Consider the following 54,400-nt stretch of genomic DNA (forward strand, 5'->3'; position numbering starts at 1 on the left):
TGGTGCGGATCTGGTGGGCGCTGGTCGGCAACGAGCACGCCCGCCAGCTGTTCCGTTTCCCGTTCTGGAGCCGCGCCTATTGGGACGGGCTGTTGCAGGAAGCGCGCTGGTACGCCTTCCTGGAGCCCCGGCCGCGGAAATATGTCGGCCACAACCCGCTGGCCCAGTTCGCCATGTTCTGGTTCATGACCGTGGGCACGCTGTTCATGATCGTGACCGGCTTCGCCCTCTACAGCGAAGGCGCAGGCCCCGGGTCCTGGCAGGACAGGCTGTTCGGCTGGGTGATCCCCTTCTTTGGCCAGAGCATGGATGTCCACACCTGGCACCACATGGGCATGTGGGCGATCATTCTCTTCGTCATGCTGCACGTCTATGCCGCGATCCGGGAGGACATCATGTCCCGCCAGTCCATGGTCTCGACCATGATTTCGGGCGTGCGCACCTTCAAGGACGACGATCCGGACTGATCGGCTCCGCCTTGATTTGGAAGGATGGTTTCCAGGCTGATCGCCATACTGGAAATCATCCTTCCGTTTTATCCGGCCTGTGATCAGCTTTGCCCTGTTGATCTGCGGCTTTCCGTCGCTGGCACGCTTTCTGCAATTCCTTCCAGCACCGCCCGCTCGACGGGCGAGGGCGACAGGAAGATCGCCCGCACAGGGAAGGAAAGACGATGGGGTCCGCAGACGGGATTCTGGTCCTCGGGATCGGTAACATCCTTTGGGCCGACGAAGGCTTCGGCGTCCGCGTGGTCGAGGCGCTGGACCGCGATTTCGCGCTGCCCGAAGGGGTCCGCGTGATGGATGGCGGCACCCAGGGGCTCTATCTCCTGCCCCATATCGAAAACCTGGACGCGCTGATCATCGTCGATGCCATCGACTATGGCCTTGCGCCCGGCAGTTTCCGCACCCTGCGCGGGGCTGACGTTCCGGCCTTTCTCGGCGCTCACAAGATGAGCCTGCATCAGACCGGCTTTCAGGATGTGCTGGCGACGGCCCAGCTGATGGACCGCTGCCCGCGCGACCTCGTGCTGATCGGTGTCCAGCCCGCCGTGCTCGACGATTACGGCGGCGGCCTGACCGATGTCGTCGCCGCCCGGGTGCAGGAAGCGGTCGACGCGGTGCTGGCTGAACTCCGCGATCGCCACGGTATCGAGGCGCGACGCCGGGACGAAGCCGGCAGCGGCCTGATCGACCCCCGCCTGTCGCGCGACGCTTACGAGAGCGGCCGGCCCAGCGCGGAGGCGGCCTGCCGCGTCGGCGATCCCCGCGTGCTGGGCCTCGGCTGCTGACATGTGTATCGCGACACCCATGCGGCTCGACCGGGTGGAGGGTATCCACGGCCTCGCCGGGGCCGAGACCATCGACCTCTCGCTGGTGCCGGAAGCCGCCGCCGGTGACTGGGTTCTCGTCTTTCTCGGCGTCGCCCGCCGAGCCCTCGGGGCGGAGGAGGCGGCGCAGATTCTCGCCGCCCTCGATGGCCTCGCCGCCGTGATGCAGGGCCGCGGCGCCGATTTCGATCATCTCTTCGCCGATCTTGCCGGGCGCGAGCCCGCATTGCCCCCACACCTCGAAGCGGCGCGCGCCGCTGGACGGAAGGAAGCCTGAGCCATGGCCGAAGCTGCCGCCTTGCCCCCGCTGGTCACCCGACTGACCGCAGAATTCGGTTATCCCCTGCTGGCGGCGGAAGACGCCGGCCTGCCCGCGCTCAAGGGCGGCGACTGGCTGATTTTCCTGCCCGGCCATGGCCAGGCCCATGTCGAGACCCTCGACGTCGCGGTGATCCTGCCCGAACTCGTCACCGTCTTCGGTGGCCGGGTGAAGGCGGCGGTCGCCGGCCCGGAACTCGAAAAGACCCTGCGCCGCCAGCTCGACGGCATCGCGCTGCCGGCCCTCGTCGCCGTGCGCGGTCATGAACTGCTCGGCTCGATTTCGCGCGTGCGCGACTGGCACGACTACATCGCCACCATCCGCGCCCTGTTCGAGGGCAAGCGCAGCACGGCCGCCGGTTCGACCGCCATTCAGTGAGGGCAGCAGCATGAGCAGCAATCTGATCGGCATGACCCGGCCCCCCGTCGGCTACGGCCCCGGCAGCCAGCCGTCCGAGGACGAGGAAGGCCTCGAATATCTGTCCATGCCGAAGGACATGCAGGTCTATGCCCCGCATGTCCCGTCGGTCGCCGACCCGAGCGCCGTCGTCGCCGGTCTCGGCCGGCTCGACGCGCTGCATGACGGCCTTGTCCGCCATACCGCGGCCGCGCCCTTCTCGGTCACGCTCGACGACCTCTCCGGACCCGACCGCGCCCTGATCGACGAGGCGCTGGGCGAGGGCGAGGTCTCGGCCGTCGTCATCGGCCCGGACGAGCGGATCGAGATCCAGGAGGCGACCCTCGCCGGGGTGTGGCGCCTGCGCCTCCATGGCCGGGGCGGCCGCCTGTCCGAGCGGGTCGAGGTCGGCGCCTTCCCCCGGGTCGGGGTCGAACGGGCCTTTCCGCCCGCGCGCCGCGATATCGCCGCCCGTCTCGCCGCGCTGCCGCCCGGGGTGATCAACGCGCCCGCCGTCCTGGCCGAACTCGACTATCGCAGCCGGGAATGGCGCCCGGGCGTTGCCAGCCATGTCGTCAACCTGTCCCTGCTGCCCCATTCGCCCGAGGACATGGCCTTCCTCGACGACGTGCTGGGGCAGGGCGCCACCACCATTCTGTCGCGCGGCTATGGCAATTGCCGGCTGACCTCGACCGCGCTCGCCCATGTCTGGCGGGTGCGCTTCTATAATTCGGTCGACACGCTGATCCTCGACACGATCGAGGTGACCGACCTGCCCGAAGTCGCCTGTGCCGCCATCGAGGATATCGCCGACAGCGCGGACCGGCTGGGCGACATCATCGAAGCGATCCGCTGAAAGGGGCCGCCATGACCGCGCTGCGTTTCGAAGGCTCCTACCTCGGCGATGCCACGCGGCTGCCGCCGCGGGCGCGCATGGAATGCAAGATCTGCTGGCACGTCTACGACCCGGCCGAGGGCTGTTCGGTCTGGCAGGTGCCGGCGGGCACGCCCTTCACCGCCCTGCCGCCCGAATGGCGCTGCCCGGTCTGCGACGGCGAGCGTAACCAGTTCATGCTGCTCGACGACGGCGAACCGGTTCCCGAGGGCGCGGACGCGCAGGCACGCGCCCTCGCGCCCCGGATCGAGGAGACGTTCCGCGCCATCGCGGCGAAGGACATGGCCGGTGTCCCCGTGGTCAACGACAAGCTGGGCGTGAAGGCGGTCGGCTTTCGGGAATGGCAGGGTCAGGCTCTCGGCGTTCTCGTCACACCCTGGTTCATGAACCTCGTGCTGCTGCCCCTCGACAGTGCGGCCGAGGCGCCGGTGGTCGGGACCAAGCGGCTGGTCGAGTTTCCCTCGGGTCGCTACGAATTCGTCCAGGGCTTCGATGCCCGCCTTGGGCCGTGGGAAGGCTGCTCGCTGTTCTCGCCCATGTTCGAATTCCCGTCCATGGTCGACGCGGTCGATGTCGCGGCGGCGGTGATGACGGCGCTGTTCGATCCCGATATTCGCGAAGGTGGCGCCCCGACCGCCGAAATCCGCCAGCGCCGCGAGGCGGAACTGGCGGCGGCGGAAGCGCCAGCGCCCTTGGCTGCGTCCGAATTGCCGGTCGAAGCCACGGCCGGGGCCTCGCGCCGGGCGCTGCTGTTCGGCGGCGGAGCCGGAGAGCCGTGATCGACGCCGGCCTCCTCATCACCCTCGAGCGGACGGGCGAGGGGATGCGCCCGGTCTTCGAGATGACGCGGGGGGCCGATCCCGGGCGCCTGTTCACGGGGCGTAGCGCGGCGGCCACCGCCGCCCTGGTGCCTCTCATCTTCAATCTTTGCTCGGCGGCGCAGGAGCGGGCGGCGCGCGGCGCCCTTGGCCTGCCCTGCGCCGGGGGCGAGGCCACCATCCGGCAAGAGCATTTGCGCGACCATGCGCTCTGCCTCGGCGTGACCTGGCCGGCCCTGCTGGGCGAAGGACCGGACAATGAATTGCTCTCGCTGGTCGCCGATTACGGCACGGGCCGGGCGTCGGCGGCGGCCTTGCGCGACCATCTCCTGGGCACGCCGATGGATGACGGTCCCCTGACCCTGCCGCGACTCGAGCGTCTGATGGCCGGCGGGGCGACCGCCTTCCTTCGCCTGCTGGCGGCCGTCCGGACAAGGCTTCGGCCCCATTGGGGCCGGGCGGCCCTGCCGGCGCCATCGCCCGCCGATATCGCCGATCATCTGACCGGACGGCGGGTCGCGCTGCGTGAGACCACGGCGCGCGATGCCGTCGCCGGGCACCCGCTGCTGCGGGCGCTGGAAGCCGGGGAGGGGCGCAGCCTGTTCGCCCGCATGGTGGCGCGGCTGCTCGATTTCCTGCGTGTGCTCGATCCGGCGGCGGTCTTCGCGCCGGCCTCGCGCCCGCTGCCCGGCGTCGGCGTCGCGACGGCGGTGCGCGGCCTTGTCGGCCATTTCGCCGAGTTGCGGGACGAGCGCGTCGCGGCCTATCGTCTGGTGACGCCGACCGACTGGAACACGGCGCCGGGCGGCATCCTCGCCCAGGTGCTGGCGGCCCTGCCGGCGGCGGGCGATCTGCCCTTCCTGGCCCGGCTGGCGGTGTCCTGCGTGAACCCTTGCGTGCCCACCACCATCGCCATAGACGGCGCGAGGTATCCGGCTCATGCATGAGATGGCCCTGTGCGAAAGCGTTCTGGCGGCGATCGAGGATTCGGCCCGCGCGAACAATTTCACCCGGGTGCGCCGGGTCCGGCTGGAAATCGGCCGTTTCGCCGGGGTCGAGGTGCAGGCCCTGCGCTTCGGTTTCGATGTCGTGACGCGCGGCACCCTGTGCGAGGGCGCCGAACTCGTGGTGCTGGAGCCGCCGGGCAAGGCCTGGTGCTTCGATTGTTCGTCGACGGTCGACCTGCTGGCGCGGATCGACCCCTGTCCCCAATGCGGCGGCCATCGCCTGCAGCCGGTCAGCGGGGACCAAATGACCATCAAGGATCTGGAGGTGGAATGATGTGCACGGTTTGCGGATGTTCGGGCGCCGGTGCCGCCATCGAAGGGCACCACCACCACGATCACGATCATCCCCATGATCACGCGCATGATCATGACCACGACCATGTCCACGACCATCATCACGGTCACCACCATGACCACGACCATGGCCATGATCATGATCACCACCATCACGATCATGACCACGGCACCCACGATTACGGGCAGGGCCCGGCCCATGCCCATGCGCCCGGCCTGTCGCAGACGCGCATGGTGGAGATCGAGCGGGGCATTCTTTCGGCCAACGACGCCCTCGCCGCGCGCAATCGCGCGGAACTGGCGGCGAAATGGCAGTTCGCGCTGAATTTCCTGTCCAGCCCGGGCGCCGGCAAGACGACGCTGCTGGTCGAAACCCTGTGCCGGCTGCATGGCCGGCTGCCGCTCGCCGTCGTCGAGGGCGACCAGCAGACCAGCAATGACGCCGAGCGTATCCGCGCCGCCGGCTCGCCCGCGATCCAGGTCAATACCGGCAAGGGGTGTCACCTCGATGCCGGCATGGTCGGCCGCGCCCTCGCCGCGCTCGACACGCCCGAGGGCGCCCTTGTCTTCATCGAGAATGTCGGCAATCTGGTCTGCCCGGCAGGCTTCGACCTGGGCGAGGCCAAGCGCGTCACCCTGGTCTCGGTCACCGAGGGGGAGGACAAGCCGCTGAAATATCCCGACGCCTTCGCCGGGGCCGACCTCGTGCTGGTCACCAAGGCCGATCTTCTGCCCCATCTCGATTTCGACGTGGACCGTCTCGTCGCCAATATCGCCCGGGTGAACAACCGGGCGCGCGTGCTGCGCCTCTCCACCCGCAGCGGGGAGGGGATGGAAGCCTGGCTCGACTGGCTGCTGGCCGCGCGCAAGGGCTTCGTCGAGGATCTGGCCGCAAGGGCCGAGGCGCGCGCCGCCGGTCTGCGCCAGGCCGCCGGGATCCCCGCCTGATGGACAGCCGCCCGGTCATCCTGATCGTCGATGACGAACCGCGCTCGGTCGAGGTGATCGCGCGCGTCCTCGACGAGGATTTCGAGGTCCTGACCGCCACCGGGGCCGAGGCGGCGCTGCGCCATCTCGAAAACAACTGGGTGCAGGTCGTGCTGGCGGACCAGCGGATGCCGGATGTCACCGGCGTCGCCCTTCTGGCCCAGGTTCGGGAGCGGTGGCCCGACATCGCCCGCATCCTGGTGACCGGTTATACCGACCCGGACGACATGATCAGGGCGATCAACGAGGCCGGCATCTATCAGTTCATCGCCAAGCCCTGGCACCCGGACCAGCTGCTGCTGACCGTGCGCAACGCCGCCCGCCAGTTCCAGCTCCAGCGCGAGCACGACCGGCTGTCGATCGAGATGAAGCTGCTCGGCCCGACGCTGGAAACCCGCCTCGCCAACCGGCGCGACCGCATCCGTCAGGGCTTCCATTTCGACACGCTGATCCGCGCGACCGGCAGTCCGCTGGACGAGACCTGCCGCGTGGCGGCCCAGGTCGCGACCTTCGACGTGCCCGTCCTGATCCTCGGCGAGACCGGCACCGGCAAGGAATTGCTGGCGCGCGCCATCCACTATGGCTCCCTGCGCAGCGACCGGCCGTTCCAGGCGGAAAATTGCGGCGCCATTCCGGACGAATTGCTGGAATCCGAACTCTTCGGCCACAAGCGCGGCGCCTTCACCGGGGCGGTCGCCAATCGCGTCGGCCTGCTCGAACAGGCGGATGGCGGCACGGTCTTCCTCGACGAAATCGGCGATGTTTCCCCGGCCTTTCAGGTCAAGCTGCTGCGCTTCCTGCAGGAAGGCGAAATCCGCCCGGTCGGCTCCAACGAATCCCGTCATGTCAACGTGCGCGTGATCGCCGCCACCCACCGCGACCTTGGCGCCGAGGTGCGGGCCGGCCGCTTCCGTCAGGATCTTTATTACCGGCTGGCCAGCATGGAATTGCAGGTGCCGCCGCTGCGCGCCCGCCCGGGCGACATCCGCCTGCTGGCCGAAGTCACCCTGGACCGGCTGTGCACGACCCATGGCAAGGCGGTGAAGGGCCTGACCGAGGATGCTATCGCCTGTCTCGAGGCCTACGACTGGCCGGGTAACGTGCGCGAGTTGCAGAACGAGCTGACCCGCGCCCTCGTGCTCGCCGAGCGCGACCGGCTGGGGCCCGAGTGCCTGTCGGCCCGTGTTCTCGCCGGGGCGGCGCAGCAGGTCGGCGCCGCGCCCATTCCCGGCGCAGACCACGGCCCCCTGCGCGACCGGGTGGAGCGGGTGGAGGCGGCGATCCTGCTCGAGACCCTGCTGCGCTTCCGCTGGAACAAGAGCAAGGCGGCCAAGGAGCTGGGCCTGTCGCGCGTTGGCCTTCGCGCCAAGCTGGAGCGTTACGGCCTCGCGCCCGGTGGGGCCACGCGCTCTCACTGACCTCGGCCCGCGTCCTGCAGGCTTGCGGTTTGGCCATCGCGGCTCTATGCGATCAGGTGGACGCGAGGCGCCGGCTGCTCCGGCATCGGCCCGCCCGATTTCGAGGACCCGTCGATGGCCTGGCGGCTTTGCCTGTCGATTATGCTGATGCTGGCGCTTTCGGCCTGTTCCCGTGACCGACCGTCCTGGTTCTCGCGGGAGCGCAAGCCGCCGCCGACACTCGTCGTCCCCTTCACCCGTCTGGGGACCGTGCCGGTACTGGCCGGGGCGCCCGTGCTCGTCGTGCCGACGCAAGGCCTGCCGGCAACCGTCGACGGCCTGCCGATTCGGCTGGCGACAGCGATCGTCGATGCTCTTGTCGCGCGGGACGTGCTGGCCGCCACGCGCAGTGCCGGGGCATCGACCTATCTGCTGCAGACCGCTGTCGAAGGCGACAGCCTGCGTGCCCGGATGGTCGGACCCGACGGTCTGGCCATCATCGACAAGGCCGTGCCCCTGGACGCGCCTGTCGAGCAGCTCGACCGGGCGGGGCTGGAGCGTCTGGCTGCCGCGGTGGCGTCGGCCATTGTCGCGCTGCCCGACGGGGAGGCGACAATGGCGCAGGGCGGCACCCGCGTCCGGGTCGTCGGTGTCGAGGGGGCGCCCGGCGACGGCAATCGGGCGCTTGCTCTCGCGCTCGAGCGGGATCTTGCGCGTCGGGGGCTCGTTGTCGTCGATGCCGAAGGTCCGGACATCCTGTCGATCCGCGGCCGGGTCGAGGTCACGCGCAAGGAAACCCGGGACCATGTCGTGCTGCTGTGGCAGGTCTCGGCGCCGGGCCAAGACGGGGTCGCGACCATCCGGCAGGAAAACGACGTGCCTTCGGGCGCCCTGGACAGCAAGTGGGGGCTGATCGCGCCGGCCGCCGCCGAAGGGGGCGGCGACGGCATCACCGAGGCGATCTCGGCTTTCGCCGCGCGCGGTCGCTAGCTTTGCCGGTGCCGGGCGTGTCCGGCTTCGGCTCGTCGCCCTCGGGCTGCCGGCCGAGCAGGAACGACGCACTCGCCAGCATGGTCGCCAGTTCGGCCTGACGCTTTGCCCCGGTCTTGGCGAAGACGCTGCGCAATTGGGTGCGCAGCGTCTCGCGCGAAACATTGAGCAGGGTCGCCAGATCCTCCAGCGTCTTGCCTTCGGCCAACCCCTGGGCGACCCGCGCCTCGGCCGGGGTCAGGGCGAACAGCGCCTGAAGAAAGGCGGAGGACGGGGCGCTGAGCGGCCCGACCGGAACCGCCGTCAGCATCGCCGCGGACGAGGGGAAGAAATCGCGGCGATCATGGGGCAGCGCGATCAGGTGGAGCACCAGCGGCGGCTTGCCCGGGGCGCGAAGCGGCAGGGCCGAGGATCGCTCCAGGCTGCCCTCGATGGCGCCGGACAGCGCCAGATCGAAGGCGCGTTGCGCGGTCTCGTCAGCGATGGCGATGCGTCCACTCGGCCGATTGACGGCGATGGTGGGGCGCAGTGATTCCATCGCCGGATTGACCGCCAGAACCCGGCCATCGCCGTCGAGCACCGCCGCGGGCAGGCCCATGGCTTCAAGGGCATTCGTCGTCGCCTGTGCCTGCTGCGTGCCGGCCTGCGTCGACAGCACCAGACTGCGCTCGATATGGGGGCGCAGCCGCTCCAGGCTGTGGCGATCGTTCAGGGTGGGCTGGGATTGTTCGTCGCCGTAGAACAGCCGCAGGACGGCGATTTCACCGTTGGGGAGAGGGAACAGGGCGCCGACGGTTTCCGCGATATGGTCCCGGGCCAGAACATCGCTGTAAAGCGGGCTGGCGCGACGTTCCTGGTCCGAAAGCAGGTCGCCTTCGCTGAGGAAGCCCGGCAGTTGCTTTTCACGCGCCCGCGCCAGCCAGGGATCGGAGCGCCACCGGCCGTCGCCGAAAAACACCGACATCAGGGGCTCGATCGTCTCCGACGCCAGCCACCGGACGGAATCGCGAGTCGCCGTGTAGAGACAGGCCCCCCTGGCCCTATAGGATTCGGATATCTGGCCCAGGATGAAGGCCCAGTGCCGGGCGTCATGCGAGGTGGCATAGATATGCGCCAGAATCTTGAGAAGTGACTGAACCATCTGCGGTTGTTTTCTGTGGCGATGAAATTCGTGGCGAACCTCTGAATCGGTTGCCATCTCGCCGGGGCCGTGCCGCGCTGCCCTTGCGCGACTGCGGAGGCCTGTTCGCGAAGGTGGAAAGCCTTCGCTGCGGTGCCGCGCAGGGGGAACCCGGTCGGAATGGAAACCAAATCGAGCGAGTTCGCAATGTGCGGCGGGATTGAAATGGAATCATCACCCGTCCGGGTGACAGACGGTCAGTCTTTGCCTCAAAGCGTTGCGGCGGCGATCTTTTTCTCAATCGGGCCGCGCCCATGGCGGGCGCTTATGTGCCGATGATCTACCCTGAGGATGGGGGGGCGGGGCGGCGCCCACCGCTACGGGTGGCGCCGTCCCGCTCAGTTCGCCTTGGCGCGCTGGGCCGTTTCCGCCCGGCGCCGGGCATAGGCGGTGGTCCGGGTGGAGGCCACGAAAGCCTCGTTCGCGGCCACGTCATCGTGCCGGATGGCGTCGTCGACATAGTCGAGACGGTCGGGCGCCCGGCGCGCCTTGCGCATCATCAGCTTCAGCCGGCCATAGACCGACCACATGCGCGCCGTGCCCCGGAGCGATTGCCAGATGAAACGCGGATAGAAGACGAGGGCGCTTTCCAGCGGCAGGCCGTGGCGGCGCTGGCGGCGGCGGCGGACGCGGATGATGCCGGATTCGAGCATGGCGACGCCTTCCGACAGCACGGCCTCGCGATAGCCCAGCATCCGGTGCAGCAGCATGTTGGGGCGGTGGATGCGCAGCGCCAGCATCCGCTTCATGATCCGGCGGATATGCTCGAAATCGTAGAAGCTGAGGTGGGCGGCGCGGAAGGCTTCCTCCCAGTCCGCGTCCGACATGATCGGATGATGGGTGACCCGATGGTTCAGGTCGTATTTCGCCATGTCCGGGTCCATCCACACCCCGGCATCCAGCAGCTTCTTGTGATCCTCGCAGCCTGGCAGCGGCGTGAGATAATTCATGTAGAGGAAGTCGATCGGCAGCTGCGTCTTGATCGTTTCGATGTCGCGCAGGATCGAATCCCTGGTGTCGTGCGGGAAGCCGATGATGTAACCGCAGGTGATCAGCACCGGATGCTGCTTCCAGGCGAGGAACATCTCGCGGTAATCCTCGACCCGGTTCTGGCGCTTCTTGCTGGCCTCGAGACTGTCGGCATTGATGCTCTCAAGGCCGATGAAGATCTGGTCGGCGCCAGCCGCGACGCATTTCTCGATGAAATTCGGGATCTTGTGGGCCAGCGTATCGACCTGGATCAGCAGGTGGACCGCGATGCCTTCCTTGCGCAGGGCGATCATGCGGTCGAGCAGGGGCTCCCAGTTGCGGTTGCGGGCGAAATTGTCGTCCGTCAGGAAGAAGCCGGTAATGCCGCCCGCGACATTGCGCCGGATGATCGCCTCGAGATCGTCGGGGGTCCGGAACCGGCTTTTCCGGCCCTGCACGTTGATGATGGTGCAGAAGGAACATTCGAACGGGCAGCCCCGGCCGAGGTCGGCGGTCGACATGCGGTAGAGCAGGCGGCCCAGCTCGCGCTTCTCGACGATGGGCTGCGGCGCCCCCGCGAGATTGGGCTGATCCTTCAGGAAGTCGTAGAGCGGGGCCAGCGTGCCGGCATAGCCGTCGCGGATCACCGGGTCGATATGCCCGTCCTCCGCCTCGCCGGCGAAGAGGGAGATGCCAAGACCCTGCGCCTCAAGGATGTCGGGCGGGAGGGTCTTCAGCATGGCGAGAATGCCCGAGACGTGAAAGCCGCCGATGCACACGGGCACGCCGGCCGCCCGGAAGGGCCGGGCCAGATCGACCGCGCGCGGGAACATGTTGCTCTGCACGCCGACCATGAACACCAGCAGCCGGGCGCCGCGCCTTTTCGCTGCCTTCATGATGCGCGCGGGGTCGATCTTGGTGTTGGTCTCGTCCAGCCAGTATTGGCGGATGTCGACATCCGGCCCCAGCACCTGCCGCTCGGCCGCGTCCTGCACGATGCCGGAAAGGCAGGCCATGGAATTCGACGGCAGCACCGACCGCCACCATTGAATGGGATAGCCGTCGTCGTCGTAACGGGTCGGCTTGATCAGATAGATGTCGAGTGCCGGCATTAATCTTCACTTCTGTCACGGCCGGCCGCGCGATCACCCCCCTGGCACCGCGCGCCGACCATGGGACAGAGCAGAGTGAGCCACGGATTGCGGCGGCGGTCCAGCCGGCTTTGGGGCGCGCCCGCCGCGCCGCCGCCGTCAGCGGTAGCGACCGGGCACCCAGAACCCCTCGCGGTCCCAATGTCCGGGCACATAATAGGCAGGCGGCTCATGGCGATAGCCGCGCTCGTCATAGACGACGCAGCCACCCAGCACCGGGGCGAGCGCGCCCAGGGCGACCAACACGATCAAGCTCTTGCGCAAGGACAGGCGTGTCATCGGAACAGACTCCGATCCGGAAGGCCCCAGCCTCCACCGACTGAAACGCTTGGGTGGGGGCGATTCCTGCGTACCCGGTTTGTACCGGGAGGTGGTGCCGAAGTTGAGTATGGCGTCCCCATAATTCCCGTATAGTCGTAGTAATAGAGGCCCTGCTCCGACGCCGACACCGTCTTCGACACACGCCCCAGGCTGTCTCGGCGACATTGACCTCGTGGATCCTACACCACTATTTAGTATAGCGCCCCCGAATTTCCCTAACAAATTTACTGACAGGCCGCTGGAACTGATGGAGGGACGGCACCTTGTATAAATGCCACTGGCGCAGGCACGGCGTCGGGGGAAATCAGCACGAATCCATGCGCTTCACATGTCCTTATACATCCGTGCAGACGCTGAATATCTTCAGGAGACAAGCTTCCACGCCCAGTCGAGCATGCAACTTCACGCCCATTCTCGTCACGAAGTAAGTAACTTTTCCATTCTCTACAACTCGCAATCGCAGTCGAACAGAGAAAAAAGGAAAAAATTTTAATCGTTACATTTCGCCTTACCATCTTTCTGCCATGGTTTTGGCGGATATGATTGCGGGACACCTTCCATAAAACTTGCTGGTTCATGCGAGTCACCATTCACAACAGTTCCAACAAATAGGCTGAGTATAGCGGCTGGCAAATATATCGGCCCAAGAATTTGCCCCTGTATTGTATGCTGATATTCGTGTTGGCCAACGGTATGAGCGGGGTTTTCCGGGGATTGGTCGTCCGGCATCATTGGGTCATAGTTGATAGTGTTACCCAGAGTCGCCGCGCTTACATTTAACGGGTGATAAGGGGACGCGGTGATAAGGGGAGGTGATAAGGGGACGCTATATCTAACTGGGTGATAAGGGGACGCTATATCTAACTGTGATGTAAACACCGGCTAGGTGATAAGGGGAATTTCAGGGACGCTATAGTTAATTGAATGGTGCCCATATCATTCAAAATGAATATGGCGTCTACGAAACACCGATGCCAGTGTTCTCGTTCATGCGGGACTGTCCCTGGTTGTAACGCAAAGGGTACGGTCCACTGGAGATAAAACCAGCGGAGAGTCAGATGGATCGCACACTGCTGGCGGGCGAGCGGGTATTGTGGGAAGGGCAGCCGATCGCCGGCCTGGTTCTTGGGCCGAAGGATTTTATTCTTATTCCCTTCTCGCTCTTCTGGACAGGCTTTGCCGTTTTCTGGAATGCCATGGCGTGGAAGGATGGTTCGTCATTGCTGTTCCAATTGTTCGGGTTGCCGTTTCTGGTTGTGGGGTTTTTCATCTTGTTCGGGCGCTTCTGGGCAGATGCTTACATCCGTCGCAGGCTGTTTTATCGGGTGACCGACCAGCGTGTGATGATTGTCAGGCAGGGGCCTTTCGCCGAGCTGAAATCTCTCGATATACAGAAGTTGCCGACATTGGAGCTGGATGAGCGATCTGATGGCCGCGGCACGATCCGCTTTGGTTCCTGTGTGTCCGGACAGTTCGGTGGCCGCGCTCAGATTTTGCCCGTGCTCGACACAGTTCCGCAATTCTATGCCATCGAAAATGCAAGGGCGGTGTTTGAACTCATCCGCCAGCAGTTTCACTAGCTAGTGAACTCAAAGATCCGCCGGCTTTCGTACGGCTTCAGCAGCCATGAAGTGATGTGGGAGGGGGCTGAATGAACTTGCGAGAAGTGTTGCGCTTTCAGCGCGACTGGTCGGAAGACGAGACAATTTATGCAGTGGGGCCATGGAGTGCCGATGCAGATGCGCTTCTCTCCAGCGAGCCGCCGGGCACGACTGATCCAATCATCCAATCCGGAAAGCCCTACGCCTATTTTCTCGAAGGGTTCATCGCTCGCGATTTCCTCGACGATCTCGACGCGCCAGATGATGTGAGCGAGACCGTATGCGAACGACTGATCCGCTATGCTATTGATGACGCATGAGCACGGGTGAAATATGAGGCCGCCATATAATTGGATGATACTGGAGTGTGGTGGAGCGCACCCCTGAGATTCCGGGGACGCTATATGTAATTGGATGTAAAGGTCAATGAGGTGCTGTGCATAATTGAATGGTACCGCTCAGCCATCTAATTCAGTATAGCGTCCCCGTAATTTTCCCGTAATTTCCCGTAACTTCCATGTTGCAATTCGGCCAGATATTTGATCGTTCAGCACAACGCCAATCGCGAGATTTCCGTACTGAATCCCATATTCAGACAATTTCGAATAATATTCGATGCGCGCTTCCGATTCCCCACTGTGGGCGATGTTGTATAGTTCGTTAATTTGTGATTCTGTCAAAGTGCTCATTTTACTTTTCCCTAAATAAGTCGATTGTTTGGGCCGCTTGTTGTTTGAAGATCGAAAAATCCCTCATCCGGTCCCGTCCAAAAGTGACTTTCCAGCGTTGGCCATCGCGGTCGAAAAGGAGTGCACACGATGCATTCGGAAGGTCGGGCTGTGGTCGCCAGCAACGCATTATGCCGATAGGAAAAGTCGTCAAATCTTGATCGGGGATGACGATGTCCCGGCCGAGCGAAATTTCTTTTACTGTCAGATTCGGCTCGATCCGATAGATGCGCGTGACGCGCTCGCGGATGCCGCCAATGTTTTCACCGGGCACTGCGGACCAAAGGTCATCCCATAGCTGTGGGATGCTATTAATCCCTTCCTCGATCAGAATATTGACGTTGTCGTCCCAGCCAGGCCGATCTTCATCAAGGGGGCCCCAATCGGGCAGGGAGAGCTGAATGAAGAGGGCATTGCCTTCCTGAGGGCGCACATGGAAAGCGGCGGGGACGCGATAGGTGATACCGGCGATCTCCCGCCGTGCGCCGCCGTCGTCGGCGAGGGTTTCGGCGAGCCACGCCCCGAGCAGAGCCAGGACCGGGACCAGGACCAGGACCGGCAATATTGCGCGACGGAGGATGGGGCATGTGGCCATCAGAAAGTGGATCCAAATCCTGTATAATTGATGAAGATATATATTCATTCTACGGGTGTGAAGATTTAGTTTATTAAACTTTTAACTTTGGTTCGGATGTTAATGTATACTTCTATACAAAATTCGAACATGACGTGGCTCACAATCCCTTGACTATCAGCAACACAATACTCCCGGTGCAGATCGCGCCGTTGTACGCGGCCGCCAGCCAGAACAGGAAGGGCTGCCTGGCGCGATTATAGGTCGCATAAGGCACGCCGACGGCTTTCATGATTCCCGTGCGAAGGCCATGCACCAGTTCCCGTCCGACAAGCGGCGCACCGATCAGCAGGATGGCCGCCACGATGACGTCTTTCACTCCGATTTCCCCACTGGCCAATGCTGCGGATCGTCGTCCATCCCCCCTCAACAAAAAGGATTCCAGGGACGCTATATGTAATTGGATGTAAAGGTCAATGAGGTGCTGTGCATAATTGAATGGTACGGCTCAGCCATCTAATTCAGTATAGCGTCCCCGTAATTTCCCAGCTCATATGAGCGCCCTGATCTCAAACCCCCAATCTAAATAATTTCCTATGAATCCTTCACCTCGGAATCTTCAGAAGCATTTTTCAACACAGAGAGCATGAACTCACCAAAATCCTGCGCCAGAATTTCCAGACGATCTGAAGCCGTTGAAGCTCCCGGCTCCCAAAAAACGACTTCCCCTCGGCTACTGCCTTGCCCACAATCCAACACAGCGTAGGAACCATCGCCAAAGCCATAGACAAATACGAAGCGACTCGGTACGCAATCAACACTACGCTGTCGAAGCGTTAACCAAATCGCGTCTGGAATAGTAGAGTTAATTAAGTCGTTTTTCGCTATTCCGTAAAATTCCTCGCCAAAGGCACTACCGCAGCCATATTTCCTCAAGAACAATTTATAACTTTCCGGGAACGAAACCCCGAGCGCCGCCTCAGCGGAAAAAATCAATGAATCCGTCTTTTTTCCACTAAAATGTGAGTATTCGGAATTATTATCAATAATTTTAAACGCCTCGAAAAGATCATCGATCGCCATGACTTCGCTCCTCACTCTAAATCGCCAGCTCGCTGTTTCCAATAGTCTCGCCGCCACCTCCCAAAAGTAATTCTGTCAATACCAGATACTATGCTTGAGTTCCAGGGACGCTATACTCGATGGAGCATCCGACGCGGCTTCCTCACCCCACCAATAAAAACGCCCGCCCCCTTTCAGGAGCGGGCGTCTCTGTCGCCGATGAAGCTGAGGCTTACGCCAGCTTCTTCTGCAGGTTCTGGTCGAGGGCGTCGAGGAAGGCCTCGGTGGTCAGCCAGGGCTGGTCCTTGCTGATCAGGATGGCGAGGTCCTTGGTCATCTGGCCGGCTTCGACCGTCTCGACGCAGACTTCCTCGAGGGCCGCCGCGAAGCGGGCGAGGTCGCCGTTGTCGTCGAGCTTGGCGCGGTGCTTCAGGCCGCCGGTCCAGGCGAAGATCGAGGCGATCGGGTTGGTCGAGGTCGCCTTGCCCTTCTGATGCTCGCGGTAGTGACGGGTGACCGTGCCGTGGGCGGCTTCCGCCTCGACGATCTGGCCGTCCGGCGTCATCAGGACCGAGGTCATCAGGCCGAGCGAGCCGAAGCCCTGCGCGACGGTGTCCGACTGCACGTCGCCATCGTAGTTCTTGCAGGCCCAGACATAGCCGCCTTCCCACTTCAGGGCGGAGGCGACCATGTCGTCGATCAGGCGGTGTTCGTAGACGATGCCGGCGGCGTCGAACTGCGCCTTGAACTCGGCCTGGTAGATCTCCTCGAAGATGTCCTTGAAGCGGCCGTCATAGGCCTTGAGGATCGTGTTCTTCGTCGAGAGATAGACCGGCCACTTGCGCAGCAGGCCGTAGTTCAGCGAGGCCCGGGCGAAGTCGCGGATCGACTCGTCGAGGTTATACATCGCCATGGTGACGCCGGCGCCGGGGAAGTCGAACACGTCGTGCTCAATCACCGTGCCGTCCTCACCGACGAATTTGATCGTCAGCTTGCCCTTGCCGGGCACCTTGAAATCGGTCGCGCGGTACTGGTCGCCGAAGGCATGACGGCCGACCACGATCGGCTTGGTCCAGCCGGGGACGAGACGCGGCACGTTCTTGCAGATGATGGGCTCGCGGAAGATCACGCCGCCGAGGATGTTGCGGATGGTGCCGTTCGGCGACTTCCACATCTTCTTCAGCTTGAATTCCTCGACGCGGGCTTCGTCGGGGGTGATGGTCGCGCATTTGATGCCGACGCCGACCGCCTTGATCGCGTTCGCGCTGTCGATCGTCACCTGGTCGTTGGTGGCGTCGCGATGCTCGATGCCGAGGTCGAAATACTGGATCGGCAGATCGAGGTAGGGAAGGATCAGCTTGTTCTTGATGAAGGCCCAGATGATCCGGGTCATCTCGTCGCCGTCGAGCTCCACGACCGGATTGGCGACCTTGATCTTGGCTACCATGCAACCCATTCCTTCCGTTAGGCGTGTTATGCGCCGCACCATACACAAGGGGCGAACCCTGTTCAGCCCCCCAAATGTCTAAACCCCTGAATTACTCGGCCACCGGCATGGTCTGCGGGCCCTTCTCGATGGCGAGACGGGCGAGGGTGGGCAGCACGGAGTCCACATCCGGCACCAGGGTCAGGAAATCGCGGGTATTGGGCCGGGCGAAGCCGGTGCCGATGACATGCTCGACGAGGCCCATGAAGGGCTGCCAGTAGCCGAGCACGTCGACCAGCATGATCGGCTTTTTGTGCAGCTGCAGCTGGGCCCAGGTGATCATCTCCACCGTCTCGTCGAGGGTGCCCATGCCGCCGGGCAGCACGACGAAGGCTTCCGAGCGCTCGAACATCAGGCGCTTGCGCTGATGCATGGTCTCGACCTCGATGGTCTCGGTGATGCCTTCCAGCTTCGCCTCGAGCTTGGTCAGGAAATGCGGGATGATGCCGGTCACACGGCCGCCGTTGTCGCGCACGGCGCGGGCGATCGTGCCCATGAGGCCGAGGGCGCCGCCGCCATAGACGAGTTCGACGCCTTCGGCGGCCAGAATGCGGCCGAGCCGGTCGGCGGCTTCGAGGTAACGGGAATCGGGCGGCGTTGAGGCGCCGCAGAAGACGCAGAGGCTGTTGATGACGGACATGGCTCTCTCAGGCAGGGCCGGAGCCGGACGTCTGGCCGGATCGCGGCGATTGATCTAAAGTCGCTATCGCACGGCCGATAAAGGCCGTCCATGGAGGAGACTTAGCATGGCTTTGCTCGCGCTTCACGGGTCGCGTTACCTCGCGGCCGCGGTCATCGTCCTCGGCCTTGGCGGCGTCGCCCTGGCGGCGGGGGCTGACGATCTGGTCGAGAAGCGCGAGGCGGCGATGAAACAGGCGGGCGGCGCGCTGAAGGCGCTGGGCGGCGAAGCCAGATCGGGCAGCGTGGCGCCCGATGCGGCCGTGAAGGCGCAGGCGCTGGTCGATTTCGCCGCTTCCATTCCCGGCCTGTTCCCCGCCGGCTCGATCACCGACAAGAGCCGCGCCCTGCCCGAAATCTGGACCGACACGGCGGGCTGGGACGGCAAGGTGAAGGCCTTCGCCGATGCCGCCGCCGTCACCCTCGCCGCGGCCAAGGCGGGCGATGCCGCCGCCCTTGGCGCCGCGATCGACGCCACGGGCGGCGCCTGTGGCGGTTGCCACAAGGTCTTCCGCGGCCCCGAGAAGGACTGAGGGCGCGGCCTTGCGCCTGATCATGGCGCTGGCGGCGCTGGCGGTCGGTCTCGCAAGTCCGGCCCGGGCGGACGAGGCGACGGTCGCGCGCGGCGCCTATCTGGTGCGGGCGGGTGGCTGCGTCGCCTGCCACACCGCGCCGGGCGGGGCGGCATTCGCCGGTGGCCGGGCGATGAAGACGCCCTTCGGCACGTTCTACACGCCGAACATCACCGCCGATCCGGAGACCGGCATCGGCCGGTGGAGCGACGCCGATTTCCTGCGCGCGCTGCAGGACGGGGTATCGCCCGCGGGCGAGCATTATTTTCCGGTTTTTCCCTTCGCTTCCTATACCAAGGCGGCGCCGGCCGATCTTCTCGCCATCAAGGACTATCTGTTCTCGCTGCCGCCGGCCGCGGCGCCCCGGAAAGACCATGACATCGGCTTTCCCTTCTCGATCCGGGCGCTGCAGGCGGGCTGGAAGCTGCTGTTCTTCCGCCCCGGCGAATTCCGTCCGCGCGCCAGCGCCTCGCCCGAGGTCAATCGCGGCGCCTATCTCGTGCAGGCCCTCGGCCATTGCGGGGAATGCCACACGCCGCGTAACCCCGCCGGCGGCACGCTGATCGCCCTTGCCCTCGCCGGGACAAACGATGGCCCGGACGGAGAACGCGTGCCCAACATCACGCCCGATGCCGAAACCGGCCTCGGCGGCTGGTCGCGCGACGAGATCGCGGAGCTTCTGGCCAGCGGCACCAAACCCGATTTCGACAATGTCCAGGGCTCCATGGCCGAAGTCGTCGACGACGGCACCAGCCACCTGACCGAGGGCGACCGCGCCGCCATCGCCGCCTATCTTCTGTCGCTGGCGCCGATCAGGCATGGCAAAAGCCGCGCCAACTGATAGGTTGCCAGTCGGGCTTGCGTGGTATCGGGGTGATTTCGCATCATGGAGCAGCAATCGGCGGATGAGGGACGCAACCGGCGTATCCTGACGGCGGGCGTCATCGCGCTCGCCATTGCCGTGTTGATCGGTTTCCTCGCGACCATGGACGGCGGCAAGCCGGTTGAGGCGCCGCCGACGACGCCCGTCGCGGCGGCCGCGCCGACGCCGGTCCCGGCACCGGGCCCCAGCGCGCCCACCGCCACGGCGGAAGCCCCGGCGCCGGCCGATGAAACGCCGCCCAGCTTCGACCTTGCCCGCATCGCCGCCGATGGCACCGCCGTGCTGGCCGGCCGCGCGGCGCGCGACAGTCAGGTGAAGATCATTGGCAATGGCACCGACATCGGCGCCGCCAGGGCCGGGGCGGCAGACGGCAGCTGGGTCGTGATCGTCGACAAGCCGCTGCCCGAGGGCTCGCTCGAACTCAAGCTCGAGGCGACACTGGCCGATGGTCGCGTGCTGCGCTCGAAGGACGTGCTGCTCGTCGACGTGCCGAAGCGGGGCGGCGACGCGCCGGTCGCGGCTGGCGGCAGCACCGGCGCCATGGCGGTACTGACGGGCGAGGACCAGAATGGCGCCGGCACTACCCGAACCCTGCAACTGCCGGATTCCCCGCCCGTCGACAAGCCGAGCAGCGGCCCCGGCCTCGACATCGTCGAATATGGCGCCGATGGCGCGCCGCGCCTGACCGGCCATGCGACGCCGGATGCCACGGTCCGCCTCTATCTCGACGGCAAGCCGGCGGGCGAGACCAAGGCGGGGCCGGACGGCACCTGGCGCCTGAACCTGCAGGGCGGGGTCGATCCCGGCCGCTATTCGCTGCGCATCGACGTCCTCGGCGCCGATGGCAAGGTCGCCTCTCGCAGCGAGGTTCCGTTCGAGCGGGCGCCGGTTGCCGAGGCCAGCGCGGCGGGCCCGGGCAGTTTCACCGTGCAGCCGGGCAACAGCCTGTGGCGCATCGCCCGGGGCCAACTGGGCAGCGGTCTGCGCTACATCGACATCTACAAGGCGAACCAGGGCCAGATCCAGGACCCGGACCTGATCTACCCGGGTCAGGTCCTCGGCCTGCCGCGCAAGAAGTGATCAGCGGCCGAGGGCGGCGAGGCGGGCGGGATCGGTCAGGATCACGGCGCCGTAGCGCCGCTCGACCAGACCCTCGCCCTCCAGCCGCTTCAGGGCCTTGTTCGCGCTCTGGCGCGACAGGCCGGTGGTCGAGGCCAGCTGGTCCTGGCTGACCTCGACGACGACGCCCGCCGTCACCTCGCGCTCGCTCTCTCCCGCCGCCATCATGACCAGCAGGCGGCCGACGCGGATATGGCTCGCCTCCGCGGCGACATCCTCGAGAAAGCGCATGGCCGTGCGCAGATGGCCCGACAGGATCAGGCCGAAATTGCGCCAATAGGCGGGGCAGGCGGCCACGATCGCCTCGAAACCCGCGGCCGGCAGATGCAGCACGACGCAGCGGTCGAGGGCGATGGTCGATTGCAGGCGCGGCAGACGGTCGAACATCGACACCTCGCCGAACCAGTCGACCGGCTCGGTGATCCAGGTCCCGACCTCGCGGCCGCTGCTCAGGTAGTTGACGAATTTCAGCCGGCCAGAGGTCAGGGCATAGATCCCGGTCGGGGCATCGCCCATGGCATAGACATATTCGCCCGGCTGTCGTTCCATGATGTGAGCGCCCGACAATATCTGCCGGCGCAGGTCTTCGGGCTGATCCGCCAGCCAGCCTTTGGTGGCCAGCAGGCGGCGGGCGCGGTCGGGATCGGGGCGCATGGGCGGGGCGGCATCCGGTAACTGTCAACTTGTTGACATTCTAATGTGCCGCCGTCGCGTACAAGGAAAAACGATCGCCGCGAAAACAGCGGGAGGAGGGAGAGTTCATGTCGACCGTCGCCTTGAAGAAGCCGGGCCAGAGTGTCCGCGATCTGGTCAGCCCCGAGGAATGGCAGGTCCGCGTCGACCTCGCCGCCGCCTATCGGCTCGTCGCCCTCAATGGCTGGGACGACCTGATCTTCACCCATATCTCGGCCCGGGTGCCCAATTCGGACCATCACTTCCTGATCAACCCTTACGGTTATCTGTTCGAGGAAATCACGGCGTCGAGCCTCGTGAAGGTCGATCTCGCCGGCAATATCCTGATGGAGACCGACAGCTTCATCAATCCGGCCGGCTATACGATCCATTCGGCGGTGCATGGCGCGCGCGAGGACGCGGGCTGCGTCCTGCATCTGCACACCGATGCCGGGGTCGGCGTGTCCTGCCACGCGGAAGGCCTGCTGCCGATCAGCCAGAACGCCCTGACCGTGATCGAGGATATCGCCTATCACGCCTATGAGGGCATCGCCCTCAACCTCGACGAACGGGAGCGGCTGGTCGCCGACCTCAAGGCCAAGAACCTGATGATCCTGCGCAATCACGGTACCCTTGCCGTCGGCACCAATGTCGCCGAAGCCTGGCTGCGCATCTTCACGCTGGAGCGGGCCTGCGCCCAGCAGGTCGCCGCGCTCGCCAGCGGGAAATACATCACCCCGCCCGAAAGCGTGCAGCAGACGACGATGGAGCAGGGCCGCGGCATCGGCGGTCTCGCCATGCTGGCGTGGAACGCCCTGCTGCGGAAGCTCGACCGCATCGACCCCAGCTTCCGGAACTGAGGAGAGACCCGATGGCTCACGATGGCGGCATTGCGGTCGATACCGCGACCTTCATCCGCATGGAAGACGGCACAGAGGACGACTGGGCGAAGATCATCGCCTGCGAACTGCCCTTCCAGGCCCAGCAGGCGGACCGCCTGCTCGACCATCTGAAGCTGCTGAAGGACGAAGTGGGCGGTTTCGCCATCGACCGGCTGGAACACAGCCTGCAGTCGGCGACCCGCGCCCATCAGGCCGGCAAGGACGAGGAATATGTCGTCTGCGCCCTGTTCCACGACATGGGCGACATGCTGGGCAGCTATAACCACGCCGATATCGCGGCGGCGGTGCTGAAGCCCTTCGTTTCCGAGCAGAACCACTGGATGGTGGAAAAACACGGTATCTTCCAGGGTTACTACTTCTTCCACTTCCTCGGCCTCGACCGCGACATGCGCGAGAAGTTCCGCGGCCATCCGAATTTCGAGCACACGGCGGAATTCTGCGAGAAGTTCGACCAGAACTGTTTCGACCCGAATTTCAAGTCGATGTCGATCGAGGATCTCCGGCCGATGGTGCAGCGGGTCATCTCCCGTCCCCGCCGCAGCATCTACATGAAGGGCGACTGATCGGCTCAGGCCGGCACGGGCTCGTCCCGTGCCAGCCGCAGCGGCACGACGCCGGCGAAGACCGGCCAGTCCAGGTCCTCGGCATCGTCCACCGGCGGGCCGGACCTGACCTTGGCCACCGCCTCCACGAGGTCGATCTCGAGGGCGGTGGTCGCCTTCACTTCCTTCGCGGTGACGGGACGCAAGTGTTCCCAGCGCCCAGGCGCGATGTGATCGGTCAGGGCGCGCAGCGCCGCTTCCTTGGCCGCCGGATCCTCGATCACCCTGGCCTCGCCGAAGACCGTGACCGAGCGATAGTTCATCGAATGGTGGAAGGCGGATTTCGCCAGCACCAGACCGTCGACATGGGTCACGGTCAGGCACAGCGGCACACCCCCCGCCAATGTCTTCATCATCCGGCTGATGACCGAGCCGTGGACGATCAGCGTCTCGCCGATGCGGGCGATGGCGGTCGGCAGCACCACCGGCCGCCCGTCGGCTGCGCAGAAGCCGACATGGGCGATCAGTGCCTCGTCGATGATGGCGTGCACCACGGCCTTGTCGTAGCTGCCCCGCTTGGGCAGGAGGTGCAGTTTGGTGCGTTCGGTCTTGGGGTAGGTCTTGTCGGTCATGGCTCTTCTCCTGCCGCGACAGTGCTGCCATCATGGCCCTGTCGGAAGGTCCAAGTTCCAGGTGAAGGGGGAGCCAAGATGGTGGCCGAAATCGCGGCGAAGCTCGACCGCACCCAGCCGCTCGGCCGCCAGCTCTACGAGGCGGTTCGTGCCGCCATTCTCGACGGAAGGCTGGCGCCGGGCACGCGGCTGCCGGCCAGCCGTGATCTCGCGCGCGACCTCGGCCTTGGCCGCAACACGGTGGTCGGGGTGTTCGAGCGGCTGGCGGCCGACGGTTTCGTCGAGGCGCGGGGCGCCGCCGGCACCATCGTCGCCCGGCTCGATCCCGCGCTTCTGCATCGGCCGCAACCGGCGCCCGCCGGCCGACTGGCGGCGCGGGGCCGCGCCCTTGCCGCGGTCGCGCGGGGGGCGGCCCGGCCCCATGGTGCCTTCGTGCCCGGGCTGCCCGCCCTCGACCAGTTTCCGGGCGAACTATGGGGCCGGCTGATGGCGCGGCGCCTGCGCCAGTCGAGCGCGGCATTGCTCGGTTTCGAGCATGGCGCGGGCTGGCCGCCGCTGAAGGAAGCCATCGCCCGCCATGTCGCCGCCGCGCGCGGCATCGCGATCGAGCCTGAACGGGTGCTGGTGACCACGGGGGCGCAGGGCGCCCTCGACCTGCTGGCCCGGCTGCTCGCCGACGCGGGCGATCCGGTGTGGATCGAGGATCCGGGCTATCTCGGGGCGCGCGGTGCCTTCGTCGGCGCCGGCCTCGACCTCGTGCCGGTGCCGGTCGACGGGGAGGGGCTGGACGTCGCCGCCGGCCTCGCCCGCCGCGCCGATCCCCGCTTCATCTATGTGACGCCGTCCCACCAGTATCCGACCGGTGTCGCCCTCAGCCTGCCGCGCCGCCTCGCCCTGCTGCAGGCGGCGGAGGCGGCGGACGCCTGGGTGATCGAGGACGACTACGACGGCGAATTCCGTTTCGACGGCCCACCGCTGGCGCCGCTGCACACTCTCTCGCCGCGTGGCCGGGTGATCTATGTCGGCACTTTCGGCAAGGCGCTGGCACCGGCGCTGCGCGTCGGTTACGCGCTGCTGCCGCCGGCCCTCGTCGCGCCCGCCGCCGCTGCCCTCCGTCACACCGGTCACGCGCCGCCGCTGCTCGTTCAGGCTTGCCTCGCCGATTTCCTGATGGAGGGGCATTTCGCCGCCCACCTGCGGCGGCTGCGGACGCTCTACGCCGAACGCCGGGCGGCCCTGGTCGAGGGGTGCGCGCGATACCTCGGCGATTACGGCCGGCTGATGCCGGCGGAGGCGGGCATCCAGCTCGCCTTCCGGCTGTTCGACGCCGACGACGGGGCGGCGGCGCAGGCGGCGCTGGCGGCCGGCATCGTGACACCGCCCCTGTCCCGCGCGGTCCTGGGCGATGCCGTCGTCTCCGGTCTTCAACTCGGCTTCGCCGCCGTGCCGGCCGGGGAAATCGGCCCTGCCCTGAGGCGCCTCGGACAGGCGCTCAGGTCACCGGGGTAAGCGGTCGGCCATCGCCGGCCAGCACGGCGGCGAGATTGTCGATGGCGAGCATCCCCATGGCGACCCGCGTCTCCACCGTCGCGCTGCCAATATGGGGCAGGGCGAAGACATTGGGCAGGTCGCGGTAACGGGGATCGAGCTTTGGCTCGCCCCGGAACACGTCGAGCCCGGCGGCGAGCAGGCGGCCGCTCTCCAGCGCCTCGATCACCGCCTCGTCGTCGACGAGGTCGCCGCGCGCGGAATTGATCAGGATCGCCCCCTCGGGCAACAGGGCGAGGGCGCGGCGGTCGATGATGCCGCGCGTCTCCGGCGTCGAGGCGGCGTTTAGCGCGAGAACATCCGAGACCGCGAGCAGGCCGTCCAGCGTGTCGTGCCAGATCGCGCCATCCTCGACTGCCGGCGCCGCGCGGCGCCGGTTGTGATAATGCACCTCCATGCCGAAGGCACGGGCACGGCGGGCGACCGCCGCCCCGATCCGGCCGAGGCCGAGAATGCCCAGCCTGCGCCGGCCGATGTCGACACCCAGCATCGCGGTCGGCGACCAGGCGCCCCAGCGGTTCTCGGCGATCAGGGCCATGGCTTCCTTGGCCCGCCGCGCGGCACCGAGCAGCAGCAGCAGGGTCAGGTCCGCCGTGGCATCGGTCAGCACGTCGGGCGTGTTGGTGACGATCAGGCCGCGCGCCCGGGCTGCCGCGACGTCGATATGGTCGAAGCCGACGGACATGGTGGCGATCACGCGGATGCCGGGCGGCAGGGCTTCGATGGTGGCGCGGTCCAGTTTCTCGCTCACGGTGACGAGAAGACCTTCGCAGCCTTCCGCGGCGGCCAACAGGTCGCGCGGCGCGTGGGGGGCCTCGCCGGGCGGCCGGCGCAGGACGAATTCGTGGGCGAGGCGGACCTCGCAAGGGCCGGGCAGGGTCCGGGCGACCATGATGACGGGGGGCTGGGGCATGACGGTTGCAGTCTGGCAACAGTCGCATGTTCACGGCAAGCCCAACTGATGCCGCATTCTTGTCGCTGGCTCTTCCATGTCATATTTGCTGGGCACCCGAGTCGGGTGGGAGGTAACGTGCCGATGTTGCGGCGGGCAATTGCGCTGACGACGGTTCTGGTCGTCCTGTTCTTCATTGGCCGCTGGGCGTTCGTCGGCGGCGGGGAAGGCGCGTCGGCCGGCCAGTCTGCGTCCGCGCCCGAAGCCACCACCGCTTCCGGCACGACCGAGACCACCGCCGTGGCGGCCGCGCCGGAGCGTCCGGCGGAAAGTCCGGCCGCCGTCACCGACACCGCCGCCATCGTGCCCGCGACGCCGGTCACCTTCGACGCGGAAAAGGGCCGGCTGGCCGGGCACCGGGCCATCTACGACCTGAAGCTGGCGGACAGCGACAACGGCTCGGGCGTGGCCGCCGCCGACGGGCGCATGGTCATCGAATTTTCCGATACCTGCGATGGCTACGCCCTGACCCAGCGGCTGCAGATGCGCCTCAGCGACGGCGAGGGCGCGGCGACCACGACCGATTTCCGCGTCGCCAACTGGGAGGCGACCGATGGCCGCCGCTTCCGCTTCTCGACCCGCCACATCGTCAACGGCGAGGAAGACCAGAATTTCGAAGGCACCGCCGAGCTGAAGGAAGATGGCAGCGGTGTCGTCGATTACAGCAAGCCCGAATCGAAGGAAGAGACGCTGCCGCCCGGCACCGTGTTCCCGACCATGCACACGATGCAGCTGATCGAGGCGGCCAAGGCGCACAAGCCGCTGCTGACCCGCATGATGTTCGACGGCACCAGCGACGATCTCGGCTCCAATGTCGTCGGCGTCATCGGCAAGGCGGGCGACGTCAACCCGCCGGGCCTCGGCGGCAAGGGCCTCGACCTGCTGAAGGGCCTGCCGTCCTGGCCGGTGCGTCTTGCCTTCTTCACGACGGGCAGCAACGAGGAACTGCCGGAATATGAGGTCGGCTTCCGCCTCTACGCCAACGGCATCTCGGGCGACATCGTGCTCGACTATGGCGATTTCTCGATCGACGCCGTGCTCAGCGATATCGAGGCGCTGCCCCGCCCCTCCTGCTGAAGGATCGGGTCCGCTGACGGATCAGGGCGCCGCCGCTGGCCACAGCCAGGCGGCGCCCCGGACGCCCGATGAATCGCCGTGCAGCGCGGGGCGGATCGCCGTCTCGCAGCTGTCGGAAAAGACCAGCGGCGCGATCAGACCCGGCAGTGCCGGATAAAGCGCCTTCACATTCGACAGGCCCCCGCCCAGCACGATGACATGCGGATCGAGGATGTTGATCACCGTCGCCAAGGCCCGGGCCAGACGGCGGCTGTAGCGGTCGAGGCTGTCGCGGGCGACGAAATCGCCGCCCTCGGCCAGGGCGACGATCTCGCGCGCGGTCAGCACGGCGCCGCTACGGCCCCGGTGATCGAGGGCGAGGCCCGGACCCGACAGAAAGGTCTCGATGCAACCGTGCTTGCCGCAATAGCAGGCCGGGCCTGGGCGTTCCTCGTCCGTCGGCCAGGGCAGGGGATTGTGGCCCCATTCTCCGGCGATGCTGTTCGGCCCGGACAGCAGCTGCCCCTTCACGACGACACCGCCTCCGACCCCAGTGCCGAGGATGACGCCGAACACCGTGCCCGCGCCCGCGCCCGCGCCGTCCGTCGCTTCCGACAGGGCGAAACAGTCGGCATCATTGGCGAGGCGGACCGGGCGGCCCAGCGCGGCGGCGAGGTCGCCAGCGAAATCCTCGCCGATCAGCTCGGTCGTGTTGGCGTTCTTCACCCGGCCGGTGACGGCGGATATGGCGCCCGGCAGGCCGATGCCGACCTCGCCTTCGCCGCCCAGGAGGCGTTCCGCGCCCTGCACCAGCCCGGCGATATTGCGCACCAGCGCCGGATAGTCGCCGCGCGGCGTCGTCGTGCGCTGGCGATACCGCTCGCGGCCCGTGGCGTCGATGGTGACGATCTCGGTCTTGGTGCCGCCGAGGTCGATGCCGTGTCGATAGGCCCGCATGTCACCACCCGAGACTTGCCAGTTCCTGCTCGATCAGCTTGCGGACCTCGTCCCAGTCGTCCACCCGGTGATGGCAATGTTCGGCCGGGCCGATCAGCCGGGCGAGGCGCGGGTCAGCGACGAAATGCACCCGCTGGACCTCGGGCGCGGCCTGGGCGACCGACGTGTGGTTGTGCGGAATGTCGTCGAGGAAGAACACCGGCGCCTTCACGATATCCGCCATGTGGCGCACCGCAGGGCCCTTCAGGCCGGTATTGGCGACGATGGGATAGGGCATCCCGGCGAGGGCCAGCGCCTTTTCCCGGGCGCCGCGCGACGATTCCGGCAGGTTGGACAGGACAACGACCTGCGCCCGGGCCGAGAGCGCGGTCAGCGCGGCGGCGGCGCCGGGGACCGGCGTCATGGTTTCGGTCCGCTCGCGGAAGAAGCCGTCCAGCAAGTCCTTGGCGGTTTCGACCGGGGCCATTTCCTCGGTCGCGGCATTCTTGATATTGCCGACCAGGGCGAAGGACGACAGGTCGAGGTAGTGGCCGTTGTCCTCGAGATAGGCCTCGAAGCCCTGCAGGAACAGGAACAGCACTTCGTCCGCGTCGGTGATCACCAGCGGTCGCCCCTCCTCGAGAACGAGGGCCTCGAGCTGCGGCACGACGCTGTCGTGAATGCGCGGGGCCGACATCACAGCGCCCCCCGGTCGCCGGCGGCGAAACCCGGCAGGGCGATGCGGGCCCGCATCGGTTCCTCGGGACGCAGACCGGCCGCCGCCGCGAAGTCGATCACCAGGGCTTCGTCGCCCAGCAGGAAGTCGAGAATCCCGCCCAACATTTCCGGCTGGCCCGCCATACCCTTCAATTCGGTTGCATCTGTGCCTGTTTCGGCCATAAAACGACCCAACAGGTTTTCGTCTGCGGCAAGATGGGCCAAGGCCATCAGGGCGATGGTTTCGGCGCGGTCTCTGGTCATATGTGCTTCGCCTCTTCCCCCCGTGTTCGGCGCTTCGATTCACGGACGATTCATTGTAGTGCTGTTTCATTGCGAGGTTGGGTGCCGCCACCATGCCGGTGCGCCCCGTCCGAGGTCAATGTTCTGTTCACGCCGGCCAGGAGGCTCCACGCGCGACCATGACTGCGAAGGTACTGGTGGTCGACGACGTCCACGTCATCCGCAAGGTGCTGGAAGCGAAGCTGCTGGCCGAATTCTTCGAGGTGGTCCTGGCCGGCAGCGGGCAGGAGGCGCTGGAGAAGGCGCACAGCGAAAGCCCGGACATCATCCTGCTCGACGTGATGATGCCGGATATCGACGGCTTCGAGGTCTGCCGCCGTCTGAAGGCCGATCCGCTGACCAGCCATATTCCGGTCGTCATGATCACGGGGCTCGACCAGCCGTCGGACCGTGTCACCGGGCTCGAGGCCGGGGCCGACGATTTCCTGACCAAGCCGACCAATGACGTCGCGCTTTTCGCCCGGGTGCGCAATCTCGTCCGGCTGAAAACCATGTTCGACGAGCTGCGGATGCGCGAGGTGACGGGGCTCAGCCTCGGCATTGCCAATCATGCCGACCCCGCACGCGAGGCGGCGGCCCTGCTCAATGCCTCGATCCTCGTGGTCGAGGACGATCCGGCCATGACCGAGTTGATCCGCAGCCAGCTCGCCTATCAGACCGGCCTCTGTTTCGTCACCGGCGATGTCGAGGCGAAACAGGCGGTGCGCGACAATCTGTGGGATCTGGTGATCGTCAGCCTGACGCTGCCGGGGCAGAACGGGCTGCGCCTGTGCGCGCATCTGCGCTCGTCCGAGCGGTTGCGCCAGGTTCCGGTGCTCGTGCTGTCCAAGGTCGGGGACGACCGCTCGCTGCTCCGCGCGCTCGATCTCGGCGTCAACGATTATGTGACCAAGCCGCCGGACCGGGCCGAGTTGCAGGCCCGGGTGAATACCCAGCTCCGGCGCAAGAGTTTCCAGGACCGGCTGCGCGAGACCATGCAGATGTCGGTCGAAATGGCGGTGATCGACCCGTTGACCGGGCTTTATAACCGGCGCTATCTCGAAAGCCATCTGGCCGGCCGCGCCAATCACGACGGCGCCTCGCCCCGGCCGACCGCGCTGATGATCCTCGATCTCGACCATTTCAAGTCGATCAACGACCGCTTCGGCCACGCGGCGGGCGATACGGTGTTGAAGCAGTTTGCCCATCGCATCCGTCTGAACATCCGCGGCGTCGATCTCGCCGCCCGGGTCGGCGGCGAGGAATTCGTCATCGTCCTGCCGGAAACCAGCGGCATGGAAGCTCAGATGATCGCCCAGCGGCTGGTGCGCGTCATCGGACAGGAAGCCTTCGTGATCGGTGACGGCCGGGAACTTCAGGTCACGGTCAGCATCGGTGTGACCGAGGCCCGCCCGGGCGAGGCTGCGGAGGAAGTGCTGCAACGGGCCGATGCCGCGCTCTACAGGGCCAAGGGCGACGGTCGGAACCGATCCGAAGTCGCGTCCTGACGGTGCCGGCGTGAGCGACGGCGCCGCCCCGTCCCCGATCCCCGGTCTCGATCCCGCCAGCATCGACGAAACCCGTCATCTCCTCGATCTGCTCGACCTTATCGCGGCCGAGCGGCAGCGCCTGCATGGCGGCGACGAGCAGGGCGCGGTGGTGCGCCTGCTGCTGCGCCAGATGATCGGCGGCGATGACCGTGGAATGCCCTTGCTGCGCCTCGCGAAGTTGACCGGCTGCCCGCGCGAGACCTTGCGGCGCAAGCTCGGCCCCCTGCTGAACCGGGGCTATCTGGTGCAGGACGAGGCGGGCCGCTACCGCTGCGGCGCCGCCTATTTCACCGACAGCGCCAGCGCGCGCCAGCGCATCCTCGACGCCCTGCGCCAGTTCTTGCCGCCCGCGCCCCGCGACTGAGCGAGGGGTGCCCGTTTCGGGCATTGCCGCGACAGGGCGCATGGCCGATCCTCGTGCCCCATAACGACCCCCGGCCGAATGCGGGGGCGGGGAGGAGCGGGATCATGAACAAGTGGATGCTGGGCGTCGGCCTCGCGGGGGCGGCGCTATGGGCGCTGGCGGCTCGGGGGGAGGACGCGGCGGGACCGAAGCCCGCGACCCCGGCGACGGTCGAAGCCAATGCCGCCGTCGCCGCCGGCCTGCCCTTCGAGGATGCCCGGGATTTCGAGCTGGCTTCGCGCGGCTTCATCGCCGATCTCGCCGGGCAGAAGGTGATGACAGAGGACGGCCGGCTGGTCTGGGACTTCGCCGCCTATGATTTCCTGAAAGGACCGGCGCCAGCGACGGTGAACCCCAGCCTGTGGCGGCAGGCCGGGCTGCTCGCCCGTCATGGTCTGTTCAAGGTCGCCGATCATATCTATCAGGTGCGCGGCTTCGACATTTCCAACATTACCTTCATCGAAGGCAAGACCGGCTGGATCGTCATCGACCCGCTGATTTCGGCGGAAATGGCCAAGGCGGCCTATGGCCTCGTCTCGAAGCAGCTGGGCGAGAAGCCGATCCACGCCGTCATCTATACCCATAGCCATGTCGATCATTACGGCGGCGTGCGCGGCATCGTGGAACAGGCCGATGTCGACGCCGGCAAGGTGAAGGTGATCGCGCCGCAGGGCTTTCTCGAACACGCCGTGTCGGAAAACGTCATCGCCGGCAACGCCATGGGCCGGCGCGCCACCTTCATGTATGGCAGCTTCCTGCCGCGTGGCGCGGAGGGCCAGCTTTCGACCGGCATCGGCCCCGGGCTTTCGGCCGGCACCGTCACCATCATCCCGCCGACCGACGAGGTGACGAAGACCGGCCAGCAGATGGTGATCGACGGCGTCACCCTCGAATTCCAGATGACGCCGGGGACCGAGGCGCCGTCGGAAATGAATATCTACCTCCCCGACTGGCGCGCCCTTTGCCTCGCCGAGAACGCCAATGCCTCGATGCATAATATCCTCACCTTGCGCGGTGCGCTGGTGCGCGATGCCAGGGCCTGGGCCGAATATCTGGGCGAATCCATAAGGCTCTATGGCAAGCGGACCGACGTGATGTTCACCAGCCATTTCTGGCCGCGCTGGGGGGAAGCGGAGATCAATGATTTCCTGGTGAAGCACCGCGACGCCTATCGCTACCTGCACGACCAGTCGGTGCGTCTGATGAACGAGGGGCTGACCGGCGAGGAAATCGCCGAAGCCATCGCCCTGCCGCCGGTGCTGGCGCGCGAATGGTACAATCGCGGTTACTATGGCACCATGCGCCACAATTCCAAGGCGGTCTATCAGCGTTACATGGGCTGGTATGACGGCAATCCGTCCTCCCTCGACCCGCTGCCGCCCGAGGACGCCGCGAAACATTATGTCGAGGCGATGGGCGGGCCGGACGCGGTGCTGGCCAAGGGGCAGGCCGCCTTCGACAAGGGCGACTACCGCTGGGCGGCGGAGCTGCTGAAACACCTCGTCTTCGCCGCGCCCGACGATGCGAAAGCCCGGGCCCTGCTGGCCGACACCTGGGAGCAGCTGGGCTATCAGGCCGAAAGCGCGCCATGGCGGAACATCTATCTCTCGGGCGCTTCGGAATTGCGCACCGGCGAGCATCATGGCATGGCCCAGGCCGGTGGGATCGACACCGTGCGCTCCATGCCCTCCGCCCTGTTGTTCGACCTGATGGCGGTGCGGCTGGACCCTGCGAAGGCGGCGGACAAGGACATCACCCTCAACCTCGCCTTCACCGACCGTAACGAGCAGCACCACCTCGTGCTGCGCCACAGCGTGCTGACCCGCGAACCTGGCCTCGCCGACAAGGCGGCGGTGACGATCACCGGCAAGCGGTCTGCCTTCCTGATGGTCATTTCCGGCATGGCAAAGCTGCCGGATGTCGTCGCCTCGGGCGGGCTCGCGGTCGAGGGCGATCCCGCGGCGCTGGCTGCGCTGCTCGGCAGCCTGAAGGTGCCGCCGACGGATTTCGCCATCGCCACGCCCTGAGGCGGGAAGGGCGCCTCTCGCAGGCGTCGTCCCAGCCTTCGCCGGGACGACGCCTGATAGATACAGTGTGCCGGTCAGCGGATGCTGATCCAGGTCGACTTCAGCTGGGTATATTTTTCCATGGCGTGGAGCGAGCGGTCGCGCCCGAAGCCCGACTGCTTGAAGCCGCCGAAGGGCACGGTGATATCGTCCTCGTCCCAGCCGTTGATCCAGACCATGCCGGCGCGAAGGTTGCGGGCGGCGGTCAGGGCCTTGTCGATATCCTTGGTCCAGATTGCCGAGGCGAGACCGAAGATCGTGCCATTGGCGACGCGGATCGCCTCGTCAAGGCCGTTGAAGGTGATGGTCGACAGCACTGGGCCGAAGATTTCTTCCTGGGCGATGCGGCTCGCCGGCTGCACGCCGTCGAACACCGTCGGCTCGATATAGAAGCCGCCGCTCTCGATTCGCGCCCGGTTGCCGCCGAGGCGGACCGAGGCGCCTTCATCCTTGCCGGTCTCGATATAGGACAGCACCCGTTCCATCTGCTTCTCGTCGACGATGGCGCCCATCTTGGTCGCCGGGTCGAGCGGATTGCCGGGCTGGATCGTCGCCGCGACCCTGGCCAGCTTCTCGAGGAATTCCTCCTTGATCGGCTCCTCGACGAGGAGGCGGGAGCCGGCGGTGCAAACCTCGCCCTGATTGTAGAAGATGCCCCAGGCCGCCTTGGTCGCGGCGAGATCGAGGTTGCCGCAGTCCTTCATGACGATATGGGGCGACTTGCCGCCGCATTCGAGGCTGACCACCTTCATGTTCGAGCGGCCGGAATATTCGAGGAAATATTTCCCGACCTGGGTCGAGCCCGTGAAGGTGACGGCATCGACATCCATATGCAGGCCAAGGGCGGCGCCCGCCGTCTCGCCGAAGCCCGGCAACACGTTGAGGACGCCCGGCGGCAAGCCCGCCTCCGCCGCCAGTTCGGCGAGGCGCAGCGCGGTCAGCGGGCTCTGTTCGGCCGGCTTCAGCACGACGGAATTGCCGGTGGCGAGCGCAGGGCCCAGTTTCCAGCAGGTCATGAGAAGGGGGAAATTCCACGGCACCACGGCGGCGACGACGCCAATGGGCTCGCGCGTGACGAGGCCGAAGGCGTTATGCGCGGTCGGCGCGATCTCGTCATAGACCTTGTCGATCGCCTCGGCATACCACTGGATCGTGTTGGCGGAGGCGGGGACGTCGACGGCGAGGGAATCGCCGATCGGCTTGCCCATGTCGAGGGTCTCGAGCAGGGCGAGTTCGTCGGCGTGCTTGCGCATCAATTCGGCCAGCTTCAGCAGCACCTTCTTGCGCAGCTTGGGCGCCATGCGCGACCAGGCGCCGGATTCGAAGGCGCGGCGGGCCGAGGCGACGGCATGATCGACATCATCCGCGTCGCATTCGGCGACATGCGTCAGCACGCGGCCGTCGATGGGCGAGATTCGGGCAAAGGTGCGGCCGGCGGCGGCGGGCACGAAGCGGCCGTCGATGAAGGCCAGGTGGCGGATGTCCAGCGCCCGGGCGCGGGATTCCCACTGTTCGGTCGACAAGGGGGCGGCAGCCATGCTTCGGTCTCCGTTCGGCGCAAAAGACAACGGCGGCACCTTAAGGGCCGCCGATGGCGCGAACAAGCAGGCTGCCCGCAGGGCAGAGGAACGCGGTTTGCGTTCCTTACTTGATCTTGGTTTCCTTGAACTCGACGTGCTTGCGCACGATCGGGTCGTACTTCTTCAGCGACAGCTTCTCGGTCTTCGTGCGGGGGTTCTTCTTGGTGACGTAGAAGTACCCGGTCTCGGCGGTGCTGAGGAGCTTGATCTTCAGCGTGGTCGGCTTGGCCATGACAGACTCCAGCGGGCGCCATCCGTGGCGCCTTGAAAAAATGAACCGCGAACATACTCGGGCGCCGCGCCTTGTCAAGACTTCGACGCGAATGGGCCCGTCGAGACGAGGCTGCGTCTGACGATTGACAGGCGCGATTCGCGAGACTATAACCCCGGCCTCGTCGCGACGATCCCGCTGGGGGATAGTTTAGCGGTAGAACCCCGGACTCTGACTCCGGTAGCTCTGGTTCGAATCCAGGTCCCCCAGCCAATCGCGTCCATCGCCTCACGACAATTGAAACTACCGCGCTTCGGTCGTCGACCGCGGTCCGGTGCCGTCTCGACGGCGGCTGGGCCATGGCGCTTCCGCGCGCCAATGTCCGCGAGAGAATCGGGAATTGGGAAAGGTGGGGGGCTTCTGTTGCCCGGTGCCCCCCGGACCGCGCTTGCCTAACTAGTTAGGCAGCGAGCGCCATTTCGTTGTCGTTGGCACTTGTGGTTTTGACCCGATAACGGCGGTATCATGCCGAGCGAAAGAACGTCCCTTTACTACGCACGTCGATCCTGTTTCGCCCCCATCATCTGCCGACGAAACGTCGGCTGCCCATCGGCACATGGTGGAGGCGCCGGGTACCGCCCCCGGGTCCGTAACGTCTATTCCGAACTTCGTTTATCGCCATAGTCGGTTGCCCGACACGCCAGATATAGGGCATCGTCCGCGGGATTTGAAGGCATATCGTGAGCGGACGGAATCGGGGATGACGGAAGCAGGGAAGGAGCGGCACGCGCACAAGCGGGTCCGGGCGCATCGCCCGTCGCTGCGCCTGCGCGTCGCCGACCTTTACCGGGGCAGCGATCCGGTGACCGTCGCCTTCCGCTATTTCCTCCTCGTCTTCGATCTGTCGACCGTCGTCTATTTCGTCGTCTTCTCCTTCATCGCCGAGGCGGCGCCCTGGCAGGTTGATATCGCCATCGGCATCGTCATGGCGCTCGACGTCGGGGCGCGGCTGTGGATCGCGCCGCGCCTGATCCGCCATCTGCTGCGGCCGTCGACCCTGTTCGATCTCGTCGTCGTCGCCTCGCTGCTGGTGCCGGGGCTGGAAAGCCTCGCCTTCCTGCGCATCCTGCGGGCACAGCGTATCGCCGTCTCCTATCAGGTGCTGGGCCAGCTCAAGCACCTCTCGCCCTGGCTCGAGGAGAAGGAGATGGCGGTGCGCGCCGGGCTCGATCTCTTCGTCTTCGTCTTCGTGATGTCCGGGGTGATCTTCGCCTTTCAGCACCGGGTGAACCCCGATGTGCATACCTATGCCGACGCGGTCTATTTCACCGTCACCACCCTGACCACGACGGGTTTCGGCGATGTCACCCTGACCGGGCAATGGGGCCGCATCCTGTCGGTGATCGTGATGATCGTCGGGGTCAGCCTGTTCCTCAATCTGGTGCGGGCGGTGCTGCGGCCGACCGGCATCTATCTCAAATGCAGCGGCTGTGGCTTGATCCGCCACGACCGCGATGCGATTCACTGCAAGCACTGCGGGACCCTGCTGAACCACGAGCACCAGGGCATCTGATCAGGAAGGTTCGAGAGACATGACCCCCGAGCAACAGGCCGAAATCGACGCCCTGCGCGCCCAGAGTTTCGTGACGCGCCGCGCGACCGTGCCCGCCCTCGAGGAGATTCTCTACGACGTCATCCCGGTGCTCGACCATGGCTTCGTCCGCGTCATCGACTATATGGGCGACGACGCGGCGGTGGTGCAGGCGGCCCGCGTTTCCTACGGCAAAGGCACCAAGAAGGTGCGGGAAGACGCCGGGCTGATTGCCTACCTGATGCGCCATCGCCACTCGACCCCCTTCGAGATGTGCGAGATCAAATTCCATGTGAAGCTGCCGATCTTCGTCGCGCGCCAGTGGATCCGCCATCGCACCGCCAATGTGAACGAATATTCGGCGCGCTATTCGCTGCTCGACCGGGAATTCTACATCCCGAAGCCCGAGCACCTGGCCGCGCAATCCGCCTCCAACCGTCAGGGCCGGGGCGATGTGCTGCCGCCCGATCAGGCGGAAAAGGTCATGAAGCTGCTGCGCGAGGACGCGGAGCGGAACTACGACCATTACCTCGAAATGCTCGGCACCGGCGACGAGGTGGCGGAGGAGGATCGCGGCCTCGCCGCCTCGGCCGAGACGGTGGCGGTCACCGGCCTTGCCCGCGAACTCGCCCGCATGAACCTGTCGCTGAACTTCTATACCCAATGGTACTGGAAGACCGACCTGCACAATTTCATGCATTTCCTGTCCTTGCGGGCCGATCCTCACGCGCAGTATGAAATCCGCGTCTATGCCGAGGCCATGGCCGATGTGCTCAGGCGCTGGGTGCCCGCGACCTATGACGCCTTCTCGAACTACCGGCAGGGCGGGGTTCTGCTGTCGGCCAAGGCGCTCGCCGTGGTGAAATCCATGATCGACGGCAAGCCCATGAGCCGCGAGGACAGCGGTCTTTCCGTCCGCGAATGGAAGGAAGTCATGGCCACCCTGGGGCGGGAGGGGTGAGCCGTGAAGGCGCATTTCCAGGACTTCGCGGCCTATAACGACTGGGCCAACCGGCGGCTCTATGAGGCGGTCGGTGCCCTGCCGGCCGAGGATTTCACCCGCGACCTCAAGGCCTTCTTCGGCTCCATCCGGGGCACGCTGAACCACATCCTGGTCGCCGACCTGATCTGGCTCGGCCGCTTCACCGGCAAGCCGGCGGCGGGGATCACCAGCCTCGACCAGACCCTGCACGAGGATTTCGCCGCCCTCGACGCCGCGCGGCGGGAGGTGGACCGGCGCCTGATCGACCTTGTCGACGGCATGGCGTCGGCGGATTTCGCCGCCACCATCGCCTATCGCACCATGACGCGGGGCGACGCGGAAAATCGCGTCTCGGACATGCTGACCCATGTCTTTAACCACCAGACCCACCACCGGGGCCAGGCGCACGGCCTTCTGTCGCTGCTGGGCCGGGAGGCGCCGTCCCTCGACCTGATCCTGTTCCTCAACACGAGGTAGGGTCATGCGCGCCGCCGTCTTCGCCGCCGCCGGTTTGCAGGTCGCCCTGTTCCTCCTGCTGCTGTGGCAGGCGCTGTTCATCCAGTCGGATGCGGCGGGCAACGGCATGGCGGAGGGCTTCGCCGTCGTCGCCGGCATCGCCTGCGCCGTCTCGGCCCTGCCGGCGCTGATCCTCGCCTATTTCAGGCGGGCGCTGGTCTTCGCCCTGATCTGGGCGACACTGCCGCTGCTGTTCCTCTTCGTGCTGCTCGGCTGAGGCCTATTGCGGCGGCAACAGCGGCGCCGGGTCGAGTTGCAGCCCATACCAGGCGAGGCCGAAATGCAGATGGGCGCCGGTCACCCGGCCGGTCTTGCCGGACAGCGCGATGACATCGCCCGCCTTCACCGTCTGCCCGACCCGCACGTCGACGCGGGATAGATGGGCATAAAGCGTCTGCACCCCGGCGCCATGGTCGATGATGACGGTGCCGCCGGTAAAATAGAGATCGGGCTCCGCCAGCGTCACCTGTCCCGCAGCGGCAGCGGCGACCGGTGTGCCCTCCGGCACCGCGACGTCGAGGCCGAGGTGCGGTTGCCGGGCTTCGCCGTTCAGGATGCGCTGGCTGCCGTAGACGCCGGAAATCCGCCCCCGGGCCGGCCATTGCAGGCCCGCTTCCCAATCGTAGGCGATGCGGTCGATGGCGCGGGCGGCCTTGATCCTGGCCCGTTCTGTCTCGATCCGCTTCAGGCCCTCGGGGTCCGGGTTCACCTTCTTGTCCGGCAGTCCGTCGATGCGCTGGATCTGCCAGTCGCGGGGCGCGATGGGGCGGCTCAGCGTGGTCGTGCCGGCGGGGCCGGTCACCTGCAGGGTCAGCGCGCCACTCGCGTCCCGGCCAAGACCGAGGGCGAAGCGGCCGTCGGGCGCGATATGCAATTCGCGTCCGTCGTAAGAGATGCGCTCCCCCGGCGCCGCATGTCCGGTAACGAGCGCGCCCTGCGCCACCTCGCCGTCGAGGGTCGCGGCGGCGGCGGGGGCCACCAGCGCCGTCAGCAGGGTGAAGGCGAGGGCGATCCTCATGGTTTCGGGGCGAGGCCGGCCTGTTGCAGCGCGGCCTGCGGCGAGACATAGGGCTCCTGCCGGTCGACCGACCAGTAGCGCAGGTCTTCGAGGGCGATGCGCGCGCCGGTGGCGGCGCAAACGACATGGGTTCCCGGCCACAGGATGCGGAATTGTCCGTGGTCGTAGAGGAGTTTGGCGGGGGCGTCGGCGTCCATCGTCATCTTCGGTCAGATCAGGGTGCCCTGCTCGGGCGGGGGAAGGTCGGTCTTGCGGCGGCGGCGCGGGGGATCACCCGCGGCGACGGCGCCAACGCGGCCGTCGGCGAATTCGATCTCCAGCGCATCGCCCGGATGGAGCGCGGCAGCGGCGGTTTCCAGCTTGCCCGCGCGCCGGACGACGGCATAGCCGCGCGACAGCACGCGGTGATAGGACAGGCTTTCCAGCAATTGCGCGGGCGTCGCCAGCTGCCGCTCCGCCCGCTCGAACAGGCGGCGGGCGGCGGGGGCGAGCCGTTCGGAGACTTGCGCCAGCCGCTCCGCCTTCTGGCGCAGCTCGCCGGTCAGGACATGGGGGCGCAACCCGCCCGAGACTTCGGCCAGTTGCCGGCGCCGGTCGGCGATCAACCCGCGCAACGCGCGCGGCAGCCGCTCGGCAAGGTCGTCGAGGCGCTGCTCCCCGGCTTCGATCAGGCTGCGGGGGTGACGCAGGCCCCGGGCGAGGCCGGACAGCCGCGTGTCGTGTTCCACCAGCAGGCGGCGCGTCGCCATGCGCGCCCGGCCGCCCAGTTCCTCGACCCGGTCGAGAAGGTCGGCCCGCACCGGCACCGCCATTTCGGCGGCGGCGGTCGGTGTCGGCGCCCGCCGGTCCGAGGCGAAGTCGATCAGCGTGGTGTCAGTCTCGTGCCCGACGGCGGAGATGAGCGGAATGGCGCTTTCCGCCGCCGCGCGCACCACCACTTCCTCGTTGAAGGCCCAGAGATCTTCGAGGCTGCCGCCACCCCGGGCGACGATCAGCAGATCGGGCCGGGGAATGGCACCGCCCGGCGCGATGGCGTTGAAGCCGCGAATGGCCCGCGCCACCTGATCCGCCGCGCCTTCGCCCTGCACGGCGACGGGCCAGACCAGCACGGGGCGGGGAAAGCGGTCGGCGAGGCGGTGCAATATGTCCCGGATCACCGCGCCTGTCGGCGAGGTGACAACGCCGATGACCTGCGGCAGGAAGGGCAGGGGGCGTTTCCGCTCGGCGGCGAACAGGCCTTCCGCCGCCAGTTTCCGCTTCCGCTCCTCGAGCAGGGCCATCAGGGCGCCGGCCCCCGCCGGCTCCAGGCTCTCGGCAAGGATCTGGTATTTCGAGCGGCCGGGATAGGTGGTCAGCCGGCCGGTGGCGATCACTTCCAGCCCATCCTCGGGCCGGAATTTCAGCCTTCCGGCGACATTGCGCCAGGCGACGCCGTCGAGCACGGCATCGGCGTCCTTCAGCGCGAAATAGAGGTGGCCGGAGGAATGACGCTTCACGCCCGACAATTCGCCCCGCACCCGGACGAGGGCGAAACGGTCCTCCACCGTGCGTTTGAGAAGGCCCGAGAGTTCCGAGACCGACATCTCGGGCAGATTCGGGGCGGCTGCGTCTTCCATGCTCATGGGTTCATGATACAAGCAGGGCCGGAAAGTTGGGTCCGGAAAGTTGGGTGAGGTCTTTTTCGATGAATGTTCTGGTGATCGGCAGCGGCGGACGCGAACATGCCCTGTGCTGGGCGCTGGCGAAATCGCCGCTCATGGGCCGGCTGTTCTGCGCCCCGGGCAATGGCGGCATCGCCGAGGTCGCGACCTGCATCGACCTCGATTTCCGCGAGACTGACCGGGTGCTGGCCCTGATCCGGGCCGAGAAGATCGACTTCGTCGTCGTCGGGCCGGAAGCGCCGCTGGTCTTCGGCCTCGTCGACAAGCTGACCGAGAAAGGCATCAAGGTCTTCGGGCCGACCGCGGCCGCCGCCCAGCTCGAAGGCTCCAAGGGCTTCACCAAGGACCTCTGCGCCCGCCACGACATTCCGACGGCCGGCTATGGCCGGTTCCACGACAAGGCCTCGGCCCTCGCCTATCTCGAGAAGCAGGGCCTGCCGATCGTGATCAAGGCCGACGGGCTCGCCGCCGGCAAGGGCGTCGTCATCGCGACGACAAGGGACGAGGCCATCGAGGCGGTAGAGGATTGCTTCTCTGGCCGTTTCGGCTCGGCCGGCTCCGAAATCGTCATCGAAGCCTTCCTCGACGGCGAGGAGGCGAGTTTCTTCGCCATCGCCGACGGCCGCCACGTCGTCGCGCTGGGCAGCGCCCAGGACCACAAGCGCGTCTTCGACAATGACGAAGGCCCGAACACCGGCGGCATGGGCGCGGTCGCGCCGTCGCCGCTGATGACGCCGGCCATGGTCGACGAGGTGATGGCCCGCATCATCCGCCCGACCGTCGCCGCCATGTCGGCGGAAGGCCGGCCGTTCAAGGGCGTGCTCTATGCCGGCCTGATGCTGACCGGCACGGGCCCGCAGCTGATCGAATACAATGTCCGCTTCGGCGATCCCGAATGCCAGGTGCTCTTGATGCGGATGAAGAGCGATCTTCTGCCCGTGCTGATCGCCGCCGCCGATGGTGTCCTCGACAGGCTGAACATCGAATGGGACTCGCGCCCGGCGGTCTCGGTTGTGCTCGCGACCAATGGCTATCCGGGCGATCTGCTGCCCGGCGGCGAAATCCGTGGCCTCGATGCCGCGGCTGCTGTGCCGGACGTGAAGGTATTCCACGCCGCGACCCGGGCTGTTGGCGATCACTTCGTCCCTGTCGGCGGCCGTGTCCTCAATGTGACGGCGCTGGGCGAGACCATCACCAGGGCCCGCGAGATCGCCTATGAAGCGGTCGGCAAGATCGACTGGCCCGGCGGCTTCTGCCGCAGCGACATCGCCCTGAAAGCCATCGTCGCCGCCGGCGAAAGCGGCGACTGATCCATGGTCCGCCGCATCCCCTGTCAGACGGGCGGGGATGCGGCCGCCCTCGTCCTTTAGTGCCGTTGGCATCGCGGCCGATGCCGTGCACAGTGAGTATCAGGGAGAAACAACGAAGGGGACGGAAAGCCGGAAGACCGGCGGCCGTAATCCATGCTCTCGCCCGTCGACCATATCCGCGAGATCGAGCGGGTCGGCGCGGGGGCTGACAGCGACCGCGACGCGACGGTCGTCCAGTCCTGGCTGCGCTGCATCCGCGATCATCGCCTCGACCCGGCACAGGCCTGCGAAGCCTATATCGTGCCGGACGGGCGCCTGCGCGAGCATCGCCAGCAGTCGGAAGACCTGATCGCCATCGCCCGATCCGGGCTCGAAGGTCTCTACCGCCATATCGCCGGCCAGAATTACGTGCTGCTGCTGGCCGACCGACAGGGCGTCACCGTCGATTTCCTGGGCGATCCGCAATGGAATGGGCAGTTGCGCAAGGCCGGGCTCTATCTCGGCGCCGAATGGTCGGAGGCGCGGGCGGGGACCTGCGCGGTCGGTGCCTGCATCGAGCAGGGCGAAGCCCTGACCATTCATCAGACCGACCATTTCGACAATACCCACACGCCGCTGTCCTGCACCGCCGCGCCGATCTATCGCGCCGACGGCGAACTGGCGGCGGTGCTCGACATCTCGCTGCTGTCGTCGCCCCTGCAGAAGACCAGCCAGCGGCTGGCGCTCCATCTCGTCAGCGCGACGGCGCGGCGGATCGAGCTGGCCCATCTGATGGCGCAGGCCCGGCACGACTGGGTGCTGCGCTTCGCCCGTTCCCCGGAATTCCTCGACGTCGATCCAGAGGCGGCGGTCTCGGTCGATGCCTCGGGGCGCATCCGGGGCATGACCCACGGCGGCGCCCGCATCCTGGCGGCGGCGGCGGGCGGCGACTGGCGCCGGCCCGACCGGCTGATCGGCCGGCCCCTGTCCGACTATTTCACCATGGATGTCGACGACCTGCCCGAGCTGACGCGCCGTCGCCCGACCCACGACCGGCTGCTGGTGGCGCGCGACGGCAACAGTCTCTTCGCCCATGCGATCGAGCCGCAGCACAAGGTTGCCCGCAGCCTGCTGCCCCGGCGGGACGAGATTCCGGCGCCCCTGCGCGCCCTCGGCGGCGCCGATCCGGCGATGGAGGCGTTGCAGGTCCGGGCGGCGAAACTGGCGCCGAAACCGGTGCCGATCCTCATTCAGGGCGAGACCGGCACGGGCAAGGAATTCCTCGCCCGGGCGCTGCACGACGGCAGCGGCCTGTCCGGCCCCTATGTCGCGGTCAATTGCGCGGCGATCCCCGAAACCCTGATCGAGAGCGAGCTGTTCGGCCATGCCCCCGGCGCCTTCACCGGGGCGGCGGCGGGCGGGCGCAAGGGCCTGATCGAGGCGGCGGACGGCGGCACCCTGTTCCTCGACGAAATCGGCGACATGCCGCTGGTGTTGCAGGCCCGGCTGCTGCGCGTCCTCGCCGAAAAGGAAGTGACGCCCGTCGGCGCGACGCGGCCGCGGCCGGTTACCGTGCGCATTCTCTCCGCCTCGCACCGCGATCTCGCGGAACTGGTGGCGGCGGGGCGGTTCCGCGCCGACCTCTATTACCGGCTGAACGCCGCGACCCTGACCCTGCCGCCCCTCCGCGCGCGGCGGGATTTCGACTGGGTGCTGGACCGCCTGATCGAGCGTCACCGGCCGAAGGGCGGCGCGCTCGCCCTGTCGGCGCCGGCGCGCGACCTGCTGCGCGGCCACGACTGGCCGGGCAATATCCGTGAGCTGGACAATGCGATGTCCGTCGCCGCCGCCCTGTGCGAGGGCGGAAGGATCGAGGTCGCCGACCTGCCGGAACATTTTCACCGCTCGGCACCGGCGAGCGATCCGCGCCGCCAGGCGCTGGAAGCCGTGCTGCGCGACTGCCGGGGCAATGTCTCGGAAGCGGCGCGGCGCCTCGGCCTCGACCGGACGACGGTGCACCGGCAGATGAAGCGCCTCGGCCTCGGGGTGTAGCGCCGCAGCTGTGGCGTTGCCGGGGCCTTTCGCCACAGGGCGGCCCAGACATTCCGCCCTTTCCGGACTGGCACGCGACTTGCCATTTCCTGCCCAAGCACAACAGGGAGGAAACCATGCTCGACACCAGTCCATCGACCCGCGTCAACGCGGTGCTCAGCCGCCTCGACGAAGCCTTGGTGAAAGGCGATATCGAGGGGGCGGTCGATCTCTTCGCCACCGATTGCTACTGGCGCGATCTCGTCACCCTGACCTGGAACCTGAAGACCATGGAGGGGCGGGACGAGGTCCGCGCCATGCTGCAAAGCCAGCTGGCCCGGATCGCCCCGCGCGGCTTCGTGCAGGATGCCACGCAGGCGGCCTCGGAAGCGGGCGGCGTCACCGACGGCTGGTTCGACTTCGAGACCGCGCACGCCCGGGGTTACGGCCATATCCGCATCCGCGATGGCCGCATCTGGACCCTGCTGACCACCATGAGCGAACTCAAGGGTCACGAGGAGCCGAAGGGCATCCGCCGGCCCCTGGGCGCCGAGCACGGCCACGACCGCGACCGCAAGACCTGGACCGAGAAACGCGCGCAGGAAGCGCGGGAGCTGGGCTATGAGACCCAGCCCTATGTCCTCGTCATCGGCGGCGGTCAGGGCGGCATCGCCCTCGGCGCCCGGCTGCGCCAGCTCGGCGTGCCCACCATCATCATCGAGAAGAACGCCCGGCCGGGCGATTCCTGGCGCAAGCGTTACAAGTCGCTCTGCCTGCACGATCCGGTCTGGTACGACCACCTGCCCTATATTCCCTTCCCCGAGAACTGGCCGGTGTTCACGCCCAAGGACAAGGTCGGCGACTGGCTGGAAATGTACACGAAGGTGATGGAGCTGAACTACTGGTCCTCCACCACCTGCAAATCCGCCCGTTTCGACGAGGCGGCGCAGGAATGGGTGGTGACGGTCGAGCGCGAGGGCAAGGAGGTCGTGCTGCGGCCGAAGCAACTCGTCCTCGCCACCGGCATGTCGGGCAAGGCCAATGTGCCGACGTTCGCGGGCCAGGACGTCTTCAAGGGCGAGCAGCAGCACTCGTCGCAGCACCCGGGGCCGGATGCCTATGCCGGCCGGAAGGTCGTCGTCATCGGCTCCAACAATTCCGCCCATGATATCTGCGCCGCGCTGTGGGAAGCGGGGGCCGATGTCACCATGGTGCAACGCTCCTCGACCCATATCGTGCGTTCGGACACGCTGATGGATATCGGCCTCGGCGATCTCTATTCCGAGCGGGCGGTGGCGGCGGGCGTGACCACGCGGAAGGCCGATCTCATCTTCGCCTCGCTGCCCTACCGGATCATGCATGAGTTCCAGATCCCGCTCTACGACCGGATGCGCGAACGGGACAAGGATTTCTACGACAAGCTGGAAGCGGCCGGTTTCATGCTGGACTGGGGCGACGACGGCTCGGGCCTGTTCATGAAATACCTGCGCCGGGGCTCGGGCTATTACATCGACGTCGGCGCCTGCGATCTCGTCATCGACGGCTCGATCAAGCTGAAGTCGGGCAGCGACGTCAGCCATCTGACCGAGGATGCGGTGGTGCTGAAGGATGGCACGGTGCTGCCGGCCGATCTCGTCGTCTATGCCACGGGCTATGGCTCGATGAACGGCTGGGCGGCCGACCTGATCAGCCGCGAGGTCGCGGACAAGGTCGGCAAATGCTGGGGCCTCGGCTCCGACACCACCAAGGACCCGGGCCCGTGGGAGGGCGAGCAGCGCAACATGTGGAAGCCGACCCAGCAGGACAATCTGTGGTTCCACGGCGGCAACCTGCATCAGTCGCGCCACTATTCGCAATATCTGTCGCTGCAGCTGAAGGCGCGGATGGAAGGCCTGCCGACGCCGGTCTACGGCCTGCAGGAGGTCCATCACAAGGGTTGACCGGCCCACCTCCGGGGTCCGGCAGGGCAGGGGCGGCGGTGCCAGAGACGCCGCCCCTGTTCCTTAATTGTCGCGCAGGCGGACGATGTCGTTCATCAATCCGCCGGTGCCGTTATAGACGGTCAGGCGTTCCACCTTGCCGGCGATCGCTTCCAGCGCCTCCAGCTCCTTCAGCCGGAGCATCACCGGGTTCTCGGCCATCACCTTCGCGGTGTTGAGCAGGGACCGGGTGGCGTTCGTTTCCTCGCGCCGACGGATGACATTGGCTTCGGCCTGTTTCTCGGCCGCGACCACCTGGTTCAGGATTTCGCGCATCTCGCCGGGCAGGATCACGTCCTTCAGCGCGATGTCGATCACCTCGACGCCGATGGCCGCCATGTCCGCCGTCACCTTTTCCGCCGCCTCGGCATCGAGCGTCACCTTCTTCTCGAGGATCTGGTCGAGGCTGAGGGCGCCCAGCGTCTTGCGGAAGGCAAGCTGCAGGGCGCGGTAGAGGCTGTCGGCGAAGTCCTTCACCGTGTTGACCGCGGCGAGCGGATCGACCACGCGGTATTCGGCCGCGAGGTTGAGGCGGATCGTCACCCGGTCGCGGGTCAGCACTTCCTGACCATTTACGTCCAGGGTCTGGCGCTTCAGGTCGATCAGCTTGACGCTCACGGTGCGGCCGGCACTCCAGAAGCCCTGGAGGCCGGGCTCCAGCGTCGCGGCATAAGTACCATCGACGAAGAGCAGGCCCGCCCAGCCCTCGGCCACGCTTGCCACCGAGACAAGGCTGGACTTGCCGAAAGCCACCAGGCGCTTCAGCAAGGCGGGGGCGATGCGCAGCTCGCCGCTCACGTCGAAGCGGGTGATCGACCAGGGGCCGGCGTCGTTCCACACCGTCAGCCGGTCGTCGGGCTTCATGAGCACGACGATCTGGCCATCCCGCTCGACCACCGCGACCTCGTCGCGCGTGGTGCGGAAGGCCGTCAGATGACGCGCCGCCACCTCCGGGAGCTTGTCGAACAGAGGCTTCTCATAAGGCGAGACGAAGATTCCCCTGCCGATATCGAAGCTGACGGTTTCCAGCTTGCCGCCACGATTGGGCAAGGCGGTTTCGCCAGGGCCGAAGATACCCAGCAGCCTGCCCTTGTAGAGGGCGAGAATTCGTTCGTTTTCCTTGGCGGGGATGCGTTTGCGGCCCCGGATCTTGTCGAGAAATTCCATCATCGTCGTTACTCCCATCGGGCATGTTCACGGCATGCGTCGATCGTCCTTTCGCTTGGCAAATCCGGTCCGCGGGCGGGCCGGGGTGGGGTTAGGGGGGGGGGAAAAAGGGAAGCCGGGAACCGGAAAACATCCGGCCGCGGCGGACCCGCGGGGATAGGGAGTCGAGGCGACCGGGCGGGCGGCGCGGGATGGTCCCGTCCGACGGCGCGGCCGCGTCTTCTCCATCACCCGGAGCCGGCGGCGGCGGGATGGCGGGGCGATCTTCGGCACCGCCTTCGCCTTGCGGCGGCGGGATGCCTCGGGTCTCCTCGCGATCCGGTCCCCGGCCCCACATTTCATGGGCACCGGGTGGTGCAACTGGTTTTCAAGACCAGGGTGGAGAAGGATTCGAACCTTCGACACTCGGAATTTTGATCCGATGCTCTATCCGCTTGAGCTATCCAATGACGAAGCCTGCGGGAGTCGAACCCGCGTATCCGGACAAGCCGGCGCTTTACCGTAAGCTAAAGGCTCACTCCGGCCGGATCGACACGGCGCCATATGCGGGAAGGCAGGGCCGCCCGCAGGGGTGGATGTTGGGAAATCCGACCGTTGTGCTCGTGCCGGTCATGTGACCGGAGCGCGTATCTAACGCCGCAGGCTGTCGGGGGCAAGCGGAAATGCCACGGTTTGTTGTCGCGGCTGCCGCACCTGTTGCGATGCGGCCACAGTTGCGATCCGGCCCTTCGGGCAGGGCCGGATCGGCGTGCGGTGTTTACTCCGCCGCGCGGGCGCGGGGGATGGCGTTCAACCGGTTCAGGCGGGCGAGGGCGGCGTCATATTCGCGGCGGAAGCGGGCGACCAGTTCGCCCGCGGGCAGCACGGCGTCGATGGGGCCGATGCCCTGGCCGCAACCCCAGATGTCACGCCAGGCCTTGGCGCCGGAATTGCCGCCGGAGCCGAAGTTCATCTTGCTGGGATCGGATTCCGGCAGATGCTCGGGATCGAGACCGGCGTTGACGATGGACGGGCGCAGGTAGTTGCCGTGCACCCCGGTGAAGAGGTTGGTATAGACGATGTCCTCGCCGCCGCAATCGACGATGGCCTGCTTGTAGGCTTCGGTCGCGTTGGCTTCCTTGGTCGCGATGAAGGCCGAGCCGATGTAGCCGAAGTCGGCGCCCATGGCCTGCGCGGCCAGGATGGAATCGCCCCGCCCGATGCAGCCCGACAGGGCCAGCGGGCCGTCGAACCAGGCGCGGATTTCCTGGATGAGGGCGAGGGGCGACAGGGTGCCGGCATGGCCGCCCGCGCCGGTCGCGACCGCGATCAGCCCGTCCGCGCCCTTTTCCACCGCCTTGCGGGCGAAGGTCTGGTTGATGATGTCATGCATCACGATGCCGCCATAGGAATGGATCGCCGCGAAGACGTCCTCCCGCGCGCCGAGCGAGGTGATGACCACCGGCACCTTGTATTTCACGCACATCTCGACGTCGTGCTGCAGCCGGTCGTTGGACTTGTGCACGATCTGGTTGACGGCGAAGGGGGCGGACGGGGCCTCAGGATGGTCGCGGTCCCAGGCGGCCAGTTCCTCGGTGATGCGGTGCAGCCATTCGTCGAGCTGGGCCGCCGGCCGGGCGTTCAGCGCCGGGAAGGAGCCGACGATGCCGGCCTTGCACTGGGCGATCACCAGATCCGGGTTCGAGACGATGAACAGGGGCGCCGCGATGGCGGGCAGGGACAGGCGGCGGCGCAGGCCTTCGGTGATGCCGTCGGTGCGGTCGATGATCATGTTTCCTCTCCTCGACGATTTGATTGTGCGCGGCGTGGAAACACTGTTACCATAAGAAACGTTGTTACCACAAGGGCTCAAACTCGTGACCGTCGACTTCGATGCACGGCAATCGCGGGCGGACATGCGGGAAGACCTGCGGGCGGCCCTGCTCGCCGCCGCCGCCCGCCTGATCTCGGAAGAAGGGCTGGGGGCCCTCGCGCTGCGCCGCCTGGCCGAGCGGGTGAATGTCTCGACGAAGGCGGTCTACACCCTGTTCGGCGGCAAGGAGGGGCTGATGGAGGCCCTCTATGTCCATGCCTTCGACGGCATCGCCAGTTTCGAGCCCGAGGTGCTGGAGATTGCCTCACCTCAGCGGCGGATTCTCGAGTTGCTGCGCGGCTATCGCCGCTATGCGCTGGCGCGGCCCGATCTTTATGCCGTGATGTTCGGCGATGCCGCCATGGGCCTGTCGCCTTCCGCCGAGAGCCGGCGCCACGCCTGGAACACCACGCGGCCCATGCGCCAGACCTTGCGCGAATGCCGCCCCGGCATGACGGCGGAGGAGGCGGATTTCATCATGCGCGCCCTGTGGTCGGCGGTGCATGGCATCGTCAGCCTGGAATTGCGCCAGCTGATCGGCGGCCACGACATGGCCAACCGCCTGTTCGACGAGAGTTTCACCGGCCTGCTGCGGCACTTCGGCGTGCCGTTCGACCGGGAACTGTTGAAAGACCCGGCCCTCCCACTTCACCCCGGCCCTCTCCCCCCAAGGGGCGGAGAGGGAGAATAAGCCCCCTCTCCGCCCTTCAGGGGGAGAGGGTTGGGGTGAGGTGGGTTACACCGAAAGATCAGCGTTTCACGCTGATCGTCTGCACATTGGTATATTCGAGAAGGCCGGCCTCGCCATTCTCGACGCCGAGGCCCGACTGCTTGTGGCCGGCGAAGGCGGCGAGGGGGGAGAGGTGCTGGGTCTCGTTGATCCAGACGTTGCCGGTTTCCAGCATCTCGCCGATGGCGAGCGCCTTTTCCGCGTCCGACGACCAGACCGAGCCGCCGAGGCCATAGTCGCTGGCATTGGCCTTGGCCACCGCTTCCTCGATGCTGTCGACCTTCAGGAGGGGCAGGATCGGGCCGAACTGTTCCTCCTGGACGATGCGGGAATCTTCCGGCGGATTGTCGAGGATGGTCACCGGCACGAAGTAACCCGGGCCGTCCACGGCGTCGCCGCCGGTCAGGAAATGGTGGCCGTTCTTCTTGGAATCCGCGATCAGGTCGAGCACGCGGGCATATTGCTGCTTGTTCTGAACGGGGCCGATCTGGGTGCCCTGCTCGGTGCCGTCGCCGACCTTCACCGTCTTGGCGTAATCGACGATGGCGTCCTTCAAGGGCTCGTAGACGTCCTTGTGGATATACATGCGCTTGGAGGCGATGCAGATCTGGCCGTTGTTGCGGAAGGCGGCCCAGAACAGCTCGGGCGCGACCTTGTTCACATCGACGTCGGGCAGGACGATGGCGGCGTCATTGCCGCCGAGTTCCAGCGTCACCCGCTTCAGGGTGGAGGACGCCGATTCCATCACCCGCCGCCCGGTCTGGGTCGAGCCGGTGAAAGCGACCTTGTCGATGCCCGGATGCGAGGTGATCCAGGGGCCGAGGGCATCGCCGCCCGAGACGATGTTGAGGACGCCCGGCGGCAGCAGGTCGCGCAGCAATTCGCCGATCTTCAGCGTGGTCAGCGGCGTGAAGGGCGAGGGTTTCAGCACGATCGTGTTGCCGGCGAGCAGCGCGGGGCTGATCTTGAAGAAGGCGAGGATGACCGGGAAATTCCACGGCGAAATGGCGCCGATGACGCCGATCGGCACGTGACGCGTGATGCTCTTCCGCTCGGCCGAATCCTCGTTCACGATCTCGGGCAGGTTCAGCGTCGCCGTGCCCTGCACGAACATGCCGGTGCCGCCGACCTCGAACTCTGCGTCGGCATAGGGCTTGCCCTGTTCGAGGGTCAGCAGGCGGCGCAGCGGCTCGATGTTGGCGAAGATGCGGCCGGCGATGGCGTTCAGCAAGTCGCGGCGCGTCTCGACCGGGGTCGCGCGCCAGCCGGGGAAGGCGGCCCGGGCGGCGGCGACCGCCTCGTCCAGCTGCTCCCGCGAACAGTCGGGGGCCTGCGCGATCACCGTTTCATTGGCGGGGTTCAGCACCGGAAACGAGCTGGCCCCGGCGACGCCCTTGCCCCCGATGGTCATGGTGAAATCGGTTTCGAAATTCATCGTTTCTCTCCCACTGTATTTCTTGTTCGATCGCACCGGGGTGGCCGGATGCGAAACCGAAAGACTATGAACTTCGGCGCTTCGCGGGACCATCCCTTCGGATAGGTGGGGGGCGGTAAAATCCCGCGCGCGGGTGCATTATTTTCCGTTCTGCTGCGCTGCAACCGCCGGTGTGCCGGTGCCATTGTTGCAGACGCAAGTCAAAGTCCGCTTTTGTCCTTGGCAAAGGCATGTACACTCCCGCGCAGTATTGGGCTTTACCCAGACCGAATCGCTCTTATCGGGAGTTGGCCAAGTGGCGACCTTCAAGGAATTGATCAGCGATTATGCCGCTCAGACCGGGCTGGAGCCCAAGGTGGCCGACAAGGCCCTCCGCGGTGTAATCACCTTCATTGCAACCCGCACCGCCAAGGGCGAGAAGCTGCGCCTGCCGGGCCTCGGCACCTTCGAGGTGAAGAAGCGCCCGGCCCGCAAGGGACGCAATCCGCAGACCGGCGCTGCCATCAAGATCAAGGCCAGCTCGCGCCTCGGCTTCAAGCAGGCCGCGACCCTCGCGGTCGCGGCGCCCGCGCCGAAGAAGGCCAAACCGGTGAAGGCCGTCAAGGCCGAGGTGAAGGAAGAGGCGAAGCCGGCCAAGGCTGCCAAGGCCAAGGCCGTCAAGGCGGCGCCCGCCCCGGCCCCCGCGCCCGAGCCGGTGAAGCCGGCCAAGGCGGCGAAGACTGCCAAGGCCAAGGCCGCCCCGGCGGCCAAGCCGGTCGAGGTGAAGGCCGAGAAGCCCGCGCGCAAGAAAGCCGCCAAGGCCTGATAGACGTCGCCGCCTTTTCCTGCGTGAGATCCCGGCCATCGCCGGGATGACGCGGGAGGGAGAGGCGGGATGCAGAACGAAATTCGTCGTTCCGGCGAAGGCCGGAACCTCGATCAGCGTGGAGCATGGGGCCGCGTGATCCTCAAGGGTTACGCCGTGCCGCGTGCCGCCCTGATCATCGCATCCTCGATCAGCCATAGCCGGTCCTGCCCCCAGGTCGCCGTTTCTCCGAATCGCAAGGACGGCACACCCCACAACCCTTCGTCGACCATGGCCTGACGGTTGGTTTCGGCCGTCGCCCGCCAGCCCTCGTCGGCCATCGCCGTCCTGGCGTGTGACCAGTCGAGGCCCGCGCGTTCGACCAGCTGGCGCAGTCCCGCCTCGCTGCCGGCGTCGATCCCGTCGGCGAAGACCCCTTGCAGGAAGGACAGGGCGAAGGCCCGGGCCTTGGCCTGATCCGTTCGCAGCGCGAAGGCCAGAATGGCGAGGCCCCGGGCCACCGGCTCGCCCAGCGGATCGGCGATGCGACCGAAGGGCAGGGCTTCCGAGCGCGCCTCGCGCGCCGTGTCGCGCACGATGTAGAGCCGTTTCGCCATCGGCACCGGCAGGCCGCGCGTGACCATGGGCAGCACGAAGCGCAAATCCAGCGTGGCGCCATAGTGATCGGCGAGGGCGAAGGCACGCGGCAGCACGATATAGGAATAGGGCGAGCGGAAGGACAGGAACAGCTCCAGCCGCCGCCCGGCCAGTCGCCCCTTGCAGTCCGTGGGCAGGCGCAAGGCCTCGCGCGGATGCTGGATCGCCGGGCCGGCGTCGCGCCGCCGGGCGCCCAGCGTTTCGAGCCGCTGTTCCAGATAATGCAGCCGGTCGAGGCCCCAGTACCATTCGCCGGCATAATGGAAGGTGGCACCGAGATAATGGCCCAGCTTTTCCCGCAGGGCGGCGCCCGCGGCGACGGCCGCCGTGCTGTCGCCGCTCCCCGGGGGGACTTCGCCGCGCCAGGCTTCGGCGGTGAGCGCGGCGGCCGAGGCGATGAAGCTGCCGTCGGCCATGGCCTGCAGCAGGCGCCACTCCCCGGCGCGGGCGGCGGCCTCGTCCATCGGCGCCGACAGGTCGGGGACCGCAAGGCCCAGATGGGCGGCGAGGCTGGCCGCGTCCTTCCGGGCATAGGCATCGAGCATCGCGCGTTCGGGCGCGGCCCAGTCGGGCGGTGGCGGCACCAGATGGGGGCGGATCGAAACGCCTCGCCGTGCCGCGAGGGCGGGCAGCGCCATCGCCGCCAGCAGGCTGTAGGGATCGCGGATATCGTGGAAATAGTCGATCTCGTGGCGCTTGCGGCGCAGCCGGCGGCGGCCTTCCGCCACCCGGCGGCGCAGCACGTTCAGGCGCTCGCTGGTCACGAGCCGGCTGGCCTCGCGGGCGAGCAGACGGCGCAGGGACATGATGTCCTCCCCTTCCGGGCCTTGTGTGCCGGCCCTTGTCTTTGCCGTAACGGCACGGCGAAGGTAATGGAATTCATTAGCGCGTGCAAGGCGCCGGGCACCGCTTGCCGCCGGACGGCCCGGTCCCTATCCTTCGCGGCATAAGGATAAAAGGAGGAGAGCGGCATGATTGATCTCTATACGGCGCCGACGCCGAACGGCTGGAAAGCCTCGGTCACGCTCGAGGAACTGGGGCTCGCTTACAAAGTCCACCCCGTCAACATCATGGCGGGCGAGCAGAAGACGCCGGAATTCCTGGCGATCAATCCGAACGGCCGCATTCCGGCCATCGTCGACCGCGACGAGGGGGACTTCGCCGTCTTCGAATCCGGCGCGCTGATGATCTATCTCGCGGAAAAGGCGGGTGCCCTGCTGCCGGCGGAGCGCAAGGCGCGTTCCCGCGTGATCCAGTGGCTGATGTTCCAGATGGGCGGCGTCGGCCCGATGATGGGGCAGGCCAATGTCTTCTATCGTTACATGCCGGAGAAGATTCCGGTCGCCATCAACCGCTACCAGACCGAGGCGAAGCGCCTGCTGACCGTGCTCGACACAAGGCTCGCGGGGGCGGAATTCCTGGCCGGGGATTATTCCATCGCCGATATCGCCAATTTCTGCTGGGCGCGGACGCACAGCTGGTCCGGCGTCGCCATCGACGACCTGCCCCACCTCGCCCGCTGGCTGGCGGCGATCGAGGCGCGGCCGGCGGTTCAGCGCGGCCTGAAGGTGCCCTTCGATATTTCCGAAGTGTTCAAGGGCGAGGACGCCGGCGAGCGTTTCGCCGAAAGCGCCCGCACCATCGTCACCGGCGGCGACAAGACCTGACCGCCACCGCGACGATTGGCAGCGGGCGGCATGGCCCCCCATCTGCTATGTCAGGCCGGTGAGGGGCCAAGAGGTTTTCATGGCACAGACGATCTACGAACAGATCGGCGGGGAAGAAGGCATCCGTCGCCTGACCCGCCGCTTCTACACCCTGATGGATGAACTGCCGGTGGCGGCGGCCTGCCGGGCGGTGCATGGCCCGTCGCTCGCGGGCGCCGAGCAGAAGCTGTTCGAC

58 protein-coding genes, 1 tRNA gene and 1 other RNA gene (2 of these 60 cut by a window edge) are annotated in these 54,400 nt (G+C 66.6%); 35 read left to right on the top strand and 25 right to left on the bottom strand.

Going from position 1 to position 54,400, the window contains the following annotated elements; translation table 11 throughout:
- The 11 genes from cybH to DKG74_RS10675 form a co-directional block, all read left to right on the top strand.
- On the top strand, window positions 1-467 hold the 3' portion of the coding sequence (gene cybH / locus DKG74_RS10625; RefSeq protein ID WP_109905514.1) for a Ni/Fe-hydrogenase, b-type cytochrome subunit. The gene continues 235 nt to the left of window position 1, outside the view; the window shows 467 of its 702 coding nt (coding positions 236-702); the start codon falls outside the window, past its left edge; it ends in the stop codon at window positions 465-467.
- A 206-nt stretch (window positions 468-673) separates the two neighbouring features.
- Window positions 674-1,291 carry a HyaD/HybD family hydrogenase maturation endopeptidase gene (locus DKG74_RS10630; RefSeq protein ID WP_109905516.1) on the top strand — a complete coding sequence of 206 codons (618 nt, stop codon included), beginning with the start codon at window positions 674-676 and terminating at the stop codon, window positions 1,289-1,291.
- 1 nt (window position 1,292) lies between these two features.
- Complete coding sequence (locus DKG74_RS10635; protein ID WP_109905518.1) at window positions 1,293-1,607, top strand: HypC/HybG/HupF family hydrogenase formation chaperone; 315 nt, start codon at window positions 1,293-1,295, stop codon at window positions 1,605-1,607.
- A 3-nt stretch (window positions 1,608-1,610) separates the two neighbouring features.
- Entirely contained in the window at window positions 1,611-2,027 is a 417-nt protein-coding gene (locus DKG74_RS10640) for a thioredoxin domain-containing protein (RefSeq protein WP_109905520.1), read from the top strand.
- 10 nt (window positions 2,028-2,037) lie between these two features.
- The gene (locus tag DKG74_RS10645) at window positions 2,038-2,901 is read left to right on the top strand and encodes a hydrogenase expression/formation protein (protein ID WP_109905522.1); all 864 of its coding nucleotides are present in this window, start codon (window positions 2,038-2,040) and stop codon (window positions 2,899-2,901) included.
- A gap of 11 nt (window positions 2,902-2,912) precedes the next feature.
- Window positions 2,913-3,719, top strand: a complete 807-nt coding sequence (locus DKG74_RS10650) for a [NiFe]-hydrogenase assembly chaperone HybE (RefSeq protein ID WP_109905524.1) — start codon at window positions 2,913-2,915, stop codon at window positions 3,717-3,719.
- Window positions 3,716-4,705, top strand: coding sequence for a nickel-dependent hydrogenase large subunit (locus DKG74_RS10655; RefSeq protein ID WP_109905526.1), 990 nt, complete (start codon window positions 3,716-3,718; stop codon window positions 4,703-4,705). Before DKG74_RS10650 ends, DKG74_RS10655 begins: the two co-directional genes overlap by 4 nt.
- Window positions 4,698-5,039 carry a hydrogenase maturation nickel metallochaperone HypA gene (gene hypA, locus DKG74_RS10660; protein WP_109905528.1) on the top strand — a complete coding sequence of 114 codons (342 nt, stop codon included), beginning with the start codon at window positions 4,698-4,700 and terminating at the stop codon, window positions 5,037-5,039. Before DKG74_RS10655 ends, hypA begins: the two co-directional genes overlap by 8 nt.
- Window positions 5,039-6,007, top strand: a complete 969-nt coding sequence (gene hypB / locus DKG74_RS10665) for a hydrogenase nickel incorporation protein HypB (protein ID WP_109905530.1) — start codon at window positions 5,039-5,041, stop codon at window positions 6,005-6,007. The genes hypA and hypB overlap by 1 nt, the downstream gene beginning before the upstream one ends.
- Window positions 6,007-7,464, top strand: a complete 1,458-nt coding sequence (locus DKG74_RS10670) for a sigma-54-dependent transcriptional regulator (protein WP_109905532.1) — start codon at window positions 6,007-6,009, stop codon at window positions 7,462-7,464. The genes hypB and DKG74_RS10670 overlap by 1 nt, the downstream gene beginning before the upstream one ends.
- Window positions 7,465-7,578: 114 nt before the next feature.
- Window positions 7,579-8,433, top strand: coding sequence for a hypothetical protein (locus tag DKG74_RS10675; RefSeq protein WP_109905534.1), 855 nt, complete (start codon window positions 7,579-7,581; stop codon window positions 8,431-8,433).
- On the opposite strand, the gene DKG74_RS10680 is transcribed toward DKG74_RS10675, so the two are convergent.
- The 3 genes from DKG74_RS10680 to DKG74_RS10690 form a co-directional block, all read right to left on the bottom strand.
- Window positions 8,393-9,574 (bottom strand): helix-turn-helix transcriptional regulator, encoded by a 1,182-nt coding sequence (locus tag DKG74_RS10680; RefSeq protein ID WP_165837635.1) that lies wholly within the window; start codon window positions 9,572-9,574, stop codon window positions 8,393-8,395. The two genes, DKG74_RS10675 and DKG74_RS10680, sit on opposite strands and share 41 nt — an antisense overlap.
- Before the next feature lie 377 nt (window positions 9,575-9,951).
- Window positions 9,952-11,694: a B12-binding domain-containing radical SAM protein gene (locus DKG74_RS10685; RefSeq protein ID WP_109905538.1), complete on the bottom strand. Its 1,743-nt coding sequence runs from the start codon at window positions 11,692-11,694 to the stop codon at window positions 9,952-9,954.
- Window positions 11,695-11,832: 138 nt separating this feature from the next.
- A complete protein-coding gene (locus DKG74_RS10690; protein WP_109905540.1) occupies window positions 11,833-12,012 on the bottom strand; it encodes a hypothetical protein in 180 nt (59 codons plus the stop codon).
- A 1,100-nt stretch (window positions 12,013-13,112) separates the two neighbouring features.
- Here DKG74_RS10690 and DKG74_RS10695 point away from each other — a divergent pair.
- Complete coding sequence (locus tag DKG74_RS10695; protein ID WP_109905542.1) at window positions 13,113-13,634, top strand: hypothetical protein; 522 nt, start codon at window positions 13,113-13,115, stop codon at window positions 13,632-13,634.
- A gap of 71 nt (window positions 13,635-13,705) precedes the next feature.
- On the top strand, window positions 13,706-13,975 hold the full coding sequence (locus DKG74_RS10700) for a hypothetical protein (RefSeq protein ID WP_109905544.1): 270 nt from the start codon (window positions 13,706-13,708) through the stop codon (window positions 13,973-13,975).
- 138 nt (window positions 13,976-14,113) lie between these two features.
- On the opposite strand, the gene DKG74_RS21495 is transcribed toward DKG74_RS10700, so the two are convergent.
- The 6 genes from DKG74_RS21495 to DKG74_RS10725 form a co-directional block, all read right to left on the bottom strand.
- The gene (locus tag DKG74_RS21495) at window positions 14,114-14,344 is read right to left on the bottom strand and encodes a hypothetical protein (RefSeq protein ID WP_133251559.1); all 231 of its coding nucleotides are present in this window, start codon (window positions 14,342-14,344) and stop codon (window positions 14,114-14,116) included.
- A 1-nt stretch (window position 14,345) separates the two neighbouring features.
- Window positions 14,346-14,978 (bottom strand): hypothetical protein, encoded by a 633-nt coding sequence (locus DKG74_RS10705; protein WP_133251560.1) that lies wholly within the window; start codon window positions 14,976-14,978, stop codon window positions 14,346-14,348.
- Between the two features lie 139 nt (window positions 14,979-15,117).
- Window positions 15,118-15,336: a hypothetical protein gene (locus tag DKG74_RS10710; RefSeq protein ID WP_109905548.1), complete on the bottom strand. Its 219-nt coding sequence runs from the start codon at window positions 15,334-15,336 to the stop codon at window positions 15,118-15,120.
- Window positions 15,337-15,551: 215 nt separating this feature from the next.
- Window positions 15,552-16,040 (bottom strand): SMI1/KNR4 family protein, encoded by a 489-nt coding sequence (locus DKG74_RS10715; protein WP_109905550.1) that lies wholly within the window; start codon window positions 16,038-16,040, stop codon window positions 15,552-15,554.
- 211 nt (window positions 16,041-16,251) lie between these two features.
- Window positions 16,252-17,466: an NADP-dependent isocitrate dehydrogenase gene (locus DKG74_RS10720; RefSeq protein WP_109905552.1), complete on the bottom strand. Its 1,215-nt coding sequence runs from the start codon at window positions 17,464-17,466 to the stop codon at window positions 16,252-16,254.
- A 91-nt stretch (window positions 17,467-17,557) separates the two neighbouring features.
- A complete protein-coding gene (locus tag DKG74_RS10725; protein WP_109905554.1) occupies window positions 17,558-18,145 on the bottom strand; it encodes an LOG family protein in 588 nt (195 codons plus the stop codon).
- Between the two features lie 106 nt (window positions 18,146-18,251).
- Between DKG74_RS10725 and DKG74_RS10730 the strand changes: the two genes are divergently transcribed.
- From DKG74_RS10730 to DKG74_RS10745, 3 genes are read left to right on the top strand one after another with little or no spacing between them, the layout of a single operon-like run.
- The gene (locus DKG74_RS10730) at window positions 18,252-18,716 is read left to right on the top strand and encodes a c-type cytochrome (RefSeq protein WP_109905556.1); all 465 of its coding nucleotides are present in this window, start codon (window positions 18,252-18,254) and stop codon (window positions 18,714-18,716) included.
- 10 nt (window positions 18,717-18,726) lie between these two features.
- A complete protein-coding gene (locus DKG74_RS10735) occupies window positions 18,727-19,596 on the top strand; it encodes a c-type cytochrome (RefSeq protein ID WP_207779318.1) in 870 nt (289 codons plus the stop codon).
- A 45-nt stretch (window positions 19,597-19,641) separates the two neighbouring features.
- Window positions 19,642-20,718: a LysM peptidoglycan-binding domain-containing protein gene (locus tag DKG74_RS10745; protein ID WP_165837636.1), complete on the top strand. Its 1,077-nt coding sequence runs from the start codon at window positions 19,642-19,644 to the stop codon at window positions 20,716-20,718.
- On the opposite strand, the gene DKG74_RS10750 is transcribed toward DKG74_RS10745, so the two are convergent.
- Entirely contained in the window at window positions 20,719-21,411 is a 693-nt protein-coding gene (locus DKG74_RS10750; RefSeq protein ID WP_109905562.1) for a Crp/Fnr family transcriptional regulator, read from the bottom strand.
- Window positions 21,412-21,518: 107 nt separating this feature from the next.
- On the opposite strand from DKG74_RS10750, the gene DKG74_RS10755 reads away from it, so the two are divergent.
- Entirely contained in the window at window positions 21,519-22,289 is a 771-nt protein-coding gene (locus DKG74_RS10755) for a class II aldolase/adducin family protein (protein WP_109905564.1), read from the top strand.
- 11 nt (window positions 22,290-22,300) lie between these two features.
- A complete protein-coding gene (locus tag DKG74_RS10760) occupies window positions 22,301-22,894 on the top strand; it encodes an HD domain-containing protein (protein WP_109905566.1) in 594 nt (197 codons plus the stop codon).
- 5 nt (window positions 22,895-22,899) lie between these two features.
- Here DKG74_RS10760 and DKG74_RS10765 read toward each other — a convergent pair whose 3' ends face one another.
- Entirely contained in the window at window positions 22,900-23,505 is a 606-nt protein-coding gene (locus DKG74_RS10765; RefSeq protein ID WP_109905770.1) for a pyridoxamine 5'-phosphate oxidase family protein, read from the bottom strand.
- A 78-nt stretch (window positions 23,506-23,583) separates the two neighbouring features.
- Here DKG74_RS10765 and pdxR point away from each other — a divergent pair, with 78 nt between their 5' ends.
- Window positions 23,584-25,014, top strand: coding sequence for a MocR-like pyridoxine biosynthesis transcription factor PdxR (gene pdxR / locus DKG74_RS10770; protein WP_165837637.1), 1,431 nt, complete (start codon window positions 23,584-23,586; stop codon window positions 25,012-25,014).
- On the opposite strand, the gene DKG74_RS10775 is transcribed toward pdxR, so the two are convergent.
- Entirely contained in the window at window positions 24,998-25,966 is a 969-nt protein-coding gene (locus tag DKG74_RS10775) for a 2-hydroxyacid dehydrogenase (protein WP_109905570.1), read from the bottom strand. The two genes, pdxR and DKG74_RS10775, sit on opposite strands and share 17 nt — an antisense overlap.
- Window positions 25,967-26,089: 123 nt before the next feature.
- Here DKG74_RS10775 and DKG74_RS10780 point away from each other — a divergent pair, with 123 nt between their 5' ends.
- On the top strand, window positions 26,090-27,082 hold the full coding sequence (locus DKG74_RS10780; protein ID WP_109905572.1) for a cell envelope integrity EipB family protein: 993 nt from the start codon (window positions 26,090-26,092) through the stop codon (window positions 27,080-27,082).
- A gap of 21 nt (window positions 27,083-27,103) precedes the next feature.
- On the opposite strand, the gene DKG74_RS10785 is transcribed toward DKG74_RS10780, so the two are convergent.
- The 3 genes from DKG74_RS10785 to DKG74_RS10795 are packed head-to-tail and all read right to left on the bottom strand — an operon-like array spanning window position 27,104 to window position 28,978.
- Window positions 27,104-28,018 (bottom strand): ROK family protein, encoded by a 915-nt coding sequence (locus DKG74_RS10785; protein ID WP_109905574.1) that lies wholly within the window; start codon window positions 28,016-28,018, stop codon window positions 27,104-27,106.
- Window position 28,019: 1 nt separating this feature from the next.
- Window positions 28,020-28,694 carry a hypothetical protein gene (locus DKG74_RS10790; protein ID WP_109905576.1) on the bottom strand — a complete coding sequence of 225 codons (675 nt, stop codon included), beginning with the start codon at window positions 28,692-28,694 and terminating at the stop codon, window positions 28,020-28,022.
- The gene (locus tag DKG74_RS10795) at window positions 28,694-28,978 is read right to left on the bottom strand and encodes a DUF3572 domain-containing protein (RefSeq protein WP_109905578.1); all 285 of its coding nucleotides are present in this window, start codon (window positions 28,976-28,978) and stop codon (window positions 28,694-28,696) included. Before DKG74_RS10795 ends, DKG74_RS10790 begins: the two co-directional genes overlap by 1 nt.
- Before the next feature lie 158 nt (window positions 28,979-29,136).
- Here DKG74_RS10795 and DKG74_RS10800 point away from each other — a divergent pair, with 158 nt between their 5' ends.
- The 3 genes from DKG74_RS10800 to DKG74_RS10810 all read left to right on the top strand — a co-directional run bounded on the left by DKG74_RS10800 (window position 29,137) and on the right by DKG74_RS10810 (window position 32,976).
- Complete coding sequence (locus DKG74_RS10800; RefSeq protein WP_109905580.1) at window positions 29,137-30,504, top strand: PleD family two-component system response regulator; 1,368 nt, start codon at window positions 29,137-29,139, stop codon at window positions 30,502-30,504.
- A gap of 10 nt (window positions 30,505-30,514) precedes the next feature.
- Complete coding sequence (locus tag DKG74_RS10805) at window positions 30,515-30,910, top strand: helix-turn-helix domain-containing protein (RefSeq protein ID WP_109905582.1); 396 nt, start codon at window positions 30,515-30,517, stop codon at window positions 30,908-30,910.
- Between the two features lie 104 nt (window positions 30,911-31,014).
- Window positions 31,015-32,976 (top strand): alkyl/aryl-sulfatase, encoded by a 1,962-nt coding sequence (locus DKG74_RS10810; RefSeq protein WP_109905584.1) that lies wholly within the window; start codon window positions 31,015-31,017, stop codon window positions 32,974-32,976.
- A 74-nt stretch (window positions 32,977-33,050) separates the two neighbouring features.
- Here the strand turns inward: DKG74_RS10810 and DKG74_RS10815 are convergent, their stop codons facing one another.
- Both DKG74_RS10815 and rpmG read right to left on the bottom strand, forming a co-directional pair.
- The gene (locus tag DKG74_RS10815) at window positions 33,051-34,553 is read right to left on the bottom strand and encodes an aldehyde dehydrogenase (protein ID WP_109905586.1); all 1,503 of its coding nucleotides are present in this window, start codon (window positions 34,551-34,553) and stop codon (window positions 33,051-33,053) included.
- A 106-nt stretch (window positions 34,554-34,659) separates the two neighbouring features.
- Entirely contained in the window at window positions 34,660-34,827 is a 168-nt protein-coding gene (rpmG, locus tag DKG74_RS10820) for a 50S ribosomal protein L33 (RefSeq protein WP_109905588.1), read from the bottom strand.
- A gap of 178 nt (window positions 34,828-35,005) precedes the next feature.
- Between rpmG and DKG74_RS10825 the strand changes: the two genes are divergently transcribed.
- Window positions 35,006-35,079, top strand: a tRNA-Gln gene (locus DKG74_RS10825).
- Between the two features lie 135 nt (window positions 35,080-35,214).
- Here DKG74_RS10825 and ssrA read toward each other — a convergent pair.
- Window positions 35,215-35,542, bottom strand: a transfer-messenger RNA (tmRNA) gene (gene ssrA, locus DKG74_RS10830).
- Window positions 35,543-35,566: 24 nt separating this feature from the next.
- Here ssrA and DKG74_RS10835 point away from each other — a divergent pair.
- From DKG74_RS10835 to DKG74_RS10850, 4 genes are read left to right on the top strand one after another with little or no spacing between them, the layout of a single operon-like run.
- A complete protein-coding gene (locus DKG74_RS10835; protein ID WP_109905590.1) occupies window positions 35,567-36,379 on the top strand; it encodes an ion channel in 813 nt (270 codons plus the stop codon).
- 19 nt (window positions 36,380-36,398) lie between these two features.
- Window positions 36,399-37,358: an FAD-dependent thymidylate synthase gene (gene thyX / locus DKG74_RS10840; RefSeq protein WP_109905592.1), complete on the top strand. Its 960-nt coding sequence runs from the start codon at window positions 36,399-36,401 to the stop codon at window positions 37,356-37,358.
- Window positions 37,359-37,361: 3 nt separating this feature from the next.
- Complete coding sequence (locus DKG74_RS10845) at window positions 37,362-37,856, top strand: DinB family protein (protein ID WP_109905594.1); 495 nt, start codon at window positions 37,362-37,364, stop codon at window positions 37,854-37,856.
- 4 nt (window positions 37,857-37,860) lie between these two features.
- Window positions 37,861-38,112: a hypothetical protein gene (locus tag DKG74_RS10850; protein WP_109905596.1), complete on the top strand. Its 252-nt coding sequence runs from the start codon at window positions 37,861-37,863 to the stop codon at window positions 38,110-38,112.
- Window positions 38,113-38,115: 3 nt separating this feature from the next.
- Here the strand turns inward: DKG74_RS10850 and DKG74_RS10855 are convergent, their stop codons facing one another.
- Genes DKG74_RS10855 through xseA form a run of 3 tightly spaced genes read right to left on the bottom strand, consistent with a single transcriptional unit; the run spans window position 38,116 to window position 40,529 of the window.
- Entirely contained in the window at window positions 38,116-38,913 is a 798-nt protein-coding gene (locus DKG74_RS10855; RefSeq protein ID WP_109905598.1) for a M23 family metallopeptidase, read from the bottom strand.
- On the bottom strand, window positions 38,910-39,110 hold the full coding sequence (locus DKG74_RS10860; protein WP_207779319.1) for a DUF2093 domain-containing protein: 201 nt from the start codon (window positions 39,108-39,110) through the stop codon (window positions 38,910-38,912). The genes DKG74_RS10855 and DKG74_RS10860 overlap by 4 nt, the downstream gene beginning before the upstream one ends.
- 12 nt (window positions 39,111-39,122) lie before the next feature.
- Window positions 39,123-40,529 carry an exodeoxyribonuclease VII large subunit gene (xseA, locus tag DKG74_RS10865; protein ID WP_243404097.1) on the bottom strand — a complete coding sequence of 469 codons (1,407 nt, stop codon included), beginning with the start codon at window positions 40,527-40,529 and terminating at the stop codon, window positions 39,123-39,125.
- Window positions 40,530-40,597: 68 nt separating this feature from the next.
- On the opposite strand from xseA, the gene purD reads away from it, so the two are divergent.
- The 3 genes from purD to DKG74_RS10880 all read left to right on the top strand — a co-directional run bounded on the left by purD (window position 40,598) and on the right by DKG74_RS10880 (window position 45,834).
- Window positions 40,598-41,884 carry a phosphoribosylamine--glycine ligase gene (purD, locus tag DKG74_RS10870; RefSeq protein ID WP_109905604.1) on the top strand — a complete coding sequence of 429 codons (1,287 nt, stop codon included), beginning with the start codon at window positions 40,598-40,600 and terminating at the stop codon, window positions 41,882-41,884.
- A 153-nt stretch (window positions 41,885-42,037) separates the two neighbouring features.
- Window positions 42,038-43,915: a sigma-54-dependent Fis family transcriptional regulator gene (locus DKG74_RS10875; RefSeq protein ID WP_109905606.1), complete on the top strand. Its 1,878-nt coding sequence runs from the start codon at window positions 42,038-42,040 to the stop codon at window positions 43,913-43,915.
- 116 nt (window positions 43,916-44,031) lie between these two features.
- Entirely contained in the window at window positions 44,032-45,834 is a 1,803-nt protein-coding gene (locus DKG74_RS10880; protein WP_109905608.1) for an NAD(P)/FAD-dependent oxidoreductase, read from the top strand.
- A 63-nt stretch (window positions 45,835-45,897) separates the two neighbouring features.
- On the opposite strand, the gene DKG74_RS10885 is transcribed toward DKG74_RS10880, so the two are convergent.
- Together DKG74_RS10885 and DKG74_RS10895 are read right to left on the bottom strand one after the other, a co-directional pair.
- Window positions 45,898-47,043, bottom strand: coding sequence for a slipin family protein (locus DKG74_RS10885; protein WP_207779320.1), 1,146 nt, complete (start codon window positions 47,041-47,043; stop codon window positions 45,898-45,900).
- A 754-nt stretch (window positions 47,044-47,797) separates the two neighbouring features.
- A complete protein-coding gene (locus tag DKG74_RS10895) occupies window positions 47,798-48,811 on the bottom strand; it encodes an NAD(P)H-dependent flavin oxidoreductase (protein ID WP_109905610.1) in 1,014 nt (337 codons plus the stop codon).
- An 85-nt stretch (window positions 48,812-48,896) separates the two neighbouring features.
- On the opposite strand from DKG74_RS10895, the gene DKG74_RS10900 reads away from it, so the two are divergent.
- Entirely contained in the window at window positions 48,897-49,583 is a 687-nt protein-coding gene (locus tag DKG74_RS10900; RefSeq protein WP_109905612.1) for a TetR/AcrR family transcriptional regulator, read from the top strand.
- 58 nt (window positions 49,584-49,641) lie between these two features.
- Here the strand turns inward: DKG74_RS10900 and DKG74_RS10905 are convergent, their stop codons facing one another.
- Window positions 49,642-51,057: an aldehyde dehydrogenase family protein gene (locus DKG74_RS10905; protein ID WP_109905614.1), complete on the bottom strand. Its 1,416-nt coding sequence runs from the start codon at window positions 51,055-51,057 to the stop codon at window positions 49,642-49,644.
- 295 nt (window positions 51,058-51,352) lie between these two features.
- Here DKG74_RS10905 and DKG74_RS22420 point away from each other — a divergent pair, with 295 nt between their 5' ends.
- Entirely contained in the window at window positions 51,353-51,862 is a 510-nt protein-coding gene (locus DKG74_RS22420) for an HU family DNA-binding protein (protein ID WP_207779321.1), read from the top strand.
- 149 nt (window positions 51,863-52,011) lie between these two features.
- Here the strand turns inward: DKG74_RS22420 and DKG74_RS10915 are convergent, their stop codons facing one another.
- Window positions 52,012-53,304, bottom strand: a complete 1,293-nt coding sequence (locus DKG74_RS10915; protein WP_109905618.1) for a DsbA family protein — start codon at window positions 53,302-53,304, stop codon at window positions 52,012-52,014.
- Between the two features lie 165 nt (window positions 53,305-53,469).
- On the opposite strand from DKG74_RS10915, the gene DKG74_RS10920 reads away from it, so the two are divergent.
- Window positions 53,470-54,165, top strand: a complete 696-nt coding sequence (locus DKG74_RS10920) for a glutathione S-transferase family protein (RefSeq protein ID WP_109905620.1) — start codon at window positions 53,470-53,472, stop codon at window positions 54,163-54,165.
- A 79-nt stretch (window positions 54,166-54,244) separates the two neighbouring features.
- On the top strand, window positions 54,245-54,400 hold the beginning of the coding sequence (locus DKG74_RS10925) for a group II truncated hemoglobin (RefSeq protein WP_109905622.1). It continues 258 nt past the right edge of the window; only the first 156 of its 414 coding nucleotides appear in the window; its start codon is at window positions 54,245-54,247; its stop codon lies off the right edge, out of view.

It is taken from the genome of Zavarzinia aquatilis, from assembly GCF_003173035.1.
GTDB classification, from domain to species: Bacteria; Pseudomonadota; Alphaproteobacteria; order Zavarziniales; family Zavarziniaceae; genus Zavarzinia; species Zavarzinia aquatilis.

Bases quoted from the DNA above. Each gene is read 5' to 3' on its own strand.
- DKG74_RS10690 (WP_109905540.1), bottom strand. From the start codon at position 12,012: ATGACACGCCTGTCCTTGCGCAAGAGCTTGATCGTGTTGGTCGCCCTG.
- DKG74_RS10780 (WP_109905572.1), top strand. From the start codon at position 26,090: ATGTTGCGGCGGGCAATTGCGCTGACGACGGTTCTGGTCGTCCTGTTC.
- DKG74_RS10885 (WP_207779320.1), bottom strand. From the start codon at position 47,043: ATGATGGAATTTCTCGACAAGATCCGGGGCCGCAAACGCATCCCCGCC.
- DKG74_RS10645 (WP_109905522.1), top strand. From the start codon at position 2,038: ATGAGCAGCAATCTGATCGGCATGACCCGGCCCCCCGTCGGCTACGGC.
- DKG74_RS10760 (WP_109905566.1), top strand. From the start codon at position 22,301: ATGGCTCACGATGGCGGCATTGCGGTCGATACCGCGACCTTCATCCGC.
- DKG74_RS10835 (WP_109905590.1), top strand. From the start codon at position 35,567: ATGACGGAAGCAGGGAAGGAGCGGCACGCGCACAAGCGGGTCCGGGCG.
- DKG74_RS10860 (WP_207779319.1), bottom strand. From the start codon at position 39,110: ATGGACGCCGACGCCCCCGCCAAACTCCTCTACGACCACGGACAATTC.
- DKG74_RS10800 (WP_109905580.1), top strand. From the start codon at position 29,137: ATGACTGCGAAGGTACTGGTGGTCGACGACGTCCACGTCATCCGCAAG.
- DKG74_RS10775 (WP_109905570.1), bottom strand. From the start codon at position 25,966: ATGCCCCAGCCCCCCGTCATCATGGTCGCCCGGACCCTGCCCGGCCCT.
- DKG74_RS10750 (WP_109905562.1), bottom strand. From the start codon at position 21,411: ATGCGCCCCGATCCCGACCGCGCCCGCCGCCTGCTGGCCACCAAAGGC.
- DKG74_RS10795 (WP_109905578.1), bottom strand. From the start codon at position 28,978: ATGACCAGAGACCGCGCCGAAACCATCGCCCTGATGGCCTTGGCCCAT.
- DKG74_RS10815 (WP_109905586.1), bottom strand. From the start codon at position 34,553: ATGGCTGCCGCCCCCTTGTCGACCGAACAGTGGGAATCCCGCGCCCGG.
- pdxR (WP_165837637.1), top strand. From the start codon at position 23,584: ATGGTGGCCGAAATCGCGGCGAAGCTCGACCGCACCCAGCCGCTCGGC.
- hypA (WP_109905528.1), top strand. From the start codon at position 4,698: ATGCATGAGATGGCCCTGTGCGAAAGCGTTCTGGCGGCGATCGAGGAT.
- DKG74_RS10730 (WP_109905556.1), top strand. From the start codon at position 18,252: ATGGCTTTGCTCGCGCTTCACGGGTCGCGTTACCTCGCGGCCGCGGTC.
- rpmG (WP_109905588.1), bottom strand. From the start codon at position 34,827: ATGGCCAAGCCGACCACGCTGAAGATCAAGCTCCTCAGCACCGCCGAG.
- DKG74_RS10790 (WP_109905576.1), bottom strand. From the start codon at position 28,694: ATGTCGGCCCCGCGCATTCACGACAGCGTCGTGCCGCAGCTCGAGGCC.
- DKG74_RS10695 (WP_109905542.1), top strand. From the start codon at position 13,113: ATGGATCGCACACTGCTGGCGGGCGAGCGGGTATTGTGGGAAGGGCAG.
- DKG74_RS10895 (WP_109905610.1), bottom strand. From the start codon at position 48,811: ATGATCATCGACCGCACCGACGGCATCACCGAAGGCCTGCGCCGCCGC.
- DKG74_RS10675 (WP_109905534.1), top strand. From the start codon at position 7,579: ATGGCCTGGCGGCTTTGCCTGTCGATTATGCTGATGCTGGCGCTTTCG.
- DKG74_RS10725 (WP_109905554.1), bottom strand. From the start codon at position 18,145: ATGTCCGTCATCAACAGCCTCTGCGTCTTCTGCGGCGCCTCAACGCCG.
- DKG74_RS10875 (WP_109905606.1), top strand. From the start codon at position 42,038: ATGCTCTCGCCCGTCGACCATATCCGCGAGATCGAGCGGGTCGGCGCG.
- DKG74_RS10855 (WP_109905598.1), bottom strand. From the start codon at position 38,913: ATGAGGATCGCCCTCGCCTTCACCCTGCTGACGGCGCTGGTGGCCCCC.
- DKG74_RS10915 (WP_109905618.1), bottom strand. From the start codon at position 53,304: ATGTCCCTGCGCCGTCTGCTCGCCCGCGAGGCCAGCCGGCTCGTGACC.
- DKG74_RS10920 (WP_109905620.1), top strand. From the start codon at position 53,470: ATGATTGATCTCTATACGGCGCCGACGCCGAACGGCTGGAAAGCCTCG.
- hypB (WP_109905530.1), top strand. From the start codon at position 5,039: ATGTGCACGGTTTGCGGATGTTCGGGCGCCGGTGCCGCCATCGAAGGG.
- DKG74_RS10880 (WP_109905608.1), top strand. From the start codon at position 44,032: ATGCTCGACACCAGTCCATCGACCCGCGTCAACGCGGTGCTCAGCCGC.
- DKG74_RS10680 (WP_165837635.1), bottom strand. From the start codon at position 9,574: ATGGTTCAGTCACTTCTCAAGATTCTGGCGCATATCTATGCCACCTCG.
- DKG74_RS10650 (WP_109905524.1), top strand. From the start codon at position 2,913: ATGACCGCGCTGCGTTTCGAAGGCTCCTACCTCGGCGATGCCACGCGG.
- xseA (WP_243404097.1), bottom strand. From the start codon at position 40,529: ATGGAAGACGCAGCCGCCCCGAATCTGCCCGAGATGTCGGTCTCGGAA.
- DKG74_RS10670 (WP_109905532.1), top strand. From the start codon at position 6,007: ATGGACAGCCGCCCGGTCATCCTGATCGTCGATGACGAACCGCGCTCG.
- DKG74_RS10745 (WP_165837636.1), top strand. From the start codon at position 19,642: ATGGAGCAGCAATCGGCGGATGAGGGACGCAACCGGCGTATCCTGACG.
- DKG74_RS10720 (WP_109905552.1), bottom strand. From the start codon at position 17,466: ATGGTAGCCAAGATCAAGGTCGCCAATCCGGTCGTGGAGCTCGACGGC.
- DKG74_RS10640 (WP_109905520.1), top strand. From the start codon at position 1,611: ATGGCCGAAGCTGCCGCCTTGCCCCCGCTGGTCACCCGACTGACCGCA.
- DKG74_RS21495 (WP_133251559.1), bottom strand. From the start codon at position 14,344: ATGAGCACTTTGACAGAATCACAAATTAACGAACTATACAACATCGCC.
- DKG74_RS10635 (WP_109905518.1), top strand. From the start codon at position 1,293: ATGTGTATCGCGACACCCATGCGGCTCGACCGGGTGGAGGGTATCCAC.
- DKG74_RS10715 (WP_109905550.1), bottom strand. From the start codon at position 16,040: ATGGCGATCGATGATCTTTTCGAGGCGTTTAAAATTATTGATAATAAT.
- purD (WP_109905604.1), top strand. From the start codon at position 40,598: ATGAATGTTCTGGTGATCGGCAGCGGCGGACGCGAACATGCCCTGTGC.
- DKG74_RS10705 (WP_133251560.1), bottom strand. From the start codon at position 14,978: ATGGCCACATGCCCCATCCTCCGTCGCGCAATATTGCCGGTCCTGGTC.
- DKG74_RS10630 (WP_109905516.1), top strand. From the start codon at position 674: ATGGGGTCCGCAGACGGGATTCTGGTCCTCGGGATCGGTAACATCCTT.
- DKG74_RS10785 (WP_109905574.1), bottom strand. From the start codon at position 28,018: ATGCGGGCCTATCGACACGGCATCGACCTCGGCGGCACCAAGACCGAG.
- DKG74_RS10765 (WP_109905770.1), bottom strand. From the start codon at position 23,505: ATGACCGACAAGACCTACCCCAAGACCGAACGCACCAAACTGCACCTC.
- DKG74_RS10685 (WP_109905538.1), bottom strand. From the start codon at position 11,694: ATGCCGGCACTCGACATCTATCTGATCAAGCCGACCCGTTACGACGAC.
- DKG74_RS10850 (WP_109905596.1), top strand. From the start codon at position 37,861: ATGCGCGCCGCCGTCTTCGCCGCCGCCGGTTTGCAGGTCGCCCTGTTC.
- DKG74_RS10755 (WP_109905564.1), top strand. From the start codon at position 21,519: ATGTCGACCGTCGCCTTGAAGAAGCCGGGCCAGAGTGTCCGCGATCTG.
- DKG74_RS10700 (WP_109905544.1), top strand. From the start codon at position 13,706: ATGAACTTGCGAGAAGTGTTGCGCTTTCAGCGCGACTGGTCGGAAGAC.
- DKG74_RS10810 (WP_109905584.1), top strand. From the start codon at position 31,015: ATGAACAAGTGGATGCTGGGCGTCGGCCTCGCGGGGGCGGCGCTATGG.
- thyX (WP_109905592.1), top strand. From the start codon at position 36,399: ATGACCCCCGAGCAACAGGCCGAAATCGACGCCCTGCGCGCCCAGAGT.
- DKG74_RS10905 (WP_109905614.1), bottom strand. From the start codon at position 51,057: ATGAATTTCGAAACCGATTTCACCATGACCATCGGGGGCAAGGGCGTC.